At 28.5% G+C, this 57,671-nt stretch carries 51 protein-coding genes and 1 riboswitch; of the genes, 43 read left to right on the top strand and 8 right to left on the bottom strand.

All coding sequences use genetic code 11. The features are described 5' to 3' along the window. Positions 1 to 281 precede the first annotated feature (281 nt). Positions 282 to 388: riboswitch (SAM riboswitch) on the top strand. A 115-nt stretch (positions 389 to 503) separates the two neighbouring features. Next, positions 504 to 1,781 carry a Na+/H+ antiporter NhaC family protein gene (locus CSBG_RS15440; RefSeq protein ID WP_008681020.1) on the top strand — a complete coding sequence of 426 codons (1,278 nt, stop codon included), beginning with the start codon at positions 504 to 506 and terminating at the stop codon, positions 1,779 to 1,781. A gap of 195 nt (positions 1,782 to 1,976) precedes the next feature. On the opposite strand, the gene ispF is transcribed toward CSBG_RS15440, so the two are convergent. Then, the gene (gene ispF, locus CSBG_RS15435) at positions 1,977 to 2,453 is read right to left on the bottom strand and encodes a 2-C-methyl-D-erythritol 2,4-cyclodiphosphate synthase (protein ID WP_008681019.1); all 477 of its coding nucleotides are present in this window, start codon (positions 2,451 to 2,453) and stop codon (positions 1,977 to 1,979) included. A 371-nt stretch (positions 2,454 to 2,824) separates the two neighbouring features. On the opposite strand from ispF, the gene CSBG_RS15430 reads away from it, so the two are divergent. The 4 genes from CSBG_RS15430 to CSBG_RS15415 all read left to right on the top strand — a co-directional run bounded on the left by CSBG_RS15430 (position 2,825) and on the right by CSBG_RS15415 (position 6,242). Next, on the top strand, positions 2,825 to 3,415 hold the full coding sequence (locus tag CSBG_RS15430; protein ID WP_008681018.1) for a class D sortase: 591 nt from the start codon (positions 2,825 to 2,827) through the stop codon (positions 3,413 to 3,415). A 14-nt stretch (positions 3,416 to 3,429) separates the two neighbouring features. Then, entirely contained in the window at positions 3,430 to 4,425 is a 996-nt protein-coding gene (locus CSBG_RS15425) for an anti-sigma factor domain-containing protein (protein WP_008681016.1), read from the top strand. 21 nt (positions 4,426 to 4,446) lie between these two features. Then, the gene (gene rluF / locus CSBG_RS15420) at positions 4,447 to 5,223 is read left to right on the top strand and encodes a 23S rRNA pseudouridine(2604) synthase RluF (RefSeq protein ID WP_008681014.1); all 777 of its coding nucleotides are present in this window, start codon (positions 4,447 to 4,449) and stop codon (positions 5,221 to 5,223) included. A 332-nt stretch (positions 5,224 to 5,555) separates the two neighbouring features. Next, positions 5,556 to 6,242, top strand: coding sequence for a DUF3298 and DUF4163 domain-containing protein (locus CSBG_RS15415; RefSeq protein ID WP_008681013.1), 687 nt, complete (start codon positions 5,556 to 5,558; stop codon positions 6,240 to 6,242). A 153-nt stretch (positions 6,243 to 6,395) separates the two neighbouring features. Here CSBG_RS15415 and CSBG_RS15410 read toward each other — a convergent pair whose 3' ends face one another. Further along, positions 6,396 to 9,059 carry a cation-translocating P-type ATPase gene (locus tag CSBG_RS15410; RefSeq protein ID WP_008681012.1) on the bottom strand — a complete coding sequence of 888 codons (2,664 nt, stop codon included), beginning with the start codon at positions 9,057 to 9,059 and terminating at the stop codon, positions 6,396 to 6,398. 387 nt (positions 9,060 to 9,446) lie between these two features. Here CSBG_RS15410 and CSBG_RS15405 point away from each other — a divergent pair, with 387 nt between their 5' ends. From CSBG_RS15405 to CSBG_RS15330, 16 genes are all read left to right on the top strand, one after another. After that, positions 9,447 to 10,517: a mannose-1-phosphate guanylyltransferase gene (locus CSBG_RS15405; RefSeq protein ID WP_008681011.1), complete on the top strand. Its 1,071-nt coding sequence runs from the start codon at positions 9,447 to 9,449 to the stop codon at positions 10,515 to 10,517. Between the two features lie 181 nt (positions 10,518 to 10,698). Further along, positions 10,699 to 11,091 carry a hypothetical protein gene (locus CSBG_RS15400; protein ID WP_008681010.1) on the top strand — a complete coding sequence of 131 codons (393 nt, stop codon included), beginning with the start codon at positions 10,699 to 10,701 and terminating at the stop codon, positions 11,089 to 11,091. A 172-nt stretch (positions 11,092 to 11,263) separates the two neighbouring features. Continuing rightward, positions 11,264 to 11,878: a PH domain-containing protein gene (locus tag CSBG_RS15395; protein WP_008681009.1), complete on the top strand. Its 615-nt coding sequence runs from the start codon at positions 11,264 to 11,266 to the stop codon at positions 11,876 to 11,878. 251 nt (positions 11,879 to 12,129) lie between these two features. Next, a complete protein-coding gene (ytvI, locus tag CSBG_RS15390) occupies positions 12,130 to 13,203 on the top strand; it encodes a sporulation integral membrane protein YtvI (RefSeq protein WP_008681008.1) in 1,074 nt (357 codons plus the stop codon). A 172-nt stretch (positions 13,204 to 13,375) separates the two neighbouring features. Continuing rightward, a complete protein-coding gene (locus CSBG_RS15385) occupies positions 13,376 to 13,825 on the top strand; it encodes an NUDIX domain-containing protein (protein ID WP_008681007.1) in 450 nt (149 codons plus the stop codon). 125 nt (positions 13,826 to 13,950) lie between these two features. Then, a complete protein-coding gene (locus CSBG_RS15380; protein WP_008681005.1) occupies positions 13,951 to 14,544 on the top strand; it encodes a zinc dependent phospholipase C family protein in 594 nt (197 codons plus the stop codon). Positions 14,545 to 14,751: 207 nt separating this feature from the next. Beyond that, entirely contained in the window at positions 14,752 to 15,111 is a 360-nt protein-coding gene (locus CSBG_RS15375; protein WP_035285511.1) for a metalloregulator ArsR/SmtB family transcription factor, read from the top strand. Between the two features lie 16 nt (positions 15,112 to 15,127). Continuing rightward, on the top strand, positions 15,128 to 17,419 hold the full coding sequence (locus CSBG_RS15370; protein WP_035285508.1) for a heavy metal translocating P-type ATPase: 2,292 nt from the start codon (positions 15,128 to 15,130) through the stop codon (positions 17,417 to 17,419). Between the two features lie 451 nt (positions 17,420 to 17,870). Then, positions 17,871 to 18,512 (top strand): redox-sensing transcriptional repressor Rex, encoded by a 642-nt coding sequence (locus CSBG_RS15365; protein ID WP_008681002.1) that lies wholly within the window; start codon positions 17,871 to 17,873, stop codon positions 18,510 to 18,512. 252 nt (positions 18,513 to 18,764) lie between these two features. Beyond that, positions 18,765 to 19,547, top strand: coding sequence for a short-chain-enoyl-CoA hydratase (locus CSBG_RS15360; protein ID WP_008681001.1), 783 nt, complete (start codon positions 18,765 to 18,767; stop codon positions 19,545 to 19,547). Positions 19,548 to 19,654: 107 nt separating this feature from the next. Further along, positions 19,655 to 20,794 carry an acyl-CoA dehydrogenase gene (locus CSBG_RS15355; RefSeq protein WP_008681000.1) on the top strand — a complete coding sequence of 380 codons (1,140 nt, stop codon included), beginning with the start codon at positions 19,655 to 19,657 and terminating at the stop codon, positions 20,792 to 20,794. Positions 20,795 to 20,811: 17 nt separating this feature from the next. Next, a complete protein-coding gene (locus CSBG_RS15350) occupies positions 20,812 to 21,591 on the top strand; it encodes an electron transfer flavoprotein subunit beta/FixA family protein (RefSeq protein WP_008680999.1) in 780 nt (259 codons plus the stop codon). Between the two features lie 21 nt (positions 21,592 to 21,612). Beyond that, positions 21,613 to 22,617, top strand: a complete 1,005-nt coding sequence (locus CSBG_RS15345) for an electron transfer flavoprotein subunit alpha/FixB family protein (protein WP_008680998.1) — start codon at positions 21,613 to 21,615, stop codon at positions 22,615 to 22,617. A gap of 240 nt (positions 22,618 to 22,857) precedes the next feature. Then, positions 22,858 to 23,700 carry a 3-hydroxybutyryl-CoA dehydrogenase gene (locus tag CSBG_RS15340; RefSeq protein ID WP_008680996.1) on the top strand — a complete coding sequence of 281 codons (843 nt, stop codon included), beginning with the start codon at positions 22,858 to 22,860 and terminating at the stop codon, positions 23,698 to 23,700. A gap of 282 nt (positions 23,701 to 23,982) precedes the next feature. Beyond that, positions 23,983 to 24,924 (top strand): DNA glycosylase, encoded by a 942-nt coding sequence (locus CSBG_RS15335; RefSeq protein WP_008680994.1) that lies wholly within the window; start codon positions 23,983 to 23,985, stop codon positions 24,922 to 24,924. Positions 24,925 to 25,216: 292 nt separating this feature from the next. Next, positions 25,217 to 26,170, top strand: a complete 954-nt coding sequence (locus CSBG_RS15330) for a BadF/BadG/BcrA/BcrD ATPase family protein (RefSeq protein ID WP_008680992.1) — start codon at positions 25,217 to 25,219, stop codon at positions 26,168 to 26,170. A gap of 185 nt (positions 26,171 to 26,355) precedes the next feature. On the opposite strand, the gene CSBG_RS15325 is transcribed toward CSBG_RS15330, so the two are convergent. From CSBG_RS15325 to agaV, 3 genes are read right to left on the bottom strand one after another with little or no spacing between them, the layout of a single operon-like run. Beyond that, positions 26,356 to 27,201, bottom strand: a complete 846-nt coding sequence (locus CSBG_RS15325) for a PTS system mannose/fructose/sorbose family transporter subunit IID (protein WP_008680991.1) — start codon at positions 27,199 to 27,201, stop codon at positions 26,356 to 26,358. Beyond that, a complete protein-coding gene (locus tag CSBG_RS15320; RefSeq protein ID WP_008680990.1) occupies positions 27,191 to 28,003 on the bottom strand; it encodes a PTS sugar transporter subunit IIC in 813 nt (270 codons plus the stop codon). The genes CSBG_RS15325 and CSBG_RS15320 overlap by 11 nt, the downstream gene beginning before the upstream one ends. A gap of 24 nt (positions 28,004 to 28,027) precedes the next feature. Continuing rightward, complete coding sequence (gene agaV, locus CSBG_RS15315; RefSeq protein ID WP_008680989.1) at positions 28,028 to 28,504, bottom strand: PTS N-acetylgalactosamine transporter subunit IIB; 477 nt, start codon at positions 28,502 to 28,504, stop codon at positions 28,028 to 28,030. Positions 28,505 to 28,868: 364 nt separating this feature from the next. Here agaV and CSBG_RS15310 point away from each other — a divergent pair, with 364 nt between their 5' ends. Then, complete coding sequence (locus CSBG_RS15310) at positions 28,869 to 30,038, top strand: AraC family transcriptional regulator (RefSeq protein ID WP_008680987.1); 1,170 nt, start codon at positions 28,869 to 28,871, stop codon at positions 30,036 to 30,038. Positions 30,039 to 30,318: 280 nt separating this feature from the next. On the opposite strand, the gene yajC is transcribed toward CSBG_RS15310, so the two are convergent. Both yajC and CSBG_RS15300 read right to left on the bottom strand, forming a co-directional pair. Beyond that, complete coding sequence (yajC, locus tag CSBG_RS15305) at positions 30,319 to 30,597, bottom strand: preprotein translocase subunit YajC (protein ID WP_035285504.1); 279 nt, start codon at positions 30,595 to 30,597, stop codon at positions 30,319 to 30,321. 1 nt (position 30,598) lies between these two features. Further along, positions 30,599 to 31,030, bottom strand: a complete 432-nt coding sequence (locus CSBG_RS15300; protein WP_008680983.1) for a PTS fructose transporter subunit IIA — start codon at positions 31,028 to 31,030, stop codon at positions 30,599 to 30,601. Positions 31,031 to 31,202: 172 nt separating this feature from the next. Between CSBG_RS15300 and nagA the strand changes: the two genes are divergently transcribed. The 21 genes from nagA (at position 31,203) to CSBG_RS17840 (ending at position 57,332) form a co-directional block, all read left to right on the top strand. Further along, complete coding sequence (gene nagA / locus CSBG_RS15295) at positions 31,203 to 32,342, top strand: N-acetylglucosamine-6-phosphate deacetylase (protein ID WP_008680982.1); 1,140 nt, start codon at positions 31,203 to 31,205, stop codon at positions 32,340 to 32,342. Further along, entirely contained in the window at positions 32,342 to 32,866 is a 525-nt protein-coding gene (locus CSBG_RS15290; RefSeq protein ID WP_008680981.1) for a hypothetical protein, read from the top strand. Before nagA ends, CSBG_RS15290 begins: the two co-directional genes overlap by 1 nt. A gap of 147 nt (positions 32,867 to 33,013) precedes the next feature. Continuing rightward, positions 33,014 to 34,177, top strand: a complete 1,164-nt coding sequence (locus CSBG_RS15285; protein WP_008680980.1) for an SIS domain-containing protein — start codon at positions 33,014 to 33,016, stop codon at positions 34,175 to 34,177. A gap of 210 nt (positions 34,178 to 34,387) precedes the next feature. Then, entirely contained in the window at positions 34,388 to 35,245 is an 858-nt protein-coding gene (locus CSBG_RS15280) for a tagatose bisphosphate family class II aldolase (RefSeq protein WP_147568013.1), read from the top strand. A 150-nt stretch (positions 35,246 to 35,395) separates the two neighbouring features. After that, complete coding sequence (locus tag CSBG_RS15275; protein WP_008680978.1) at positions 35,396 to 36,736, top strand: class II D-tagatose-bisphosphate aldolase, non-catalytic subunit; 1,341 nt, start codon at positions 35,396 to 35,398, stop codon at positions 36,734 to 36,736. A 147-nt stretch (positions 36,737 to 36,883) separates the two neighbouring features. Then, positions 36,884 to 38,374, top strand: coding sequence for a 4Fe-4S dicluster domain-containing protein (locus CSBG_RS15270; protein WP_008680976.1), 1,491 nt, complete (start codon positions 36,884 to 36,886; stop codon positions 38,372 to 38,374). Positions 38,375 to 38,737: 363 nt separating this feature from the next. Next, positions 38,738 to 40,027: an O-antigen ligase family protein gene (locus tag CSBG_RS15265; protein ID WP_008680974.1), complete on the top strand. Its 1,290-nt coding sequence runs from the start codon at positions 38,738 to 38,740 to the stop codon at positions 40,025 to 40,027. Positions 40,028 to 40,250: 223 nt separating this feature from the next. Beyond that, positions 40,251 to 40,535 (top strand): co-chaperone GroES, encoded by a 285-nt coding sequence (groES, locus tag CSBG_RS15260; RefSeq protein WP_008680972.1) that lies wholly within the window; start codon positions 40,251 to 40,253, stop codon positions 40,533 to 40,535. A 14-nt stretch (positions 40,536 to 40,549) separates the two neighbouring features. Beyond that, on the top strand, positions 40,550 to 42,175 hold the full coding sequence (gene groL, locus CSBG_RS15255) for a chaperonin GroEL (protein WP_008680970.1): 1,626 nt from the start codon (positions 40,550 to 40,552) through the stop codon (positions 42,173 to 42,175). Between the two features lie 245 nt (positions 42,176 to 42,420). Continuing rightward, on the top strand, positions 42,421 to 42,825 hold the full coding sequence (locus CSBG_RS15250) for a hypothetical protein (protein ID WP_008680967.1): 405 nt from the start codon (positions 42,421 to 42,423) through the stop codon (positions 42,823 to 42,825). A gap of 230 nt (positions 42,826 to 43,055) precedes the next feature. After that, on the top strand, positions 43,056 to 43,805 hold the full coding sequence (locus tag CSBG_RS15245) for an A24 family peptidase (RefSeq protein WP_008680965.1): 750 nt from the start codon (positions 43,056 to 43,058) through the stop codon (positions 43,803 to 43,805). Between the two features lie 137 nt (positions 43,806 to 43,942). Next, positions 43,943 to 45,634 (top strand): GspE/PulE family protein, encoded by a 1,692-nt coding sequence (locus CSBG_RS15240; RefSeq protein WP_008680962.1) that lies wholly within the window; start codon positions 43,943 to 43,945, stop codon positions 45,632 to 45,634. A gap of 16 nt (positions 45,635 to 45,650) precedes the next feature. Beyond that, the gene (locus tag CSBG_RS15235; RefSeq protein WP_008680959.1) at positions 45,651 to 46,853 is read left to right on the top strand and encodes a type II secretion system F family protein; all 1,203 of its coding nucleotides are present in this window, start codon (positions 45,651 to 45,653) and stop codon (positions 46,851 to 46,853) included. Between the two features lie 218 nt (positions 46,854 to 47,071). Beyond that, complete coding sequence (locus tag CSBG_RS19020; RefSeq protein WP_008680956.1) at positions 47,072 to 47,485, top strand: prepilin-type N-terminal cleavage/methylation domain-containing protein; 414 nt, start codon at positions 47,072 to 47,074, stop codon at positions 47,483 to 47,485. Between the two features lie 206 nt (positions 47,486 to 47,691). Then, the gene (gene pilM / locus CSBG_RS15225; RefSeq protein ID WP_008680954.1) at positions 47,692 to 48,888 is read left to right on the top strand and encodes a type IV pilus assembly protein PilM; all 1,197 of its coding nucleotides are present in this window, start codon (positions 47,692 to 47,694) and stop codon (positions 48,886 to 48,888) included. Positions 48,889 to 48,900: 12 nt separating this feature from the next. Then, positions 48,901 to 49,449, top strand: coding sequence for a PilN domain-containing protein (locus tag CSBG_RS15220; protein WP_008680952.1), 549 nt, complete (start codon positions 48,901 to 48,903; stop codon positions 49,447 to 49,449). Position 49,450: 1 nt separating this feature from the next. Next, on the top strand, positions 49,451 to 50,728 hold the full coding sequence (locus CSBG_RS15215; protein ID WP_008680951.1) for a hypothetical protein: 1,278 nt from the start codon (positions 49,451 to 49,453) through the stop codon (positions 50,726 to 50,728). 8 nt (positions 50,729 to 50,736) lie between these two features. Then, on the top strand, positions 50,737 to 51,657 hold the full coding sequence (locus CSBG_RS15210) for a prepilin-type N-terminal cleavage/methylation domain-containing protein (protein WP_008680949.1): 921 nt from the start codon (positions 50,737 to 50,739) through the stop codon (positions 51,655 to 51,657). A gap of 21 nt (positions 51,658 to 51,678) precedes the next feature. Further along, positions 51,679 to 53,766 carry a hypothetical protein gene (locus CSBG_RS15205; protein WP_008680948.1) on the top strand — a complete coding sequence of 696 codons (2,088 nt, stop codon included), beginning with the start codon at positions 51,679 to 51,681 and terminating at the stop codon, positions 53,764 to 53,766. A gap of 13 nt (positions 53,767 to 53,779) precedes the next feature. Next, positions 53,780 to 54,376, top strand: coding sequence for a prepilin-type N-terminal cleavage/methylation domain-containing protein (locus CSBG_RS15200; RefSeq protein WP_008680947.1), 597 nt, complete (start codon positions 53,780 to 53,782; stop codon positions 54,374 to 54,376). Positions 54,377 to 54,392: 16 nt separating this feature from the next. Further along, positions 54,393 to 57,332, top strand: a complete 2,940-nt coding sequence (locus CSBG_RS17840; protein WP_008680946.1) for a VWA domain-containing protein — start codon at positions 54,393 to 54,395, stop codon at positions 57,330 to 57,332. Between the two features lie 80 nt (positions 57,333 to 57,412). Here CSBG_RS17840 and CSBG_RS18140 read toward each other — a convergent pair. After that, on the bottom strand, positions 57,413 to 57,671 hold a 259-nt coding region (locus CSBG_RS18140), incomplete at its 5' end, for an IS3 family transposase (protein ID WP_147568022.1).

Here is a 57,671-nt window from a genome sequence, read left to right as displayed (position 1 = left end):
TATATATAAAAATAAAATAGTTTAAAAATATAATATATAATTTTTTTCACTCCAATGATTGAGAGTAAATCTACATAATGTTGAACACTTTAATTAAATGTAATTATAAAAAATAAAAGTGCACAAAGGCACTTTTATAAAGCATAAGGAGTGAGATTTTGAGATCCTATTTTAATTATTGACAATAAAATGGACTAATATTCAAATTATAGGGGTTAAGAAAAAATTTCATGTTGACAATGATAATCTAAATTGATACTATAATAATGCAAAATTTAAAAGTCTTATCAAGAGTGGTGGAGGGACTGGCCCTATGAAGCCCAGCAACCAAGAATTTTAATCGATTCTTAAGGTGCTAAATCCTGCAGGAAATCCTGGTAGATAAGAGGCGAACTATAATTTTTTATATGTGTGATTAAAGCTTCTGTATTTCTGCAGAGGCTTTTTTATTTTGAAAGTTACATTGTATAAAATAATTTATTATAAAAGGAGAGAAGAAGGCTTTGAAGAATAAAGGAAATGGACTAGCTTTAATTCCATTAGGAGTATTTTTATTAGTTTATTTAGGAACGTCAATAGTGGCAAAAGATTTCTATGCTGTATCTGTAATTGTCCCATTTTTAGCAGCTGCTTTAACAGCATTGATTATGAATAGAAAAATAAAATTTGATGAGAAAGTAGAAATTTTTTGTAAAGGTGCAGGAAACACTAATATTCTGCTTATGATAATCATATTTATATTAGCAGGAGCATTTGCGCAGGTAGCAAAAGATATGGGAGCAGTAGATTCTACTGTAAATTTAGGGCTTTCATTATTGCCAAGTAGCTTATTAATACCAGGAATATTTGTTATAGGATGTTTTATAGCTCTATCTATAGGAACATCAATGGGAACTATAGTTGCTTTGGTGCCAATAGCTGTAGGAATAGCAGATAAAACTGGAATAGCAACTGCATTAGCTGTAGGTGCAGTAGTTAGTGGAGCAATGTTTGGAGACAACCTTTCAATAATATCTGATACAACTATATCTGCTACTAGAACTCAAGGATGTGAAATGAAAGATAAGTTCAAAATGAACTTTAAAATAGTTCTTCCAGCTGCTATAATAACTGCAGTAATATTTATGTTATTAACTAAAAATTCTGCAGTGGTTAATTTAGAAGTTTTAGAATTTAATTTATTTAAGATTTTACCATATATAATAGTTATAGTAACAGCATTACTTGGAGTTAATGTAATAGTTGTTTTATTACTTGGAATTTTATCCTCAGGAGTAGTTGGATTTATATTTGGAAGTTTTGATATAATAGGATTATTCAATTCTATATCAAGTGGAATATCTGGAATGAGTGAACTTATAATAATTTCAATTCTTATAGCAGGAACTATAGAAATTATTAAATTCAATGGGGGAATAGACTTTATTCTTAATAAGGGATTAAAGAATTTTAAAAGCAAAAGAGGAGCAGAATATGGGATTGCTATGCTAGTAAGCTTAGTAGATATATGTACAGCTAATAATACAGTTGCAATTGTAACTGTGGGCCCAATAGCCAAAGATATCTCTAATGAATTTGATTTAGAACCAAAAAGAGTTGCAGGGATATTGGATATGTTTTCATGTGTATTCCAAGGAATAATACCATATGGAGCACAGCTAATATCAGCAGCAGGACTAGCAGCATTATCACCATTTGCAATAATGAAATTTTTATTTTATCCCTATTTAATGGGGATATGTGCTATAATAGCTATATACATACATTGGAGAAATAAATAAGGCTGTTGTAAAAATTTAAATATATAAACCAGAAAAAAGTATGGCTTTCTTATGTGAGCCATACTTTTTTAGTGAAAGGGTGAAAGAGTGAAAGATTTAAGGATGAAATTCAGACAAGCTGAATTTTTTTAATAGAATAATGATATGATTTAGCCTAAGCTAAATTATTACCATAACTATTTCACTCTTTCACTTTTAACTATTCACTTCTAACAAACATATGCTTTGTGAAGAGATTCCTTCTCCGTTTCCTGTAAACCCCAATCCTTCTTCTGTTGTTGCTTTAACATTAATTTGCATTAAATCTATGTTTAGCGCATTTGCTATGTTTTCTCGCATTTGTTGTATGAAAGGAGCCATTTTGGGTTTCTGAGCTATAATAGTAGAATCTATATTGTTTATAGAATATCCATTATTTAATAGCAACTTTCCAACTTCTTCCAAAAGCTTTATACTTGAAATTCCTTTGTATTTTTCATCTGTATCAGGAAAATGCTTTCCTATATCACCAAGAGCTGAAGCACCGAGTAGTGAATCCATAATTGCATGGAGCAATACATCTGCATCTGAATGCCCAAGTAAGCCTTTTTCATAAGGAATCTTAACGCCACCTATTATTAAATCCCTTCCTTCAACTAAACGATGTACATCGTATCCTAATCCTATCCTCACTTTATCACCTCTAAATTAAGTATAGAATTATTTTACCATAAATATAGGTTTTATATTAAAGTTTATTTATGAGTATTATAATACTTTTTTAAAGGGATATACTTTGGAACTATTCTTTATCCTTTTCTTTTTAAATATTTTATTAATAAGGAGTTTTAATTTTATTTTAAGCTTATAAATAAAATGTATAGTTCGTGAGGAAAGTTTCCTGCGTTTAAATACAAAATCTACATAAATTACTTTTCTATTCATAAGTTACTCCTAAAATATTAATAGACTATGAAAAAATATATATTATGGTAAAAGTCTCTAACTGTTTATGATATAATATATGATAAATTAGTATAAATGTTTATTGGGGGATGAGGGTTTTGAAAGAAAAGATTAGAAGAGGGATAGGTATTATTTTAATTATAGTTGGACTAGCTTTAATTGTATCAATTGTTTATAAAAAAATAGAGACATCAAAAAAACAAAAGGAGCTTCAAAATATTTTAGAGCAAGTTATAAGTGAAGATCCTGAGGATGGAAGTGAAGGCAAACAAGAAAAATCAATTAATGGATATGAGCCTGTTGCTTTAATTGAAATTCCTAGTATAAATTTATCCCAAGGATTGGTTGAGGGAATAACAGATGATATTCTTCAGTATTACTTAGGACATTTTGAGACTTCAGTAAAACCGGGTGAAAAGGGGAATTTTGCAGTTGCAGGCCATAGAGTATCAGATTATTCAGAAGCATTTGTTAATCTATATAAGGTTGAGGCTGAAGATGAAGTAATAGTTAAAGCAAATAAAAAGGAATATATATATAAAGTGACTGAAAACTTTATAGTTGATCCAAGTAGAGTAGATGTACTTGATAATACAGACGATGCTACTATAACATTAATAACTTGTACAGTAGGAGCAAAAGAAAGAGTTGTAGTAAAAGGAAAGCTTGTAGAAACTAAAGATTTATAAAGTGGAGGAGAAGAATGAGTGGTTTTCAAAATGATAAATATAAATTTTCGACTAAATCTCCATCAAGTGTAACTTTGGATGATGCAATTGAAAAAAGAGCCGAAGAAATAGAAAGTTTAAAAGAAGAACTATTGACTTATAAAATACTTATAAAAGATTTGGCTCATGAATATCCATCGTACTCTATAAGAAATAAAATTTTGAATATAGCATATTTTATAATTGAAGATGTTGAATTATTTGATTATTTAAGTGAAACAAAGAAGTTTCCTATAAATAGACTTCTTAAAAGAACACCAGTTGAAAGAGAATTTTTACAAGCGTGGAGAGAGTATATTGTAGCATATGTAGTTATATTTTCTAATCCTAATTATAAATATTTACAAGAATATATACAAGTTGTAGAAGCAATAAATATTTTAGGGGTAGATGAAATCTCACAAATAATGCAAGTATCAGAACATAGAGGACTTATACTTAATAAAGGGTTTAAAAGTGCAATTATATTAACTTCAAAGGGTGAGTTTATAAAAGTTAAATCTGGAAAAGATAATAAAATAGGTGAAGATATCATTAGCACGGAAGGAATAAGTATAAAGAAATATAAACTTCAAATATCAATATTACTAAGTTTAATTATAATTATTCTTGCTATAGGAGCGTTTAATTATAGAGCAATTGATAAAACTATAGTTATAGATGCCACTTCGGCTATAACACTAGAGGTAAATAAGTTTAATAGAATAATAGATTCTTATAGTAAAACAGAAAAAGGCACTAATATGTTAAATGAATTAAAGGTAGATAATTCAGCTATTGATATCTCCATAAAAAGTATATTAGAATATGAACTTAACAATGATATGATTCCTGAGAATGGGATTATTATAACTGTTACTGGAAGCCAATTGAAATACGATGCTTTAGAAAAAACAGAGGAGTTCATTGAGGAACAAAAAATTCAAGTTAGATTTAATAACTCTGGGGATGAACATAAAGTAAGTCCTTAAGTTTTGTAAAGGTGATAGAAAATGAAGCAAAAGAATAATGAAGATAAATTTGTAATAATACATAATGATAGAGGCCCTGAAATAAGACTAAATAAATTCATAAGTGAAACAGGATTTTGTTCAAGGAGAGAAGCAGATAAGTTAATCGAAAATGGTAGAGTAACTGTAGATGGAATAAAGGCAGTTATGGGAACTAAGGTTAAGGAATCAGCAGATGTAAAGGTAGATGGAAAGTCTATAAAGAAAGTAGATGAATTAGTTTATATAGCTTTAAATAAACCTGTAGGAATTACATGTACTACAGAAAAAAAGGTTAAAGGAAATATAGTAGATTTTGTAAATCATAAAAAGAGAATATTTCCAATAGGAAGGTTAGATAAAGATTCTCAAGGATTGATACTACTAACAAACGATGGAGATGTAGTAAATAAGATATTGAGGGCTGGAAACAATCATGAAAAAGAGTATATAGTTACTGTTGATAAGCCTATTGATGAGAAGTTTATAAAATCTATGTCTAGTGGTGTGAAAATTTTAGGAACAATAACTAAAAAATGCATTGTTACAAAAGAAAATAAAAATACTTTTAGAATAATTTTAACACAGGGTATGAATAGGCAAATAAGAAGAATGTGTGAAGCTTTGGGATATAATGTAGTTAAGTTGAATAGAATAAGAATAATGAATATAAATATAGAAAGATTAAAAATAGGAGAGTGGAGAAACTTAACTTCAAAAGAGCTTAAAGGACTAAATAATTTAATAAGTAATTCAGGTAAGACAAAGGAATTTGATTAATAAGAAGTCATAGATTCTAATATTATTAGTAATCTGTGACTTCTTTGTTATTAATTTGAGGTTTTTATTAAAAGGTATCAAAAGTTATCCACAGGCTTTGAAGTGGCTTTATTAAAGGGCTTGTCAATTTTATGGCGTAGAAAATTATGGGAGATTCCAGTAAAAATCTGTATGTTACACACATAATCCACATGTCCATGTGGATAAGTTGTGTACACTATGTTGAAAGTAATGTTAATAATTATCCACACTACTGTAAATAATATAATATATAGATAATTATAAAAAATACTGAAAATTACTACAATTTATAAAAATAGGAGATATGGTATATGAAGAAGGCTATAAGATCAATAATAGGAATCATAATATTAATAAATCTTGTCCACATTTATCCACAGGGGATGTTGATAAAATTAAATGGTAATGCTGTCGAAAATCCAATACTTGTGGATAAAACTATTAAGGAATATACTGAATTTATAAATATAAATGTCGAAATTCCTCAAATAATTGGTTTAAGTAATAAAAATGGCGAAAAAGTTATTAACAAGGAAATATTAGATTGGACCACTATGTGGATAAAAGATACAAAGGATGTAAGTGAAGATTTTAAACCAACAGTTCCATATGAAATGAAAGCAAATTATAGTTTAACTAATGATAAAAAAATTTTAAGCTTCTATATAGATTATTATCAGTTTAGTGGTGGGGCTCATGGGATTACTACTAGGAAAACTTATAATGTAAGTATTGATAAAGGCGAAAAGCTACAATTAAAAGATTTATTTGATAAAGGGTATGACTATAAAAAATTTATAAATGAAGAAATACAAAAAGAAATTAATAAACATCCTGATTATTATTTTACAGGTAAAGAAGGGTTTCAAGGAATTAAGGATAATCAAAGCTTCTATATAAAAGATGGTAAATTAATAATACATTTTCCTTATTATGAAATAGCACCATATGCATTTGGTATGCCTGAATTTGAAATAAACACAGATTTAAAGTTATAAGATAAATATAAATTGATACTTTATTTAAAATATTTAAATAAACAAAAACATAAACAAGTTTTACATTAAAAACATTTTTAAAAATAAAAAAGGCAGAAATTCATCTTTGATGAATTTCCACCTTAATTGTCAATTGTCCATTATCAATTGTTATTATGCTACTTTTACAACTTCCTCTTTTTCTTCAGAAGAAGATATATTAGTATGCTTTCTATCGTTAATAGCATCTCTTATAACTTTAACAACTTGAATAATTAAAGTTGGTATAAATGCGAATAAGTAAATATAACCTACTTGAGATCCTGTTAAATCTGATACTTCGAATAAATTTTGTAAAAATGGTACAAATAGTACTGAATTTAAAAACAATAAACCTACTCCAAATGCTGCCCAACTATATCTATTTGAGAATAAACCAATTGAAAATATTGATCTATCACCTCTACAGTTAAATCCATGGAATAATCTTGCTAAACAAAGTGTTGCAAAAGCCATAGTAGAAGCAACATTACTATCAGTTTTTAATCCTATATAGAAAGCTATTAAGGTAAATACTGCTATAACAAAACCTTCAGCTGCAACTTCATATATAAAGTCTTTTGATAAAATAGATGAATTTCTAGCTCTAGGTTTATCTTTTAATAAATCTTTTTTAGATTTTTCCATACCTATTGCAATAGCAGGTAAACTATCAGTTAATAAATTTATAAATAATAAATGTACTGCATGGAATGGCATTGGTAAAGCCATTAATGAAGTATATAATACTGATAATATACCAGAAGTATTACCTGATAATAGGAACTTAATAGAGTTCTTTATATTCTTATAAATATTTCTTCCATTTGCTACAGATTTAACTATTGTTGCAAAGTTATCGTCTGTTAATATTACAGAAGCAGCATCTTTTGATACTTCTGTTCCTGTTATACCCATTGCTATTCCAATATCAGCTTGCTTAAGTGCAGGAGCATCATTAACTCCATCTCCAGTCATAGCAACTATTTCATTTTTTTCTTGCCATGCTTTAACTATTCTAATCTTATGCTCAGGAGAAACTCTAGCATAGACTGAAATATGTTCGATATTGTTTTTTAACTCTTCATCTGACATTTTATCAAGTTCTAAGCCTTCAATAGCTCTATCGTCATCTCTAAGGATACCTATTTGCTTTGCAATTGCTGATGCTGTTATCTTATGGTCACCAGTAATCATTACTGGTTTTATTCCAGCTGTTATACAATCTCTAACTGCTTCTGCAGATTCTACTCTTGGTGGATCTATCATTGAAATAAGACCCATAAATGTATAATTATTTTCATCTTCTAAGGATAAATAATCTGGATTTGTAAATTCTTTATAAGCAAAAGCTAAAACTCTTAATCCACTTTGTGATAATTGTTTATTTGCATTTATTATATTTTGCTTATCTTCATATGTTATATCTCTTACACCTTCAGATGTTTTTATTTTTACAATTCTATCTAGTAATACATCAAAAGCACCTTTAGTAAACATTAAATTTTTATTATCAAATTTATGAAGAGTACTCATAAGTTTTCTATCAGAATCAAAAGGCAATTCAGCTAATCTTCCGTGAGATTTTCTTATTTCTATTTCATCCAAAGATAATTTATGACCTAAGTTAACAAGTGCAACTTCTGTAGGATCACCAATTTCAACACCATCTTTAGATGTAGAATCATTACATAAAATTGAACTATTTACTAAGTAGTTTGTAAGTTCGTCATTTAAATCTAAATCCTCTCCATCAATTAATTTATTATCAAGATAAACTTTCCTTACAGTCATTTTGTTTTGAGTTAACGTTCCTGTTTTATCAGAACAAATAACAGATACTGAGCCTAATCCTTCAACAGCTCTAAGCTTTTTAATGATAGCATTTTCTTTTGCCATCTTTTGAGTTCCTAGAGCTAGTACAATTGTAACGATTGAACTTAAAGCTTCTGGTATAGCTGCAACGGCTAAAGCAACAGCAAACATAAGGGAATCTAACATAGGTGTTCCTCTGTATAAGCTAAGACCAAAAACTAAAACACAAATTATTAAAATTCCTATAGCTAATTTTTTACTAAAGTCATCTAAGCTAGCTTGTAGTGGAGTTTGCTTTTCTTGAGTTTCTTCCATTAAGTGAGCTATTTTACCTATTTCAGTATTCATTCCTGTAGCAGTAACAACAACTAAAGCTCTACCATAAGTAACTAAAGATCCAGAGAAAACCATATTTTTTTGGTCTCCTAAAGCTATTTCTTCTTTTTCTATTATATCAATAAATTTATTTACACTTTCAGATTCTCCAGTTAATGAACTCTCATTTACTTGAAGAGAAAAGTTTTCGATTATTCTACCATCAGCTGCTACCATATCACCAGCCTCTAATATTAATATATCTCCAGGAACAATTTCTTTAGACTGAACTTCAACTTTCTTACCATTTCTATAAACTTTTGCAGATGGCGAAGATAGCGCTTTTAAACTATCTAAGGATGCTTCCGCCTTAAAGTGTTGAACTGTACCTAAAATTGAATTAAGAATAATAACAGCAAATATAACTAAGGTACTTTCTAGATTACCTGTTGCTGCTGATATAATTGCAGCGATAATTAGTATAATTACAAGTAAATCTTTAAATTGGCTTAAGAAAACTTGCATTATAGTTTGTTTTTGTTTTTCAGTTAATTGGTTATATCCAAACTTGTCTAAGTTTTCTTTAACTTGATTTTCAGATAAGCCACTTTTAGATACATTAAAATTTTTTAATACTTCTTCATGGTGTTTTGAAAAAAACTTCTCCATAATAACTCCTCCAAACTTATTTAATAATAATATTTTGTGATCCAATAAAAAAATTAGCCTAGAAATATATGAGTCTATAAACAAAAAGAGACTCTTAATACAATTTTCACTTTATGAAAAACTGTATTAAAAGTCTCGTAACCAAGATGGTATATAACACCAGACCGATAGGCCGCGAATGTTGATGTTATATTTTTTACTACTCCCTCTTAATGGAAATATTTAATTATAAATTTATTTTAAATCTATTTTAAAAAAATGTCAATACATAAAAATTGTCTAAATAGGTAATAATAAATATAAAAAAATTGTCAATTTTAAAAATTTCACAAAATAAAAGGTAATAGCATAAGATATATCATAGTATTTACATGGAGTTGAAAGTTATTGATATACGGGCTAATATTAGCAGGAGGAAAAGGAACAAGACTTTATCCTTTATCGAGATCAAGTAAGCCTAAACAATTTTTGAAAGTAATAAATAATAAAAGTTTTCTCCAAAACACTGTAGATAGAGTTACTCCTTTAATTAAGAAGGAAAATATTTATGTAGTTACTAACAAAGAGTATAAGGATAAGATAAAAGTAGAGCTTGGAAATATAGATCCTAATAATATCTTTACAGAGCCACAGAACAAGGAAACTGCTACATGTATAGGTCTATCTGCCGTTAAGCTTTTAAAGAGAGATGGAGATGCAGTTATGGTTGTATTACCTTCTGATCATCATATAGAAAACGAGAAGGTTTATATAGAAACATTATCACAAGCTGTGGATATTGCAAATAAAAGACGGGGAATAGTAACACTTGGTATATCTCCAACAAGAGCAGAAACAGGATATGGATATATCGAGATGGGACCAAGAATACAATCATCAGAGATACCGACTTATAAAGTAGCTAGATTTACTGAAAAACCTAATGTGGAGGTTGCAAAAGATTTTTTATTAAAAGGAACTTATTTATGGAATTCAGGAATGTTTGTTTTTAGAGCAGATGTGATATTAAGAGAGATAGAAAAATATCTTCCTCAATTATATAAATCCTTAATGGAAATATATAAACACATTGGAGAAGATGATGAAGAAGAAGTTATTAATGAGCAATATTCATTAATAGATGGGATATCAATAGATTTTGGTGTTATGCAAAAGACAAGAAAGGCCTTCGTTATAAAAAGTGACTTCATATGGGATGACATAGGAAGTTTTTCAGCATTAAGCAGATATTTAGAAGAAAAGAAAGATAATAAAACAAGTAATAATGTATATCTGCAAGATAGTGAAAATTGTTCTATATTTGGAGATAAAAATCTAATAATTGGATTAGGAATAAAAGATTTAGTTATAGTAGATGCTGGAGATGTTATTCTTATAATGGACAAGAATAAGGATCAAGAAATAAAGCATTTATTAAGTGATCTGACTAATAAACCTGAATATGAAGACTACATTTAGAGTGAAGAATGAAAGAGTGAAAAAGTGAAAGAATTGTGGAAATAATTTAGACAAGCTGAATTATAAAATAGAGAAGTATGAGCTTCTCTATTTTTATTTTGAATTTTTATATAAACATATTCTATTAAACTTATGATAAAATATACATATAATAATTATATTTAATTAAGGGGGATTGGATTTGGGTAAAGGAGTAAGCATTCAGTGTAAGAGATGTGATTACAGTGCTACATTATTTGAAGGTGTTGGGTTTAGGACTCAAGACTTCGAAGTATTTAGAAGAGAGCTTACTAAGAAAAGAAATGACAGCATAGATTTTATATTGAGTAGGAAAAAGATTAATAATATAAGTTATTATAATGCATATGCCAAATGTGATAAGTGTGGAAATTTAACAACAGTTCCTTATGTAGAAATTAAATATGAGGATAATAAAATTTTCAAATTAGAGTATAGTTGTGAAATATGCAAAAGTAAATATAAGTTAGTTAGTGAAGAAGAGATAGTTAATAGTAGATGTCCAATATGTAACTATGAATATTTACAAAATTCTGGAAGTATATTTTGGGATTAATATAAAAATATTAGTATTTTTATATATATTCTTGTAAAGGTATTCAATTGCTTTCTTGTCAAAATTAAAAGGAAATAATTTAACAATAAGTAGATAAATTATAATATTTATCTATCATTATAAAGCTACTATTATAAATAAGAGAGAGTATAAAAAACGGGAGGGCTTATATATGTTAAAGAAATTAGCTTCAGATGCATTAGGGCTAAGTGATATTGGTAAAATAATTGATAAAAAGGACTTTAATAAGGTTGATGCAGATGATTATATAATGCATGAGGATGGAGAACAAATATTTTTCCTTATAAAATCAAGAACTGATGAATATTGTTTTACTAATTTAGCTCTTATTCATGTAGATGGTACATCTGCTGTAAGCAAAAAGAGACTTGTAACTAGATATGATTACTATAAAAATACAATTAGAAACGTTGCTATAGAAACAGCAGGAACTATAGACTTAGATTGTGAAATTAAATTTGTTATTGGAGAAACTATTTTTTCTATAGATGTAGATAGAAATCAAATAGAGCAATTAAAGGACTTATATAAATCATTAATTAGAATATCTCATATAATACATGAAAATGATATTATGCTTAACAAATCAGAAGAAACATTAAAAATAGCCGCCAGTGCATGTGCATCAAGTAAAGTTGTTGAAGGTAATGTAGCGGAAATATTTAAAAATATAAATGAGTATGCATTTAATTGGACAAGGATAAGTAGAGAAAATTATATTAAAAAAGATTTTACAGATGTATTTAAGAATTATATAAATAATTAGTATAAATAACCATGAACTTATTTTTTATATTAAGTTTATGGTTATTTTTTAATATACTTATTTATTTAAGTTCAGATATTATTGATTTACGGGCTAAGTTAACTTAATAATACAGGCATAAGTTTGAAAATATATTATATTTTTAATTTTATATTGAATTCTGAATTTTAACTTAATATTTAAATTATAAATTTAAAATATAAATTATTTATTGTATAATCAATATAAAAAAAAATAAGGAGATTAAGCTTATGGGTGTAGAGAAAAAAAGAGAATTTATAATTAATACATTATATTTATTAATTGTTGCTACAATAATATATATAGCAATTAAATATGGACTAGGTTGGTTTTTACCATTTGTCATAGGTTTTGGAATAGCATTTATATTAAAACCATTAATAAATTCAATATCAAAAAAATTTGGACTTAATAGAAAAGTTGTTGCGGGAATTACAGTATTAATTTTTTATACAACAGTAGGGGCATTAATTACTGTACTTATAGTTAAGTTGTTTGTTGAATTGAAGGATGTATTTATTAAATTACCTAATCTTTATACAACAACAATAGAACCTGTGATATTACAATTATCAAGTGGGTTTGAAGATATATTAATAAAATTAGACCCTACTTTAATGCAAGCTATAAGAGATATGATATCATCATTAACAGAATCCTTAGGAAGTATAATTTCTAGCATATCATCAGGAGTAGTTGTATTTATATCATCAACAGTTACAACAGTTCCAACTTTTTTTATTATAGTAATATTTTCAATTATTGCATCTTTCTTTTTTGCAATGGATTATACAAATATAACAACTTTTATAACAAGGCAGTTTTCTGAAAGAGCTTCTAGTATTATTTTTGATGTAAAAGACTATATAGTTGGTACCTTATTCAAATTTATTAAAGCTTATTCAATAATTATATCAGTAACTTTTATAGAACTTGCAATAGGGCTTTCTATATTAAGAGTTGAAAGCGCAATAACAATAGCATTATTAATAGCTTGCGTAGATGTACTTCCTGTACTTGGAACAGGTGGGATTGTTATACCTTGGATTATAATAGAACTAATTAGAGGAGACATAGGTTTAGCAGTAGGGTTAACTATAATTTATGTTGTTATAACAATAGTAAGAAATGTTCTAGAGCCAAAGGTTGTAGGTCAGCAAATAGGATTACATCCTATAGTAATGCTAATGTGTATGTTTATAGGTGTAAAAATATTTGGATTCCTAGGATTATTTGTATTACCTATAATAGTTATAATACTAAAAAATTTAAATGACAGTGGAAAGATACATATATTTAAATAGTTGGTTAGTAAAACTGTTATAATAATAGATTTAAAAATTTTGATTAAAAAATAAGAGAATTTATTGAGCTTAATATAACAATAGATGTATAAGAAATTATTGAATTATATAGAGGTGAAACAGTAATTATATTTTTATAATTTAATAATCTACTATATTTTGGAGAAAAAATATGAAAATTAAATTTTATGAAAAAAATATAATAGAAAATGAAAAATTACTTTATGCAATAGTAGTATCAAGATATAAAAATAAATGGATATTTGTTAAGCATAAAGAAAGAAATACTTGGGAAATTCCAGCAGGGCATAGAGAAATTGATGAAGATATAAATTTAACAGCAAAAAGGGAATTATTTGAAGAAACAGGAGCTAAAGAATTTGAAATATTATATATGTATGACTATTCTTTAGAAATTGATGGAAAGGAAAGCTACGCGGCATTATTTTTTGCTGAAATATATTCTTTAGAAAATCTACCAGATTTCGAAATAGGAGAAGTTAAAGAGTTTAAGGATATACCTAAAAATTTAACTTATCCATCTATACAACCTAAATTATTTGAAAAAATAAAAGAAGAATTAATAGGAAGTATTAACCAAATAATGAGTGAAAGGTTATAATGGTTAAGAGAGAAGGCAATTACTAATATGATAATAAGTGGGACGATATACAAGAAAACATATTTGTTTTTTATTATATATAGTATTATCATATAGTTATAAAAGAAAAGCGAGGTGAGGAAATTATGATGATGAATACTCACAAAGCTTTAGCACAACAATTTATAAGCAATGTAGAAGAGGATAAAGTATTTATAATAAATGACGGACAATTCATATGGGGAAATTTAAAACCAGACTCTGTATCAAAATATAAGTTTAAAAAACATTATATAGATGAAAGTTTTGGTATGATTGTTAAAAAAATAGAATTTTTATCCTCATTAACTTTAGATGATATCTATACTAGATATTCATCTAAAAAGTTTAATCAAGAATTAGGTGTAGTTTGCCATTTTCTATGTGACTTTTTCTGTATTCCACATTTTCAAAGATGGGAATTTAAAAGTGCTAATGCTATGAAAGAACATGTATTATATGAAAATGAATTGAATAAATTTTCAAAGGATTATAATATAAAACGAGATATGAATTTTCACTTAACATCAGAAGAAATTGGAAAGTATATAATGAAACTTCAAACTGAATATCAAGGTATCGCTTCATATGAAAAAGATTTACTTTTTGCTAGCCATATTTGTAGTACAGTTGTAAATATGGTATTAAATGAAGTAGTTTTAAATCAAAAGTTAAAGGAGCATATAGCTTTAGTAATATAGAGAGTCGATTGACTCTCTATTTTTTTATAAGTAAAGTATAAAAGTATAAGATTTTGAAGATGTTATCATAATAAGAACTTTAATACTATAATATTTAAAATAATTGATTAAAATATTTTTATTTAAAGTTGACACATTTAATATAAGTATCATATAATATTATCAAAGGAACATATGAGCAATTGTTCATATGTTGTAGGAGGAATTATGGAAGATAATAAATTAGAAAGTTGTAATTGTACAATAATCCACAAGGATGTTGTTGAAAAGGTAAGAGAATCTATACCAGATGAAGAAAAATTATATGATTTAGCCGATTTATTTAAAGCTTTTAGTGATTCTACAAGAATAAAAATATTATGTGCCTTATTTCAGGATGAGTTATGTGTATGCGATTTAGCAGCATTATTAAATATGACACAATCTGCAATTTCGCATCAGCTTCGAGTATTAAAATCAAATAGATTAGTTAAGTTCAGAAGAGATGGAAAAGTTATATATTATTCATTAGCAGATGATCACATTAAGCATATATTTAATGAAGGATTTAAGCACATTATTGAATAAGGAAGTGGTGAAGAATATGAGTAGTAATGAAATAAGATTAATTTTATCAGGTTTAACATGTGCAAATTGTGCAAATAAAATTGAAACAAAAGTAAATAATATGAATGGGGTTAAGGAAGCTACTTTAAATTTTACAACATCTACTTTAATTATAGAATTAAATGGGGAAAGACATGATGATGATATTATATTAGAAGCAAAATCTATAATAAACAAACTAGAACCAGGCGTTAAAGTATTTAATAAAAATGAAAGTAATATTATTCCTAAGGAGGTTAACAAGTGTACAAGTGATACTTGTTCTATAGAAAATAAAAATGAGAAAGAAAATCATACTCATGACAAAAATCATTCTCACAGTAATTTTAGAGGAGAATCTCATGAGCATTCAAGTGAAAAACCACATGAACACTCACATGAACACTCACATGATCATTCGCATGGGCACTCACATGATCACTCTCACGGAGAAGCGGTGAGTTTAAAAGAAAATATGAGACTAATAATAGGAGCCATAGTATATGCAATTGCTTTAATTTCAACAGAAGGATCAATTTTATCTGTAGTATTATTTGCATTAAGTTATGTATTAGTTGGAGGAGAAGTTGTATTAACTGCTATTAAAAATATTTTAAGAGGAGAAGTTTTTGATGAAAACTTCTTAATGACAGTCGCTACTTTAGGCGCTTTCTTTGTAGGAGAGTTTCCAGAAGGTGTAGCAGTTATGTTATTTTATCAAATAGGAGAAGTGTTCCAATCATATGCAGTAAATCGTTCAAGAAAATCAATTACTTCTCTTATGAATATAAGAGCTGATTATGCAAATGTCTTAAAAGATGGAAAAGAAGAAAAAGTTAATCCAGAGACAGTTAATATAGATGATGTAATAATAATAAAGCCAGGAGAAAGAGTACCATTGGATGGTATAGTATTAGATGGAACAAGCTTCGTTGATACATCAGCACTTACTGGAGAATCTGTTCCAAGAGAAGTTTCAACAGGAGAAGATATTTTAGCTGGTTTCATAAATACTAATGGTGTTTTAAAGGTAAAAGTAACTAAGAACTTTAAAGAATCAACAGTTTCTAGAATTCTAGAGTTAGTAGAAAATGCTTCTAATAAAAAAGCACCAACTGAAAAGTTTATAACTAGATTTGCAAGGATATATACTCCAATAGTTGTTTTCTCTGCATTAGCATTAGCAATAATACCACCTCTAGTTATTAAGGATGCAAGTTTTTATGACTGGATTTATAGAGCATTAATATTCTTAGTAGTATCTTGTCCATGTGCCTTGGTAGTTTCAATTCCTCTAGGATTATTTGCAGGGATTGGTGGTGCATCTAGAAAAGGTATATTAGTTAAAGGTGGAAACTATTTAGAAGCACTTAAAGATGTTAATACAGTTGTTTTTGATAAAACAGGAACATTAACAAAAGGTGTTTTCAAAGTAACAGAAATAAATAACGTTGACATAGCTAAGGAAGAATTAATAAAGATTGCAGCTATTTCTGAAAGTTTGTCAAATCACCCAATAGCACAATCTATAATAAAGGAATATGGAAAAGAAATAGATTCTAATGAGCTAAGTGACTACGAAGAGATATCTGGACATGGAATTAAGGTGACAATTAATAATTCACAAGTATTAATTGGAAATTATAAGCTTATGGAAAAGTTTGAAATAAAATATAATAATATAAATTCAATTGGAACAATAGTTCATGTAGCAATAAATAATAAATATAAAGGTAATATAGTAATTTCAGATGAAATAAAGGAAGGTTCTAAATCAGCAATAGAAGGATTAAAGGCTATTGGTGTATCTCAAACAGTTATGCTAACAGGAGATAACAAATCAGTAGGAGAAAAGGTAGCATCATTAGTTGGAGTAGATAAGGTATTTGCTGAATTATTACCAGGAGATAAAGTTGAAAAAGTAGAAGATTTAATTAAAAATAATTCAACTGAAGGGAAAGTTATATTTGTAGGAGATGGAATAAACGATGCACCGGTTTTAGCAAGAGCGGACATTGGAGTTGCTATGGGTGGTATTGGATCAGATGCAGCTATAGAAGCGGCAGATGTAGTTCTAATGAAAGATGACCCTGAAGCATTAGTTACAGCTATTAAAGTAGCAAGAAAAACAAATAAAATATTATGGCAAAATATAATATTCTCATTAGGAGTAAAAGTTCTTGTATTACTTTTAGGAGCTTTTGGTATTGCAAATATGTGGGAAGCTGTATTTGCAGATGTTGGAGTTACAGTAATAGCAGTAATAAATTCAACAAGATGCTTGAAATAATTTCAAATACTATTTTTATTGACAAATTTCAGCATATTAAATATAATAAATTAGGTTGAGAACATTTCAGGCATAAGGGAAGCATACAAGATCATTATCTTGTTTACAGAGCACATTGGGGCTCTGTATAAATTTGAGACTTATGTATAACGGATCTGCTACGTTATACATAAGTCTTAATTTTTTTATATAATATAATTACGCTAAATTTTGTTTGAAAATAAAAATTAAAACTAATAAAAAATATATAAAAAGTATATTAATTGACCAAAATATTACTAAGTAAACTTTTATGATTGAGAAAAAATTAACTATTTAATATACGTTTTAGCTTGTTAAATAGATAACCTAAGTTGTTTTAAAATTATAATAAAAGTGGTAAAATATAAATATGAATATGAATAATATTGTTTTAATATATAAGATAAGAGAAAGTAGGAGAAAATATAGTATGGATAAGAAAAAGAATATTTCAATGGCCGTAATCAAGAGATTACCAAAATATCATAGATATTTACAAGAGTTATTAAGAAATGATGTAGATAGAATTTCTTCAAAAGAACTAGGAGAAAAAATAGGATTTACGGCATCACAAATAAGACAAGATTTAAATTGCTTTGGTGACTTTGGTCAACAAGGATATGGATACAATGTAAAGGACTTATATAATCAAATTAGCATAATATTAGGGTTAAATAGAGAATATAAGGGCGTAATTATTGGAGCTGGTAACATAGGTCAGGCAATAGCAAATTACAGCAGATTCTCACAAATTGGGTTAGATATAGAAGCTATATTTGATGCAAATCCAAAACTTTTAGGAATGAGAATAAGAGATATAGAAATACAAGATATAGATATACTAAAAAATTATCTTGAAGATAATAGTATAGATATAGGTATAATCTGTGTTCCAAGAATTAATGCTCAAAAGGTATGCGATATTCTAGTGGAAAATGGAGTAACAGGTATATGGAATTTTGCACCTGTTGACTTATCTGTACCTAAGGATGTAACAGTAGAAAATGTTCATTTATCAGAAAGCTTATTAACATTAATATATTTATTACATGATAAAAATGAAAACAAATAACTAAATTGATAATTGGATTAAATTAGAAATAGTTATTGCAAAAGAAAATTTAAGAGTTTATAATAATAATTGAAGCATCTGCTTCAATTATTTTTGCTTGTGATTGTTATAAGATTAACAAATTGATTCTATATGATACATACTAACATAAATTCAATTATTAATATGTTTTAAATGCAATCATAAGATACTACATGGGTTATGTCTATTGAATAAATTTAATATAAGCATGGATAAAAGGGGGATTCTATAATGGAATTGAAAAATATAATTCTTGAAAAAGAGGAAAATCTAGCGATTGTTACAATTAATAGACCTAAAGCATTAAATGCATTAAACTCAGAAACATTAAAGGATTTAGACGTAGTATTAGAAGACTTAGAAAATGATAGTAATATTTACTGTGTTATATTAACAGGAGCGGGAGAAAAGGCTTTTGTTGCCGGAGCTGATATTTCAGAAATGAAAGATTTATCAGAGGATGAAGGAAAAGAATTTGGCCTTTTAGGAAATAGAGTTTTCAGAAGATTGGAAAAACTAAACAAGCCTGTTATTGCAGCAGTATCAGGATTTGCCCTTGGTGGTGGATGTGAACTAGCTATGGCATGTGATATAAGAATAGCTTCTGAAAAAGCAAGATTTGCTCAACCAGAAGTTGGTCTTGGAATAACACCTGGATTTGGTGGAACTCAAAGATTGCCTAGATTAGTTGGAGAAGGTAAAGCTAAAGAACTTATTTATACATGTGCAACTGTAAAAGCAGAGGAAGCGCTTAGAATTGGGTTAGTAAATAAAGTCGTAGCCCTTGAAAATTTAATGGAAGAAGCAAAAGCTATGGCAAAGACAATAATTAATAATGCTCCAATTGCAGTTAAGTTATGTAAAGATGCAATAAATAGGGGAATGCAAGTTGATATAGATAGAGCTATAGAAATTGAAGCTGAAGATTTTGGAAAGTGCTTCTCAACAGAAGATCAAAAAGAAGGAATGACAGCTTTTATTGAAAAGAGAAATAAAAATTTTTATAACAAATAGTCAGAAAAAATGAAATATAACGAATTATCAAAAAAATAAAATATATGTAGTTAAGTAAAAATATGTAGTTAAGTAAAAATGGGTGCAATATCGAGGAGGTATAATAAATGAATTTTCAATTAACTAGAGAGCAAGAATTAGTAAGACAAATGGTTAGAGAATTCGCTATGAATGAGGTAAAACCAATTGCTGCTGAAATTGATGAAACAGAAAGATTTCCTATGGAGAATGTTGAAAAAATGGCCAAGCTTGGAATGTTAGGAATTCCATTTGCTAAAGAATATGGTGGAGCTGGTGGAGACACTCTTTCTTATATAATAGCAGTAGAAGAATTATCAAAAGCTTGTGGAACTACAGGTGTTATAGTATCTGCTCATACTTCTCTTTGTGCTTCTTTAATAGAGCAATTTGGAACAAAAGAGCAAAAAGAAAAATATCTAGTAGATCTTGCAAGTGGTAAAAAATTAGGTGCATTTGGATTAACTGAACCAGGAGCTGGTACAGATGCAGCAGGACAACAAACTGTAGCTGTATTAGATGGAGATAATTATATATTAAATGGATCAAAGATATTTATAACAAATGGTGGAGTAGCTGATACATTTATTATTTTTGCTATGACTGATAGAAGTAAAGGAACAAGAGGAATTTCAGCATTTATAGTTGAAAAAGAATTTGAAGGTTTCTCAATTGGAAAGAAAGAAGAAAAGCTTGGAATTAGAGCGTCTTCAACAACAGAGTTAGTTATGAGCAATTGTATAGTTCCAAAAGAAAATTTAATTGGACAAGAAGGTAAAGGTTTTGGTATAGCTATGAAAACTCTAGATGGAGGAAGAATTGGTATTGCAGCTCAAGCTCTAGGAATTGCAGAAGGAGCATTTGAAGAAGCTGTTGCTTACATGAAAGAAAGAAAACAATTTGGAAAACCATTAGCAGCTTTCCAAGGACTTCAATGGATGATAGCAGAAATGGATACTAAAATTGAAGCTGCAAGGCATTTAGTTTATAAAGCTGCTTGGTTAAAGGATAATAAACTTCCATATTCAGTAGATGCAGCAAGAGCTAAACTTTATGCAGCAGAAGTTGCTATGGATGTAACAACTAAGGCAGTCCAAATATTTGGTGGATATGGATACACTAAGGAATATCCAGTTGAAAGAATGATGAGAGATGCAAAAATAACTGAAATATATGAAGGAACTTCAGAAGTTCAAAAGATGGTTATTTCAGGAAATGCTTTAAGATAATAGGGGAGGATTTATAGATGAATATAGTAGTTTGTTTAAAACAAGTTCCAGATACAACAGCTGTTAAAATTGATCCAAAGACAGGGACTCTTATAAGAGATGGTGTTCCATCAATAATAAATCCAGAAGATAAGCATGCTTTAGAAGCAGCCTTAACTTTAAAGGATAATGTAGGTGGAAAGGTTACAGTAGTAAGTATGGGGCCTCCTCAAGCACAAAATGCATTAAGAGAAGCTTTATGTATGGGAGCTGATGAAGCTATACTTATAACTGATAGAGCTTTTGCAGGAGCTGATACACTAGCAACTTCAAAAACTTTAGCAGGAGCAATAAGAAGATTAGAATATGATGTAGTTTTTGCTGGAAGACAAGCTATAGATGGAGATACAGCACAAGTTGGACCAGAAATTGCAGAACATTTAAATATACCTCAAGTAACATATGTTCAAGGTGTTAAAGTAGAAGATGATGGGTTATTAGTAAATAGAGCATTAGAAGATGGGTATGAATTAATAAAGGTTAATGGACCAGTTCTTTTAACAGCTATAAAAGAATTAAATGAACCAAGATATATGAATGTTAGATATATCTTTGATACTGAAAATACAGAAATAAAAATTTGGTCAGCAGCTGACCTAGAAGTGAATAAAGAAGAACTAGGACTTAAAGGTTCACCAACAAAGGTTAAAAAGTCAATGACTAAAGAAGCTAAGGGAGCAGGAGAATTAATAAATGAAGTTCCAAATGAAGCTGTAAAATATGTATTAGGTAAATTAAAAGAAAAACACTACATCTAGGAAATATGGGAGGTAAAAAAGATGAGTATAGCAGATTACAGAGGCGTATGGGTATTTGCTGAGCAAAGAGAAGGAGAACTTCAAAAGGTTTCTTTAGAATTACTTGGTGAAGGTAGAAAAATTGCTGATAAATTAGGAGTAAAATTAACAGCTCTTTTATTAGGAGATAATATAAAGGGTTTAGCTGATATATTAGGAAGACATGGAGCAGATGAGGTTTTAGTGGCAGAAAATGAATTATTAAAGCACTATACTACTGATGGATATACAAAGGTTATTTGTGATTTAGCAAATGAAAGAAAGCCAGGAATATTATTTATAGGAGCAACTTTCATTGGAAGAGACCTAGGACCTAGAGTAGCTGCAAGGTTATCTACAGGATTAACAGCAGACTGTACAGTTTTAGATGTCGATGTAGAAAAAGCTGATTTATTAGCAACAAGACCAGCATTTGGTGGTAACTTAATGGCTACAATAGCATGTCCAGATCACAGACCACAAATGGCAACAGTAAGACCAGGAGTATTTTCAAAGCTTTCAGATGAAGATAGAAACTTTACTGTAGAAGAAGTAGAAGTAAAAATCGCAGATTCAGATATCAGAACTAAAATAGTTGAGATAGTAAAAGAAGCAAAAGATATCGTTGATATAAGCGAAGCTAACTTCATTGTTTCAGGTGGTAGAGGAGTAGGTTCAAAAGAAAATTTTGCTATTTTAGAAGAATTAGCAGAAGCTTTAGGTGGAACAGTAGCAGGTTCAAGAGCAGCTGTAGAAAATGGATGGATAGAAAGAGATTATCAAGTTGGACAAACAGGTAAAACAGTAAGGCCAACTATATATATAGCATGTGGTATTTCAGGTGCAATACAACACGTTGCAGGTATGCAAGATTCAGATTTAATAATAGCTATAAATAAAGATGCATCAGCTCCAATAATGCAAACAGCAGATTATGCAATAGTTGGAGACTTGCTAAAAGTTGTTCCAGAGATGACAGCACAAGTAAAAGCAATGAAAGAAAACTAGGAACAATGGATAATAGACAATTAAGGAGATAACTCAGACAAGCTAAGTTATGAAGTTAGAAGGAATAACAATTGAGAATGGATAATGTATAATGTATAATTAAAAAAATAACAATTGATAATGGACAATGGAAAGTGGACAATTAAAGAAATAGCTCAGTTTACTGAGTTATGAAATTATCACCTAAATTATCAATTATCAATTGTCAATTGTGAATTGAAGAAACGGGAGGTTTTTAATATGGAAAAGATTTTTGTTATAGGTGCAGGAACTATGGGAGCAGGTATAGTTCAAGCTTTTGCTCAAAAGGGTTATGAAGTAATAGTTAGAGATATAAAGGATGAATTTGTTGAAAGAGGAATAAACGGAATCAATAAGGGATTAACTAAGTTAGTTGCTAAGGGTAAGATGAGTGAAGAAGATAAAGAAGCTGTTCTTTCAAGAATAACTGGAACTACTGATTTATCTCTTGCAGAAGATTGTGATTTAGTAATTGAAGCTGCTGTTGAAAATATGGAAATTAAAAAGAGTATATTTGCAGAATTAGATGGGATTTGTAAAGAATCTACTATATTAGCTTCTAATACATCATCTTTATCAATAACAGAAGTTGCTTCAGCAACAAAGAGACCTGATAAAGTTATAGGAATGCATTTCTTTAATCCAGCTCCAGTAATGAAGCTAGTAGAAATTATAAGAGGAATGGCAACATCAAAGGAAACTTTTGATTCTATAAAGGAATTATCAGTAGCAATTGGTAAGGAACCAGTAGAAGTTGCAGAAGCTCCAGGATTTGTTGTTAATAGAATACTTATTCCAATGATTAATGAAGCATCATTTATTCTTCAAGAAGGAATAGCTTCAGTTGAAGATATAGATACAGCTATGAAATATGGTGCAAACCATCCAATGGGACCTTTAGCTTTAGGTGATCTTATAGGATTAGATGTATGCTTAGCTATTATGGATGTTTTATATAATGAAACAGGAGATACAAAGTACAGAGCAAGTAATCTTCTAAGAAAGTATGTTAGAGCTGGATATCTTGGAAGAAAGACTGGTAGAGGATTCTATAATTATTAAAAATTTACCCTAAATATGATTTGATTTAATATGGATTTGATTTGTTGAACTTTTTTAAGATAGAGAAATTTACTTAATTTCTCTATCTTTCTTTATATAAATTATTATTGAATACATATTATCCATTTTTTATTGAGAATATGATATAATTTATAAAGATAAAAATTATTAATATTTAGTTTAATTCTTAGGGGGAAGATGGCTAAGTAAGAATAGTTTATTAATATCTCGGGGATAAATAATATATTAATGGTATATTAATTATATATAAGAGGTGAAGAAATGGATTTTAAAAATGCTATTTTTGAAGATAATAAAGTAGTAATACAAGGTACAAAAAACTTTAATATAAAACAAATACTAGAGTGTGGGCAATGCTTTAGGTGGGATAAGATAGAAGATAATAACTATATTGTAGTTGCTTATGGAAGAGTTATTGAAGTGATTCAAAATGATGATGAAGTTATTATATATAATTCCAATGAAGAAGACTTTAATAACATATGGAAGAATTATTTTGATTTAGAAAGAAATTATGATGAAATAAAAGATGTTCTTGCAAAAGATGAGATACTTAGAAAAAGTGTTGAGTTTGGATATGGAATAAGAATATTAAATCAAGATCCTTTTGAAATTCTTATAAGCTTTATAATATCTGCAAGAAATAGTATCCCTTCAATAAAGAAAACAGTTAAAAAGATATGTGAGAGATGGGGAGAAAAAATAGAATACAAGGGAAATGAATATTATACATTTCCAACTCCACAAGCAATTAAGGATGCTACATTAGAAGAAATTCAAGAAACAGGAGCATCTTTTAGAAGTAAGTACATAGTTGATACAATTAAAAAGGTAAATGAAGCTATAGAAGTTAAGGAAGATATAAAACTAAATCCTAGTAAGTATGATGAAAGACCAGAAATATTAGATTTTGATTTAGAATATATAAAATCATTAGGTGATGATGAGTGTCATATAGCTTTACAGAAATTTATGGGGGTAGGTGCTAAGGTAGCAGATTGCATAATGTTATTTTCAATGACAAAGCATTCAGCTTTCCCTGTAGATGTATGGGTTAAAAGAGCTATGATTCATTTTTATGTAGCGCCAGATGTATCACTAAACAAGATGAGAGTATTTGCAAGAGATAAATTTGGAGCTTTATCAGGAATGGCTCAGCAATATCTTTTCTACTATGCTAGAGAAAATAAAATCGAAGTATAGATTTTAGCAAATTGCGAAGCAATTTATTAGTGAAAGCTTAAGAGTGAAAAAGTTAAAGATGTTTTGTGTTGCAAAACTAAAAAATATATGTGAGAAATTACTTCTTTCACTTTTAACTATTTTGTTTCATAAAATATAAATATTGGAATTTAGTAATAATAATTATATAATTAAATTAATGGATTTTAATATAATATATAAAGTGGAAAATGTAGATTATAGGTAGCAAAGTTGGCAATAATACATGTAAAATATCCAATCATATAACATAAATATTGTAGGGGGAAACAAAATGTATTATTTAGGAATTGATGGTGGAGGCACTAAAACAAAATATCTATTAGTAGATGAAAAGTTACAAAAGGTATGCGAAAGAGAAGGAGCAACTATACACATTCATCAAGTTGGTGTAGAAGGAATTAAGAATGAACTAAGAGAAAATATTTCTAAGATATGTGAAGAATCAAAGATTTCTGTAAGGGATATCTCATATGCTTTTGCAGGAGTGCCAGGATATGGTGAAAGCTTAGATGATATGGTTAAAATTGATGAAGCTATAAAAGAAGTTATGGAAGTACCATATTCAATTGATAATGATGCTGTCAATGGATGGGCAGGAGGAACTGCTTGCAAGCCAGGTATAAATGTAGTAGCAGGTACAGGAAGCATAGCTTATGGTAGAAATGCCGAAGGTAAACTAGCAAGATGTGGTGGTTTTGGACCAGGAATAGGCGATGATGGAAGTGCTTATTGGATTGCACTTAGAACGATTAATGAATATACAAAGCAAAAAGATGGAAGAAGCGAAAAAACTGTTTTAGTTGATATACTGGAAAAAGAATATAATATAACATATAAATATGAAATTGTTGATATTGCATTTAATAGATTGAAATTTAATAGAACAGAATTAGCTAAGTTTTCAACAATATGCTTTTTAGCAGCAGAAGAGGGATGTCCAGCTTGTAAAAATATATTTAAAGATGCAGCAAAGGCTATATTTGAACATATATCTGCTATATCAAAAGAATTAAATTTCAAAGATGAGTTTGTTGTTTCATATACTGGTGGTGTATTTAAGTCAGGTAAGCATGTTTTAGAGCCACTTAAAGAAATGATAAATGAATCAGGATTAAAGTGCCATTTACAAGAACCTGCACTTGATCCTTGGAATGGATCTGTTTTATTAGCATATACTTTAGCTGGTAATACAGTACCTGATAATGTAAAAGAAATATTTAAGTAAATTATAAAAATGTATTTTTGAAATATATAAGATATAAATAAGTAAGTGGATTTTAAAGAAGAGTTTGTTCTTTTTTATACTGAGATAGAAAAGTTTATATGTTTATAAAGTTGAGAATACTATGATTATATTAATAATTAAAAAGAGGACTGCTAATAAATAGCATGTCCTCTTTTTGAAGTAAATTATTTAGCCCACATTGTGAATCCAAATAAGTGACCGAATAAAGCACCAACTATTCCAAGTACAAGTAATAAACCTATACATGCAACAGGAGTCCATTTTCTTTTCTTAATTAAGTAGAATAACATTAATGTTAGAGCTAGTGGAAGCATTTGAGGAAGAACACCATCTAATATATTTTGTATATTAATTGGAGCTTCTCCATTTGGTATTTCAATAGCTAACTTTGTTGCACCATAGTTTGAAGTAAGAGCTCCAACTATGAATACTCCTAACATAGAAGCTGAACGTGTAAATTCCTTAGCATTTTTTGTTAAGATATCAATTGCCTTTGAACCTAAGTTATATGACCAATGCATTAACCAATATCTAATTGCAAATTGAACACCATTAAATATTAGCAAGAATAGTATTGGACCAATTAAGGATCCACCAATAGCCATGTTAGCAGTGATACCAGCAGTAATTGGAACTAATGTGAACCAGAAAATAGCGTCTCCAATTCCACCTAAAGGACCCATAGCAGCAACACGGACAGCACGAATAGTATTAGTATCGGCTTTTTGTTGCTCTAATGACATAATTATACCCATAACAAAAGTTACAAGGAATGGGTGAGTATTAAAGAACTCTAAGTTGTGTTTCATGGATTTTGAAAGGTCTTCTTTATTAGTATGAATTTTTTCAAGTCCAGGTAATATTCCATATAGCCATCCAGCAGCTTGCATTCTTTCATAGTTAAATGAAGCTTGTAAGAATAATGAACGCCAAACCATTTTATTTAAAGTTTTCTTATCGAGTTGTTTGGCAGGAGTCAAATCTTTATATAATGTACTATTAGATTCCATCTTCGTCATCTCCTCCTATTCCTATATTTGCTGAAGCAGCTTTCATTTTTACGTTAATTTGGAAGTCGTAAATACATACTGCTATTCCAATGAATGCAATTATTAATAATGCAGATCCAGATAGACCTTCGATTTTGCCTATTATAGTTGCTAGTGCAAAACCTGCAAAGTAAATTCCCCATAAGTCATTTGATAACATGATACGTAATAAAATTGCAAATCCAACATAGCGCATCATTCCACCAGCAGCACCAAGTCCATCCATGAACCAAGAATATTGTGCTGATAAATTAGATAATGTTTCACCAGCAGCACTACCACCTATTAAACCTATAACAACTACAAGTGCAAAGAATAATCCTAAAGCAGACATTGCGCCATAGTTAAGCTTTTCAATTCCTCTTGCATCTGCATTATCAGCATATTTATCAGCTTTTGACATTAATGGAGACATAATTGTGAATAATAATGTAACACAATATTGTCCTATTAATGCAAATGGAACTGCTAGTCCAACTGCAGCTGTTGGCTCTAATTTAGAAGAAATGGCAAATACTACAGCCATTATTCCTCCGATAACTGCATTTGGAGGCTGAGCTCCTCCTACAGGCATATTACCGATTGTCATTAATTGATAAGTACCACCTACAATAAGTCCAGTTTGTAAGTCTCCAAGAATTGCACCAATAACAGCTCCTGATACAATTGGTTGATACAATGATTCTAAGAAACTAAATTGATCAATACCTGCAATAAATGCAAATACTGCAACCAATAGAATTTGTATAATATTAAAATCCATTTAGCATTCCCCCGTATTATTTAATTATTTAAATATCTTATCAATACTTTCTGAATTTTCAGTAGGGACTCTTCTTATTTCAAGCTCTACTCCTAATTCCTTTAACTTTTTGAATGCTTCTACATCTTTGTCATCTACCGCAACAGAACCAGCAACTTGTCTTTTTCCTTCTGCCATGTGCATGTTTCCAATATTAACTTTTTTTATCGGTACACCACCTTCAACAAGTTTTAATACATCTGCAGGAGTTTCACAAACTATAAATATAAGTTGTTTAGCACTAGCTTTATGAATAGTAGTTATAGTTTTTTCAATTGTCCAATATCTAGTTGAAGCATAAGATGGAGCAGCCATATCCATTAAGCCTTGTCTTAATTTATCTTCAGCTACAACATCATTTGCAACTAGAATCAAGTTTGCACCAATAGAACCACACCATTGAGTTGCAACTTGTCCATGAATTAATCTGTTGTCTATTCTTGTTAATATAATATTTGGCATATTCTCACCTCCTTTTATGTAAACACTTTATTTTGATTGAATACAAGGTTATTATATAACTAATATAAATAATAATCTTTATACTTTTTGGTATTTAATTTATTATTTTTAACAACGTTTACAGAGGGGTTTTGTAAATGAATAATTTAAGTGGTAATATATAAATATATTTATTTATATACTGATAATCTTATATATTTGTTTCAATTAATAATCTTAATCAGTGGATTAAAATTTAATATGCTTCTCTAAGTAAAATAGTAAAATTGATATTTAATTTTTACATGCATCTACTATATTGATTAAAAATAATAAAAAGTTACATTTAAAATGAAGTTATAAATTTATAGTGAGGTGATTTATTATGTATGATAAGACAACAAATGTTGAGTTTAAAAAGTACGGTTCTATTTATGATGAAGCTAAAGATGTAGAAAAGGAGAATTTGATATTAAAGCAAATTGTAACTAGTGATAAGGTTATTTCTAGCTTATATAATTTTTCAGAGCCAGTATATATAGAAGTAGTTGAAGGAATGGCGGCTATACTAATAAGTGATTCAAATAATGGTAATTTCAAGCTTTTTGCAATTCATAGAAAGCTAGAGATAAAGTCTAATATGTATTTTAATGTTATTTCGATGACATCCCAAACTACTTTTAATTTAATAATACCATTAGGGTACAATCTTAGACTTGAATTTTTAAATAAACCATATGTTTATAATAGAATATTACCTACTATAAATATTCCTGAAATAATAGCTTATTACTATACAATTAAAAGTCCTAATTATAAATTTAAAGGAGAAAGTCATAATCTATATGAATTAACATTTGTTGATAATGGGATTTTAAATACATCTATTGATGGCGTTGATTATACATTAAATCCATATGATTTAATTATATATGGAAAAAATCAATTTCACACTCAATCTGTGAATAGTGATTCATCTTGCTCATATTTAACAATTATTTTTGATATGGAATCTGATGATGATAGTTCAATATGCAATAGGATATTTCAGTGTAGAAAGGAATTGTATAATGCAGTAAGAACTTTTGCAAAAAATATATCATCAAATACAATACCGTATTCGGAAAATCTTATTTTGAGCAATTTTCATGAAATTATAATTCGATTATTTCAATATGATTATTTAGAGGTAGATGATAGTAAATTGCCAAAAGAATCATATCAGCATTTTCAAGATGAATTATTAGAAAGAATAATAGAATATATTAATAAAAATATTGAATCTCCAATAGGTATAGGAGAGCTTTGCGAAAGATTTTCAGTGTCCAGATCATCACTGCAAACATTATTTAAAAACAATTTAAATATATCTCCGAAGAAATACATTAATGATTTAAAACTAGCTAAGAGTAAACAATTGATTAAAGAAAATAAATATACTATTAGCGAAATAGCATTTATGTTAGGGTTTAATTCAATCCATTACTTTTCAAGGGCCTTTACACAACATTACGAAATAAGTCCTAGTGAATATGCTCAAACTTTATTTAAATAAGAAAAAAGGCGCAGTCTGAAAAATATATTTAATATAAAATTTATCCAATTTCAAGTAAGTTTTTTATTGCCTTAAAAAGTTAATATCTTATTTTTAAGAAGGGGGTCGCGTTTCGCGCCCCCCCTTTTTAAACTATTGATTTTACTTGCCTTAGGCACTTTCAAATTTAAAAAGAAATTTTGGAATATTATTTATATGTGCGCAAAAATGGAAGCTCGAATTAGAACTTCCATTTTTATAGTCTAATATAAAAATTTATTTTGATACAGTCCCTTATATTTTATAGAATATTTTGAATTGAATATCTAGATATAGTTATGACTGTATTTTTAGCAACGTCAACCTCTACTTGATCTTCTCTTACAGATACTATTTTGCCATAAATTCCGCCACAAAACATTATTTTCATTCCAGGCTTCAATTCTACATGGACTTCCTTTAGTTCAGCAGTTCTTTTTTTTATGTTTTTAGCAGATATAAATAGCAATATTAAGGCTCCAATTCCTAATAATACAGCAATAGTGATACATGTCCATATAACCACTTCCCAATTTACCATTTTATATACCATCCTCACTTTCATCATCTTCATGAGCTATAAACTCATATTTTATAATACCGTTTTTACCTACCTCTATAGCCGATTCAGATAATGAATATAAATCATCTATAACATCTTTAAGCATAGATATTTCAAGAAGCATAGGCAAATTAGTACCGCCAATTACTTCCATAGGCTTGTCCATTTCTGTTTTAACCTCTACTAAAGTTTTAAATGGTGACCCTCCAGGTAAATCACTAAGTGCTAAAATGTTATCACAATTTCTTAAATTTTTTAATGAAGTATAATATTTTTTCTTTAAATCTTCTATAGAATCTGTCTCCTCAAAGTCAACGTATTCTATATTAGAAGGTTCTCCTGCAATTAACTTTAAGGAGGTGTGCAATCCTGATGCAAAGTTACCATGTCCGCTAATTATTAATCCTATCATTTTATCATCTCCCAAAATAGTTTGTACAATACTTGATAATTATAATTATAATGTGGAGTTATTTAAATTCAATAAGTATGGTAAAAGATATAAGATATATGTTCAAAAGTGCAAATATTAGCTGGATAAACTTATGTATAATGAGATTAAGTTAATTTAGGAGGTATGCCATGTGTTAATACAAAGTAAAAAAGTATGGATTGCTGATCAATTTATTCCAGCTCAAATTGAGATTGATGATAATAAAATAGTCAATATCTATGCTTACAATGAAAAGGCAGATGCTTATGATTATGGCAGCAAGAGGATTTTACCAGGTTTTATAGATATTCATTGTCATGGTGCATATGGATTTGATACAAATGATGCAAATGAAAAAGGCTTGAGAAATTGGACAAAGAGTATAGTAAGTGAAGGGGTTACCTCAATATTACCTACTACTATAACTCAAAGTAAAGAAGTTCTTATTGAAGCTCTAAGTAATATTGCAAATGTAGTTGAAAATGGATATGAAGGAGCAGAAATACTAGGGATTCACTTTGAAGGTCCTTATCTTGATATGGAATATAAGGGTGCTCAACCAAAAGAATATATAGTTAAACCTACTATTCAAGAATTTCAATGCTATCAAAAGGCAGCAAAGGGATTAATAAAATATGTAACTTTAGCAACTGAAATAGATGAGGACTATTCACTTACAGAATATTTATTTAAAAATAACATAGTGGTGAGTATAGGGCATTCAGCATCTACATATGAAGAAGCTATATTTGCTTTTGCTCATGGGGCTCGGTCACAAACTCATGTATATAATGGGATGACTCCATTTAATCATAGAAAAAATGGGTTAGTCGGAGTTGCGCTAAGGGTTAGAGGTATGTATGGGGAGATAATTTGTGATGGAAATCATTCTACTACTACAGCTTTATATAATTTCTTCAATGCAAAGGGGCCAGATTATGGAATTATGGTTACAGATGCCTTAATGGCAAAGGGCTTTGAAGCAGGTACTAAATTTGTTTTTGGAGGAAATGAAATAGAAATTTATGAAGATGGAAGTGCACATTTAGTAGAAACAAAGGGATTAGCAGGTTCTACATTAAAGATGAATGATGGTCTAAGGATATTAGTTGAAGAAGCTATGGTACCTTTTAATTATGCTATTAATTCATGCACTATTAATCCAGCTAAATGCTTAGGCATTGATAAACGCAAGGGAAGAATAGGCGTTGGATATGATAGTGATTTAGTAATTATAAATGATGACTATTCTGTAAATCAAACATATTGTTTAGGAAAGGCGATGTTATAGTGAAAAGAGATGCTGTGAATATAGCTGGAAAGAATATATATTTGGATCTTTATGGAGACACTGTTTATTATAATTTCTTTGACAAAAATGGTTATATTGTATCTAAACAAATAGAACAAAAATTTAAGATATTTTATTACAGATATTCAATTATATTCATTGTTATGATTTTACTAGGAGATTATTTTAGTTCATTACTAAATACTTTTTTAGTTGGTATTGGAGCTATAGGGATAGTCGAACTATATTTTAGATTTATATTTTTGAAACAGCTAAAGGTAATTAAAAACTTTAAAAGAGAACGTAAGATATCAATGTTAGAAAATATAATAAAAAGCAATGAAAAAGAAAAAGTAGTTATGAAAGCTTGTGCGTATGCCTTACTAAGTGTTCTTATTGTAATAAATGCAATACAACAAAACTTTAACATATTATTTTTAGTTTTAAGTATATTAGGTGCAATATATAGCCTTTATATAGGAATTATAAATGTTATTGCCTTTAGTAAAATAAAAAAAGTTTAAATAGAAATATTTACTCAGTGAAATGAACTTGGAGTAGAAGAGTACAGAGGAGTATATCTAGAGTAGATAAACTTAAGTATAGACAAAACAATAAAAATTAATATTTATAGTAATAATTACATTAAAAAATGTGCAGGAGGTATTAAAATGTTTTTTGGAATGGATAATGAAAAAATTAAGGGGTTGGGGGCAACTTATACAGCTACAGAAATAAGGCAACAACCCAAATTATGGGGAGAAACCTACAATATAATAAAGGAAAATGAAGATAAAATTAAAAGTTTTTTTGGTAGAAGATTAAAAAATGATACTAGAATAATTTTAACTGGAGCAGGGACTTCAGATTATGTCGGAGATACAATTTATTTATACTTAGCAAAAAAGTTGAACTTAAGAGTAGAAGCTATTGCTACAACAGATTTAGTATCAAATCCGTATGAGTTTATTGAAGAAGATGTACCAACAATATTAGTATCATATGCAAGATCAGGGAATAGCCCTGAGAGTGTTGGAGCTTTTGATTTATTTCAGGAAAATGTAAAAGATATATCACAGGTTGTAATTACCTGTAATAAAGATGGAGAACTTGCTAAGAAAGCTGAAAAAAGCGATAACAACCTTTGCATATTAATGCCTGAACTTTCAAATGACAAGAGTTTTGCAATGACAAGTTCTTTTAGTTGTATGTTATTAGCATCATTATTAGTATTTGATATTGATAATTTAGAAGAAAATAAAAAGTATTTAGATATAGTGATTAATCAAGGTAACTCAATTTTAGATAATAAGTGGAAAGAGATAAAGGATTTAGTTGATTTAAATGCATCAAGAGTAGTTTATTTAGGATCAGGTATTTTAAAAGGATTATGCCAAGAAATGGCTCTAAAAAATCTAGAACTAACTAGCGGGAAAATAACTACAGTTTGTGAATCAGTATTAGGATTTAGACATGGTCCAAAATCAATAATTAATGATGACACTTTAGTAATATTTATGAATTCTACTAATAAATACACTAACCTTTATGATATGGATCTTATAAGAGAAATAAATAGTGATTCAGGAAATCATAAGTTAGCTGTAATAAGTTATACAAAGAATGAAGAGCTAAATAGTGTATGTGACAAATATATAGAAATAGATGGACAAGTAATTCCTGAAGTTTATACAGTATTCAATTATATGCTATTTGGACAAATGTTTGGATTATTTAATTCACTTAAATTAGGAATTTCACCTGATAATCCAAGACCTGATGGAACTGTTAATAGAGTTGTTAAGGGTGTAGTAATTCATAAATACAATAAATAAGCCTTTTTATTGAAATGAGTATTCTTATTGTAGGAATATTATTAGAGGCTTAGTTATAAAAATTGAGTATAACTTTATCTAAATTAGTTACATTTGCAACTAATTTAGATAAAGATGCAATAAAGACTTTCGTTAAGAAGATAGAAACTGAAGATAAATTTGATGAAGAAGACGTAATATAAAAATATTAATTAATAGGAGTTGAGGTAGATTATGAAAATATTATCAACAAGAGAAATGTTAAAAAAAGCTCAAAGAGAAGGATATGCTGTACCGGCATTTAATATTCATAACTTAGAAACCCTACAAGTAGTTGTAGATACAGCAGCTGAGCTAAAGTCACCAGTTATTTTAGCAGGAACACCTTCAACAATACTTTATGCAGGTGGAGAATATATAGTATCTATGGCTGAAGTTGCAGCAAAAAAATATAATATTCCAATAGCTATACATTTAGATCACTTTGAAGATGTAGAAGAAATAAAACATTATGTAGATTTAGGATTTAAATCTACAATGATAGATGCATCACATGAAGACTATGAATCTAATATAAATACAGTTAAAGAAGTAGTTGAATATGCTCATAAGTTTGATGCTACAGTAGAAGCAGAGCTTGGAAGATTGGGTGGACAAGAAGATGACTTAGTAGTAGATGAAAAAGACTCTATGTACACTAATCCAAAACAAGCAAAGGAGTTTGCTGAAAGAACAGGAATAGATTCATTGGCAATAGCTATAGGAACAGCTCATGGATTATATAAAGGTGAGGCAAAACTTGACTTTGATAGATTAAAGGAAATAAGAGATATTGTAGATATTCCATTAGTTTTACATGGAGCATCAGATGTTCCTGATGAGTTAGTAAAGAAAGCAATTTCCCTTGGAATATGCAAGGTAAATGTAGCAACAGATTTAAAAATACCATTTTCTGATGCAGTAAAGAAATTCTTTAATGAGCATCCAGATGCTAATGATCCTAGAAAATATATGACACCAGGAAAAGAAGCTATGAAGAATATAGTTGCTCACAAAATAATGGTTTGTGGAAGTAATGGAAAGGCTTAATTAAATAAGGTTTAGATAAAAACATAATAAGGAATTTGACAGAAAATAATATGAAAGCATTTGCCGGAATATTATTTTCTTTCATATATAAGTTATAAGTGATTTTATAAGTAATTTTTTAGTATATAAAGGAATTTGAGAGGTGACGAAATGATACATCCAATGAAAGATATAGTTAAAAGATATAAAAGTGGTGAAAATGTAGGAATATTTTCTGTATGTTGTTCTAATCAATATGTAATTGAAGCAGCTATGCAAAAGCTTTTAAATAAGAATATACCACTTTTAGTGGAAGCAACTGCAAATCAAGTTGACCAATTTGGTGGATATACAGGAATGAAACCAAAGGAATATGTAAAATATATTTATAGTATAGCTGATAAAGTAGGATTTCCAAAAGAAAGAATAATTTTAGGGGGAGATCATTTAGGCCCATTAACATGGAGAACGATAAACCCAAGAGAAGCTATGGAAAATGCTAAGAATCTAATAAGAGAATATGTATTAGCTGGCTTTAGTAAAATCCATATAGATACTAGCATGCCGTTAAATGGTGATTTTGAAAATGAAATATTTGATGATAGTTTAATAGCTAATAGAGCATCTGTACTTTGTAAAGTTGCAGAAGAAGCATATTTAGAGCTTAAAGAAAAAGATGATGAAGCTATGCATCCAGTTTATATTATAGGAAGTGAAGTTCCTATACCAGGTGGAGCTCAAGTAGAAGAAGAAGAGGCTGGTCCTAAAGTAACTAGTGTAGAAGGTTTTAAAAATACAGTAGAAACATTTAAAAAAGCTTTTGAAAGCTTTGGAGTAGGAGATGCTTGGCAATATGTAATTGGCGTAGTAGTACAGCCAGGAGTTGAATTTAGTAGTGATTATGTTTGGGAATATAATAGAGAAGAGGCTAAAGATTTAATAGATGAACTAAAAAATTATCCTCAGTTAATATTTGAAGCTCATTCAACAGATTATCAAACGCCAAGAGCTTTAAAAGAGATGGTAGAGGACGGATTCATAATTTTAAAAGTTGGACCAGCATTAACATTTGGTTTCAGAGAAGGTATATTTGCATTAAATCATATTGAAAATGAACTATTGAAATATAATGAAAATGTAGAATTATCTAATTTTATAGAAGTATTAGACTTTAGTATGATAAAAAGTCCTAAAGATTGGGTGAATCATTATTCAGGAACAGGTGAAAAAATAAAGTTAGAAAGAAAATATAGCTTATCTGATAGAGCAAGATATTATATGCCTAAAGATGAAGTAAATTTTGCTTTAGAAAAACTTATGAATAATTTAGAAGGCATTGAAATTCCAATGACAATAATAAGTCAATTTATGCATGAACAATACAAGAAGGTTAGAGAAGGGGTATTAAAACCTATAGCTAAAGAATTGTTGAAAGATAGAATTGGTGAATATTTAGATGATTATGTATATGCTGTTGAAAATGTAGAAAAAAAGATATTAGAAATTAATTAAATAATAAATAGGGCATGCAAAAAGCATGTCCTTATCATTTTAAAATGAATTTTCTGAATATTTTAAATATAACAAATTGGTATAAATTAACTGGTATAATAATTATGGGGAGTATTGTTTAAATTTATTAAGTAGGAGGATTTTGGTATGTTTCAATTCGAGACTCAGTTAAAGAAACTTAAGCATGAGGTGCTAACAGAAGTTGCTAAATTAGCTAAAGATGGCAACTTAACCACAGAATCAATAGAAAAGATTCCTTATGAGATTATTAAGGGAGATAAAGCTATGTATAGATGCTGTGTATATAAGGAAAGAGCTATTGTTTTAGAAAGAGCAAAGTTGGCAGCTGGATATTTAGCTAATGGAGATAATATAGATGATGAATTTGTTGATATCAAAGAAGATGATCAAATAATATATGTTATTGAAGCAGCATGTGATAGATGTCCAATAAACAAATACAGTGTTACAGATTCTTGTAGAAATTGTTTAGCTCATAAATGTCATGAAGCGTGTAATTTTGGCGCAATAACTTATGTTGCTGGAAGAGCATACATAAACCAAGAACTTTGTAAGGAATGTGGAATGTGTAAAAAAGCATGTCCTTACGATGCTATTGCAGAAGTTATGAGACCTTGTAAAAGAGTATGTCCTACAGGAGCATTAGACATAAATCAAGATGACAGAAGAGCAATGATAAAGGAAGAAACATGTGTTAATTGTGGAAGTTGTATGAGCGCATGTCCTTTCGGAGCTATTTCAGATAAGAGCTTAATTGTTCCTATAGCAAAGAGGCTTGCAAGAGGAAGAAAGATGTATGCTGTAGTAGCACCTGCTATAACTGGTCAATTTGGAGCAAAAACTCCATATGGAAAAATTAAGAATGCAATTAAGAAATTAGGTTTTGTAGATATGATTGAAGCAGCTTGTGGAGCAGATGCTGTAACAGTTCATGAAAGCAGAGAATTTTTAGAGAGACTGGAAGATGGACAAAGTTATATGACAAATTCTTGTTGTCCAGGTTTCTTAAGTTATGTGGAGAAAATGTTTCCATCAGAAGTAGAAAAGGTATCAGGTACAGTTTCTCCAATGATAGCAACAGCAAGATTTATAAAGCATAACGATCCAGATGCAAAGGTTGTATTTATTGGACCATGTACTGCTAAGAAGAGTGAAGCTGTTAGAAAGTCTGTAAAGGATGCTGTAGATTATGTTATAACATTTGAAGAATTACTAGCATTATTTAGTGCTTTTGAAGTAGATATAGATAGTTGTGATGAAGATGTTGTTGATGATGCTTCTATATATGGAAGAGGCTTTGGAGCACATGGAGGATTAACAGCAGCTATAGAAAATTATATAAGAAGCCAAGGATTAGAAGTAAACTTTAATCCTGTAAAAATATCTGGCGGAATAGAAATAAAGAAAACAATGACGATGGCTAAAATAGGTAAATTGCAAGGGAACTTTATTGAAGGTATGATGTGTGAAGGTGGATGTATAAATGGGGCAGGGGCTCTAGTAACTCCATTTAAGGCAAAAGGAGTATTCAATAAGATAAATGCTCAAGCTACAAAGAAAGCTGTAATAGATAATGAAACACTTGAGGAATATGATAATATAAACTTAGAAAGATAGTTATAAATTGTGAATATAAAGGCTACGATAACTAGATATGTTCCATAAGCTAAATAGCTGTGCAAAGAAGTACTAGGCTTGAAAAAACTACTAAGCCAAGTACTTCTAAATGCTCGCTATATGCTTATTCCACATATTCTATTTATCTTCACCAACTTATATTTATCGTTTAAATTAATAATGAAAAAAGTAAAAAGTGAAATAGTGAAGAGGGAAAAGTTAAGGAGAAAATCATTACAGGATTTTTAAATAAAAAGTACTTTGTACCTATAATTTAAGTTTTACGTAGCAAAATATCCTTAATTTTTAACTTTTTCACTATTAACTATTAATTTTTAAATTGCTCTACTAGTGGGTGTTAGGATGGAGAGTATAAATAAAAAAGTAAGAGGAGCTCTTACAAAAGAAATTGATCTTAAAATTTTAGTGAACATAATCTTATATTCTGTAATAGTTATAATGCCATTCATAGTTGTAAATGTATCATCACCTAGATATGTAATTGGTAAGATGATATTTCTTTATGTAGTTGGTGTTATTTCTATTATTACATTAATTGGATTAAAGGTAACAGAATTTAATTTTGAGCATAAGATAGCATTAGTGTTTCTGATAACTATGTTAATTCCAAGTATATTGTCACCGCAAAAATATGTAGCTTTTATGGGGAACATTCAACGAAATGAAGGCTTCGTAATGTATTGTATTTACATTTTACTTTTTATACTAGCTTCTAAATATTTTGTTTTAAATAGAAAACTTTTGAATTTAGTATTAATTTTTTCATGCATTATGGGTGTATATGGGATTCTTCAATTTTATGGGATTGATCCTGTACAGTTTTGGATGTTTGGGTTTATACAAGTGAGTGATTCTATCGGAATGATAGGAAATAGAAACTTTTTTTCATCATATTTATGTATATTTTTATTTATAAGTATGGCAATTTATATTTTTTATGGAGGAAAGAGATATTTAATATATTCAATTATATTATTTACAGCATTAATTTGTACATTGACTCGTAGTGGATGGCTAGCTTTTATAATTTACTCAATTATTGGATTAATATTTGTAATTAAAGATAAAAAGAGATTAAAAAAATCAGGAATTGTATTTATATCATTTTTAAGTATTTTTTTATTACTAAATTTATCTACTAATGGTAAGATTATTGGACGTGCAACTAATACTATTGCAATTGATGAAACTGGTATAGCAAAAGTTGAGGATAGTGGTAGAATTGAGATATTAAATATTTCATGGAGTGCATTTAAAGATAATCCATTTATAGGTTGGGGACCTGATACACTAAAATATAGGTTAGATTCGCAGTATAGCGAAAAGCATCAAGAATATATAAATAAACATAGTGCTTATATAGATAAATCACATAATGAATTTTTAGAATACGCAGTTAGCAATGGAATATTGAATTTAATATCATACTTATTATTAATTGGAGTAATAATGTATAAGTTAATTAAAAATATAAATAATAATTTATTTAAGGTTCTGTTATTAACATTACTAGGGTATTTAGTACAATCATTTTTTAATATTAGTGTAATAATGGTAGCACCGATTTTTTGGATATTTCTAGGCTTTTGTGTCAAAGAAATAGAAGGGAAATCACCTAGGGATATAATATAAATAAACATATGCATAAAATTAAGAAAATCAATAAAAGCATGAGAAAATGGAAAATAATTAATGAAAAGTGGTAATATTTATAATATATAGGGTAATAATATATTAGGTAACATTTGAAAATTATAAAGTAAAAGATTATCATAAAATTGTTAGCACTTATATCTGATGAGTGCTAATATAGAAGGGTAATTAAATTTATAGATATAAATAGGAGGGATTTTTTATGAACATTAAGCCACTAGCAGATAGGGTAGTAATAAAGAAATTAGAAGCAGAAGAAACAACTAAAAGTGGAATAGTTTTAACAGGAACAGCAAAGGAAAGACCGCAAGAGGCGGAAGTTGTAGCTGTTGGACCAGGAGCTATAGTTGATGGAAATAGAATAGCAATGGAAGTTAAAGTTGGAGATAAAGTACTTTATTCAAAATATGCAGGTACAGAAGTTAAGGTTGAGGGTGAAGAATATACTATTTTAAAACAAGATGATATTTTAGCAATAGTTGAATAAGGGAGGAAAGAATTATGGCAAAAATGATTAAATTTAGTGAAGAAGCAAGAAAATCAATGCAAGTTGGTGTTGATACATTAGCGGATACAGTTAAGGTTACATTAGGACCAAAAGGAAGAAATGTAGTTTTAGATAAGAAATTTGGAGCACCACTTATCACTAATGATGGTGTTACTATAGCAAGAGAAATTGAATTAGAAGATCCATATGAAAATATGGGAGCACAATTAGTTAAAGAAGTTGCAACTAAAACTAATGATGTTGCAGGGGATGGTACTACTACAGCAACACTTTTAGCACAAGCAATTATAAGAGAAGGATTAAAGAATGTTACTGCAGGAGCTAATCCAATACTAATTAGAAATGGTATTAAGATGGCTGTAGACAAGGCTGTTGAAGAGATAAAGAAAATTTCTAAACCAGTTAATGGTAAAGAAGACATATCAAGAGTTGCAGCTATTTCAGCAGCAGATGAAGAAGTAGGTAAGTTAATTTCTGATGCTATGGAAAAGGTAGGTAACGAAGGCGTTATTACTGTTGAAGAATCAAAATCAATGGGCACAGAATTAGATGTAGTTGAAGGTATGCAATTTGATAGAGGATATGTATCAGCTTATATGGTAACAGATACAGAAAAAATGGAAGCTGTTTTAGATAGTCCATTAATTCTTATAGCAGATAAAAAGATTTCAAACATTCAAGAATTACTACCAATACTTGAACAAATAGTTCAACAAGGTAAGAAATTACTTATTATAGCTGAAGATGTTGAAGGGGATGCTATGACTACATTAGTAGTAAATAAGTTAAGAGGAACTTTCACATGTGTAGCTGTAAAAGCTCCAGGTTTTGGAGATAGAAGAAAAGAAATGCTTCAAGATATAGCTATATTAACAGGTGGAACAGTTATATCAGAAGAACTTGGAATAGACATAAAAGAAGTAACTTTAGATATGCTTGGACAATGTGATAGTGTCAAAGTTACAAAAGAAAACACTACAATAGTTAATGGAAGAGGAAATAGTGAAGCAATAAAGGAAAGAGTATCACAAATAAGAGCTCAAATTGAAGAAACTACTTCTGAATTTGATAAAGAAAAATTAACAGAAAGATTAGCTAAACTTGCTGGTGGAGTTGCAGTAATTAAAGTTGGTGCTGCAACAGAAACAGAATTAAAAGAAAAGAAATTAAGAATTGAAGATGCTTTAGCAGCAACAAAAGCAGCTGTTGAAGAAGGAATAGTGCCAGGCGGCGGATCTGCTTATGTTAATATAATTAACGAAGTAGTATCAGTAACTTCCAATATTCCAGATACTCAAGTTGGTATAAATATAATAGTAAGAGCATTAGAAGAGCCAATGAGACAAATAGCAACTAATGCAGGTGTTGAGGGTTCAGTTATTATAGAACATGTTAAAAATTGCGAATCTGTAATAGGTTATGATGCATTAAATGGAGAATATGTAAACATGATTAAAGCTGGTATAGTTGACCCTACTAAGGTTACAAGATCAGCACTTCAAAATGCTGCATCAGTAGCATCAACATTCTTAACAACAGAAGCAGCTGTTGTTGAAATTCCTCAAAAAGAAGCTCCAATGCCAGGAGCACCAGGAATGGGAATGGATGGAATGTATTAATAAATAAAAATTTAGGAACTTAGAGATTCTAAGTTCCTTTTTAATAGTTAAGAAAATTTTTATTACATTAATATTTGAAAAGTATATTAATATAAAAATATAATTATTAATTGAATAAAAGTTTAAGATATAAAAAATATTAAAAATACAAAGGCTTATATTGATTTTAAGTACATTACAATATTATAATTTATAAAGTATAATAAATTATAGAAAGAACAAAGATAAAGCTTTGGAGGTACAGTATGAGCAGTAATATCAATAGAAGGAAAAAAAGTAAATTTACAATATTTGATTTAATTGCAGTAGCAGCAATAATAGGAGTATTAGTAGTTATATTAGTACCTAGTTTCAAAAAATATTCTATTGATTCAAAGAAAGTAGAAGTAAAGTCTATTATAAGGGAATTTATTTTAGCAGTAGAAACCGCTGAAATAAGTGATAAAATTGAATTTGCTAATACTGATTCTATAAAATCTATGGAAGCTGGTAGTGGAGAAAAAATATCTTCAATAAATAAGTATATAAAGGATTTAGAAGGTTTAAACAAAATAAAAGAGCTGACTATAGAAGAAGCAAATCAAATTATAAGTAATGAATTGGATTTTGAAGTTAATAAAGAAGGAGAATTTTTAAGAGTAGTTAAATAAAATCAGAGTAAAATTATATAGAATATAGAAATATCGGATATTAAAGCTTAATATTGTGCTTTTATCCGATTTTTTTGTTGTATAATTTGAAATTGATATGTTATATCTGATTATAAAATACAATTAATGGATAATATTTTAATTAAAGCACATATACTTAAAAAGCATAGAGGAAAATGTTCATACTATGTAGAATTAATACCTTAGTTTATAACTTTAAGGAGGTTATTATGGAAATTTTAATATTAATAATAGGTTTGTGTATAGGAAGCTTTTTAAATGTATGTATCTATAGGATACCTAGAGAAGAATCTATTGCTTTTCCACCATCGCATTGTACAAGTTGTGGATATGAGCTTAAAGCAGTAGATCTTATTCCTGTAATAAGTTATTTATTTTTAAAAAGAAAATGCAGAAAGTGTGGGGAAAAGATATCTATAAACTATCCGCTAGTTGAATTGTTGAATGGAGTATTGTATTTATTAATATTTTTAAGATTTGGATTAAGCTTAAGTTTTGTATTTTATAGTCTTTTAACGTCTTTATTAATTGTTATTTCTTATATAGATTTAGACTCTAAATATATATATTCATCTACTACTATTTTAGGAGTAGTGCTTGCTGCTATTTATATAGTTGTAGGATTATATACTAAAGATATAAGTATTAGTAATAATATTTTAGGAGGAGCTATTGGATATGGAATTATATATTTAATAGTGGTAATTACAAAAGGAATGGGACAAGGGGATGCAGAGGTTGCAGGAGTTTGCGGTTTATTTATAGGAATTAAGGGGATTTTAGTTTGCTTATTTATAGCTGTTGTTTTAGGAGGATTAGTAGCAGCAATAATATTGATATTTAAATTAAAGGAAAAGAAATCAGAAATTGCTTTTAGTCCATACATATCTATTGGTTCAATTGTGTATATTTTATTAGGAAAGGAAATATTGTCACTATATCTAAATTTTTTTATATAAAATGTGAGTTTAATTTAAATTTATATTATGATTGAAAAAGCGATATGGCTATATTAATATTAAAATAAGCAAACTAAATGGTCAAAAAAGGAAATTTTTTAACAATTAGAATTAAATTAAACATAGGAGGAGAGAGTATGGCTATAGTTCAAAAGAAAAGGCTTGGAGACATCTTGGTAATGGCAGAAAAAATAACTCCTTTTCAGCTTCAAAACGCATTAAAAACACAAAAGCTTTTAGGTAAAAAGTTAGGTGAAGTTCTAATTGAAAGTGGAATTGTTTCAGAAGAAGATATTATAGATGCTATAGAAACTCAAACTGGAATAAAGAAAATTGATTTGAATAATGTTAATTTTGATAAAAAGGCCATTAAGATAGTACCTCAAAATCTTTGCAATAAATATAACTTAATAGCATTTGGATTTGAAGAAGAAAAAATAATGGTTGCACTAGCAGATCCATTAAATATATTTGCAATAGATGATATTTCTATATCAACAGGTTTAAGCGTTAAGACATTTATTGCACCTAAAAAAGACATTCATAAATTTGTTCAAATAAATTATAGTACTGAAGAAGTTAACAAGGCGGCAGAAGAACTGTTAAAGGAAACTTTAGAGTCAAAAAGTATATCGTTAGATGTTGAAGAAATTGATGATGTAAAAAATGCTCCAGTTGTGAAAATGATAGAGCATTTATTTAGAAATTCAATTGAAATGAGGGCATCAGATATACATATAGAACCATATGAAAAGGAAATAAGAATAAGATATAGAATTGATGGTGAGCTTACAACTATAAATACTCTTGGAATAGAAAGCTTAGCACCATTAATAACTAGAATAAAAATACTTGCAAATTTAAATATAGCTGAAAAAAGGATACCTCAAGATGGAAGAATAATAACTAAGGTTGGAAAGACAGATGTAGATCTTAGAGTGTCCATTTTACCAACTGTAAATGGTGAAAAAGTAGTAATAAGAATTTTAAATAGGGATAATTATAGGTTAGGTAAAGAGAGGCTTGGTTTAAGTAAAGATAATCTTAAGAAACTAGATAATATAGTATCTAGCCCTCATGGAATAGTACTTGTTACTGGACCAACAGGAAGCGGAAAATCCACAACTCTTTATACAATTTTAAGTGGACTTAACTCTAACAATGTAAATATAGTTACAATAGAAGACCCTGTTGAATATACACTAAATGGTATTAATCAAGTTAATGTAAATACTAAGGCTGGATTAACATTTGCTAGTGGACTTAGAAGTATTTTAAGACAAGATCCAGATATAGTGATGATAGGGGAAATAAGAGATGAGGAAACAGCTCAAATAGCTATAAAAGCAGCTATTACAGGACATTTGGTTTTAAGCACACTTCATACTAATGATGCTCCATCATCAATGACTAGATTAGTTGATATGGGAGTTGAACCTTACTTAGTTGCAACTTCAATTTCTGGAATAATTGCTCAAAGATTAGTAAAAAAAATATGTAACAATTGTAAAGAAGAATATATAGCTTCAGACTATGAAAAACATGCATTTAATATAAGAAATAATGATACCCTAAAATTATATAGGGGTAAGGGATGTGGCCATTGTAATAATACTGGGTATAATGGTCGAATAGGTGTATATGAAATAATGGAAATAACAAGAGAACATAGGGATGCAATAAATAGAACTAGGGATGCAAATATCTTAAAGGATATATCCATAAAACATGGAATGACAACGCTTGCGGATGAATGTAAAAAGCTAGTTTTAGATGGAATAACTACTATAGAAGAACTTGCAACTATAACTTTATTAAGAGATATATAAGGGGTGATGAGGAGTTATGAAAAAATTTAAATATAGAGCTATGAAAAGTGATGGAACTAAGATAGAAGGAAAATTTGAAGGTAGTTCTAGAGATGATGTAATAAATATGATAACTTCAAGTGGATATTATCCCTTAATAATAGAAGAAATAATTGAAAGTAAACAAATTGAGTTTAAATTTTTTGAAAGAGTAACCACAAAGGATTTAGCAATTTTCTGTAGACAATTTTACACAATGCTAGATGCTGGGGTTACAATAACTACTTGTTTAAACATCTTGTCTAATGAAATTCCCAATAAAAAGTTAAGAGAACTTTTATCTATAATAGAAGATGATGTTAAAAAAGGAGAACTTTTATCAGAATCAATGGCAAAACATAAAAAGTATTTTCCACAACTTTTGATAAGTATGGTAGAGTCTGGCGAAGTTAGTGGAAATATTGATGAAATGATGCTTAGAATGTCTGTCCATTTTGAAAAGGAAAACAAGATTAATAATAAGGTTAAATCAGCCATGACATATCCAAGTATCTTAAGTATAGTTGCTGTAATAGCGGTTGTTTTTATAATGACATTTGTAATGCCAACATTTATAGAAATGTTTGAAGGCGAGGGTATAGATCTTCCTTTAATAACAAAAGTCATGCTTGGGACAAGTAAATTTTTAAGTAATAATTTAATTCTTATATTAATAGCTGTAGCAATCATAATTATATTATTTAATATTTATAAAAAAAGTACAAATGGAATAGTGAATATAAGTAAGTTAAAGTTAAAACTTCCCATAATAGGGGCTTTAAATAAAAAGATAATTGTTTCAAGGTTTACAAGAACATTATCTACTTTACTAGCATCTGGAGTGTCTTTAGTACATGCCTTGCCAACAGTTGCAGGAGTATTAGAAAACAAAGTAGCAGAAGATGCAATTTTAAAAATAAGAGAAAGAGTAGTAAGAGGAGATGGCTTAAGTGGACCAATAAGAGAAAATAATATTTTCCCTAAAATGTTATCTTCAATGATAAAAATAGGAGAAGAGTCAGGTTCACTAGATGATATCCTAAACAAAACAGCAGATTTTTATGATGATGAAGTTGAACAAGCTATCCAAACTGCAACCTCAATGATAGAACCATTATTGATAGTTATTATGGGAGTAGTTATTGGAGGAATAGTAATTTCAATAATGCTACCTATGTTTGATATGTACACTCAGATGTAATAAATTGCGAAGCGATTTATTAGTGAAAAGTTAATAGTTAAAAGTGAAAAAGTTGAGGAGATAATTCACCTACGGTGAATTATAAAAAATTAAAAATCCCTAAGGATTTTTTACCTTCACTCTTTCCCTTTTTCACTCTTCACTATTTTGCTTGCAAAATACAAATCAGATTTAAATTGAAAGATTTAATATAAATTAAAAATCAAGGAGGAATTTAAATGGTTAACAATTTAAAAAACAAGAAAAAAAAGAAAGGCTTTACACTTATTGAACTTATTATTGTTATAGCAATTATAGCTATACTAGCAGCAATAGCTATTCCTAAATTTGGTGAAGTTAGAAAAGATGCTGCATTTAAATCTGATATAGCAAATGCTAAAACTATAGCAAATGCTGCAACAACACTTTTAGCAGATGGAAAGTTAACTGCTACATCATATGATATAGATGATAATACTGCTACTGGAAGTACAAATGAAATAGAGGCATATCTTCAAAATTCACCAAAACCAAAGGTGAATGGATATACTAAATATGTTGTTACTGTAAGTGGTGAAACAGTAAAGGTAACTATGACTAATGGTACAAATACAGTTGATTTATTCCCAGTTGCTGCTACAACAGCTCCATAATAAGATTATACTTAATATAATAAAATAGGCAAAATGCAGACAAAATCTGCATTTTGCCCATACAAAAGATTTTTAGCTCATCTAAAAATCAACCTTAATTGTTTCATTTTTTCATTTCAATTTTGCGAAGCAAAGGGAATCTTCATTCTTTCATTATAATTATTCATTGTTCATTATAAATTATCAATTGTTTGTGAGGTGATTTAATGCCAAGTAAAAAGTCCAATTTATCCAAGTTAAAAGAAATAAGTAGTATGGACGTAAAAGACATAGGAAAGTTTTTTAAAAAGGAAAACTCTGAGAATTTGAATTCTTCTTATGAAGGAAATAAAACTGAAAAGAAAAGTAAGTCTAAAGAAAGATCAAAGGCTGTTTTATCGGTAGATTTAGGAACTAATTCTATAAAGTTAGTGGAAGGTAAGTTTCAAAAGAATAGGCTTAGTTTAAATAAAGTGATACAAATACCAACACCAGAAGGATGTATTACAGATGGAAAAGTAATGAATCTTCAAGGTGTTATAGATGTTTTAGATTTTATAATAAAGGAAAACGGCATAAAGGCTAAGGATGTAATTTTCACAACTAATTCATCGTCAATAATAAACAGAGATATATTAATTCCTTTAGTTCAAGAAGAGGAAATTGAAACTGTAATTAGATATGAAATACAACAATATTTACCTATAAATTTAGATGATTATATAATTCAATTTATAGTTTTAGATGAAATTGTTGATGATGTAGGAGCAAAGCTAAAAATAAATGTAACATCATTTCCAGAGAGAATGGCTTTTGCATATTACAGTGTAGTAAATTCATTAGAGTTAAATCCATATGCATTGGATGTTACTTATAATTCAGTAAATAAGATAGCTAATTATGCTGAGTATGCATCAAATAATGGACAAGTTATGGGAGGTACTGTTGCTTTTGTTGATATGGGAGCAACCTCTATTAATGTGGCAATATTTAAAAATGGTAAATTAGATTTTACAAGAATGATAAAGTCTGGTGGGGATAATATAGATTATGCCTTAAGCCAAAGCTTGAATATGTCAATAAAATCAACAGAATCTATAAAGATAAATGAAGGAAATCTTTTGAATGATGATGATAAGGATATTTCAAATGTAACTATAAAAAAAGCTGTTGATGAAATATTAGAGGAGCTAGAAAGAATACTTCAATTTTATAGTAACAAATCTAACACAAGCATAGATAAAATTTATATTTATGGAGGTTTATCAAATTTAAACAATATCAATTTATATATGAAAAATAAGCTAGCCATTGAAGTGGTTAAAGTAGATAAAATAGGAAATATAGATATAACATCCAAAGATTTAATAAACGAAAATTTTGGGCAGTACTTAAATGCCATAGGCGCAATTATAAGATTTTAAGGAGGACATTATATGATAAGAGATATGAACTTTTTTTCACCTTACCAAGGTCAGAAGAAAGAACAAAAAAATAAGAATATTTATGTTTACTCCTTAGCAGGTTTCTTATCTGTAGTTATAGTTGGAAGCTTAGCTTGGAATAGTACAAATATAATTTTATTAAATAGAAAGATAAAAAATTATAATGAAAAGTTAGAGCAAGAAGATATAAAAGAAAAAATAGCTAAATGGGATGATATAAGCAGAAAAGATGACATCTTAGACAGATATAATAATGAACTTAGTAAAATAGTAGGTTCATTAAAAACTAGAGAGATTGTAACAACAGAATTATTAGATAAATTGAGTTCAACATTACCAACAGAGGTTACATTTAATAGTATAAACATAACTAATACAGAAATTTCTATTCAAGCTGTTTCAACAAGTAGAGTTGCAGTAGGTGAAATAGAGCATAACTTAAAGAGGCTAGATAATATACAAGATGTGTATATTGGTGGAATATCAGGGGATGAAATTTATACCTTTGATATAAAATGTGTATTAAAGGATGTTGAGTAAAATGAATATAAGTAAGAGAGAAAAGTATTTAATAGGAATTTTATTAACTGTATTAATATGTTTTGTTTATTATCAATTTATCTATACTAAGCAAGTTGGAAAGCTAGCTACTAAAAGAGCTGAAAAAAATCAAGTTGAGCAAAGATATAATGATGTCATGGATAATATATCAAAACTTGATTCTAAGGAAGAGAATCTAAAAATATTAAAATTAACAGTTCTTGATAAATCTAAAAGCTTATACCCAACAATAATGCAAGAAAAAATAATAATTGAATTAGATAAATTATTGAATGATAGTGGTCTTAAGGGAAATATTGCTTTTAGTCCTGTGGAGGTAGCCTCTGTAGAAAAGATGGTATCACCAGAAATTCAAAAGGCAGAAAGTTCATTAAAAGCCATAGTAGATGAATACTCAGGAGATGCAACAAAAGATGAAACTAGTAATATAGAATCTAATAATGAAAATAATACATCTACTGAAAGTAATGGGGGACAAGCATCTCAAGATTCTCAAGAAGTAGCATCTGAACAAAATGGTGTAACATCAGAACAACTTAAAGTTGCAATAAATTTTTCAGGAAGCTATGAATCTTTAAAAAAGTTCATTTCCTCAGTACAAAACTATGAGAGAAAAATAGTAATTACTAATATAACAATATCATCAAAATCACAAGAAGAGCTAACTGGAGTTATGAATTTAGAATTCCATGCAGTGCCTAAATTATCAGATGAAGACATGGAATATTTAATCTGGACATTAAATAATGTATATGGAAAAGATATATTATTTAGTAGCGGAGCAGCAAGTGGAGCTTATGCATCTACCATAGAAGAACAAAACAATAAAAAAGATATTAATGATTTTGTAATGATGTTAAGATCATCTTTATCTGAATTACCTACAGTAACTATTGGCAGAGCTAAGGATGAATCAAGGGAAAGTTATATTTATTCAGATAATGATAAGGTTGAGGAAGTAGAAATGTCTTTTGATGAAGCAAATGGGAAAACTTATTATAAATACAAAACAGCTGGTTCGTATTATCCTAAAGATAATTCATCAGAGGGGAAGGAGTTTACCTCAAAATCTGAAGATATAGTACTTGAAATAATGAGTGAAAAAAGGGGAGAAAGTTCAGATAATTCAGGAATAAAGTTAAAAGTAGTTAATAATACATCTAAAAAGGTTGAAATCATAGTTAAAGATGATGATACTTCAAATCCTAGAGTTTCAGTAACAAGTGAAGGTAATACTGTAAATGTTACTAAGAAGTAGGTGTTAATATGAAAAATAATAAAGTAAAAGCAAAGAAAGGGATGACATTAATTGAGGTAATAATTAGTGTTGCCCTTTTATCAATATTAATAGTACCTTTATCAGGTTTAGTAATGTCTAGCTTAAAAAATAATATAAGTGCAGAGTACAGACAAAAAGCAAGTTATATTGGACAAAAGGTTTTAGAAGAGCTAAAGGCTTACGATAAAATAACTTTAAAGAATGATGCTGGAAAAAAATATTTTGAACTTTTAGATGGGGATGAAATAATTCAGGATTTAAAAGAGGATTCAACTGGAAATACCTTTAAAGGAAATTTTGAAAGAACTATATATGGTGGTTCTTCAGAGTCAGTAGGAAAAAATGAAGGTATTCATACTATTGAAGTTGAGTTAAAAAAGGATATAAATTTTATATATGACAATGTAAATAATTTAGCTAAAAATAATAATTCAGCTTTTATACTTAATTTTCTTAGAGATAGTAGTAACAATAATATAATTAAAATAAAAGATAACCCTGATAATAGTTATGCTATTTCAAATGAATTAATAATGGAATTAGATAAGAACTCAAATAACCTAATTGTATATAAAAAAAATGAATCTACACCTTTAGTAACTGTTAATAAAACGAATGTAGATAATAATACTATTGTTTTATATATTAAGGAAGGTTTTTCTCAAAATATAAACATAGAATTCAAAAATAACACAGAAGAAACAGTAGAAATTCATTTAATAAGTGGTGATAATAATTATTCTAAGTTTAAGATATACTCAAGCATTGGAGATGTTATTTTATATGAAGAAAAGCAAATAGAAGAAAATCCAGTAGCAGATATGTATAACTATAAAGTTAAAGTCAAAGATAGGGAAAATAATATTTTATTTGAAGGATCTTCAAGTAAAAATGTGAATATAGAATAGTTTTATGGAGGTGAATTATAGGTGAAGATTAGAAAAAAAAAGAAAGGATCTACCTTTGTAACAGTAGTTGTAGTAATGGCAATTATCTTTACAACTGGGACAACAATATTAGCAGTTACAGCAAATGATTATAAGATGAGAATAAATCAAAGTAAAAAGCTTCAAAACCTTTATGAAGCAGATTCAGGATTAGATGTTGTTGAAAATATAATAATAAAAACCTCACAAGAAGCTATAAAATATGCAGATAAAGAAGTTAAAAAGAAATTTACTGAACTAGATGATAAAGATAGAAGTAAAGATAAAATAAATGAAATATTTAAAGATAAGTTTTATGAGTTCTTAACGGTAAGAAATAAAGAAATTCTAAATGAAAAGGAAGTAGAGATTTTAGAATACTTAATTTTAGAAAAGAAATATATAAAATCAATACTCGAAAGTGGAAAGTTGGAATATGATTCAGCTATAAGTAATATAGAAAATAGATTTATAATTGAAATACCAGAAGGCGGGTATGTTAAAAATATAAATAATGGGAAAGTAAGTAATATAACTATAGAAGTTAAATCAAACTTTGAAAGTACTGAAGGGCAATTAAAAAATAAAAAAACAGTTTCTACTAAGTATTCCATAACAGCTCCAGACTATAATTCGGAAATAACTTCAATAAATATTTATCCAGTTTTTGATGGAAAAGCAATAACAGCAGATGGAAATATGAATATTGAAAGTTTAGGAAATAAAAGTATTGTAAATATAAGTGGGGATATATGGGTACAAGGAAATAATAATTTAGGAAATAGTCCAGAATATACTTTTGATAAATATATAGGTGGGATAAAACTAGATAATACAAGTTTTGATATTAATGGAAATATATATACCGCAAACACATTTCATTTAAATAACTTAGTAAATGAATCATCAGTAAATGGGGACATATATGCAAAAAATATTTATATAGGAAAATCCATAAATTCAAATGTTTCTAAATTAAATAATATATCTTTTGAGAAAAATGTTGTTGTAAATAATGATTTAGCTTTAAATGCTACAAATAGTAGTATAGTAATTAAAAATAACTTTTATGGAATTAATGAAAAGACAACAGAGGTTTCAACAGCTAATAAAGCTTTAAGTTCAAGTAGTATTATTGTAAATGACACAAGTAATACTTCTACAATAACAGTAAATAAGGATTCTTATATTATGGGAGTTGCTTATTTAAATGCAACAGATGAAAGCGGAAATAAATATCAAACAGGAGAATCAGTAGCAGTAAAGGGAAATTACTTAGCTTATACTGATGTTGATGACGTTTTAAATGGAGCAACAAATGTTACTTTAAAATATTATTCACCACTACAATTATTAGAAAGCAAAAATGGACAATCTAATGCAATTATGAAGGCAGATTATTTCGCAGAATATTATTCTAAAAATAATAATTCTTATAATTTTAATGATGGTGGAGTAAGCCTTAAGAAAAGTGTTAAATCCGTTGGAGCAAGTGTTAAAGATAATCAAGGGAACATTCAAAAATCTAATATAAATGATAGTGACATAAGTATAGTAAATGAGCAAAGAAATGAATTTGCCAGAAATGTATTTGCTATGGGGGATACTACGGGTCTTGGGTATGATTTATATGATGGACAAGAAGTTAAACGTCAAGTTAGTAACCAAGTCAATTTTAATGAAATTAGAAGAGTACAAGGAAGGTCATTTGATACAACTGAGGGAATGGTTATTTTAAAAGGAAATGAAAATGAGAATATTGAAATAGAAAATGGAAAAATTAAAGGAACAGATATAGAGTTGAGTAAAGGTCTAATTATAGCTAATGGGGATATAACTATAGACGGTAACTTTAATTTTACAGGAAATATAATAACTACAGGAAATATAATTCTGAAAGGTGAAGGAGAAAAAAATATAACTTATGATCCACAAGTTGTAAGAAGTATTTTAGCTTTAAATTATGATTTATTAAAAGATATATTTGTTAAATCACAAGGTGATAGAGAAGAAGTAAAAGTTACTTCAGCTTCAGAGCTTTATAGTGTTGATAAATTCCTTACAAAATCATTATGGAGAATTGTTAAATAGAAGAGGTAGAATTATGAGAAAAAAGGCAAAAGGTTTTACTGTATTGGAGCTTATAATTACATTAAGCTTAACAGTTGTAGTGCTTGGAGTAGTGTACACCTTTTTCTTTAGTAATAGCAAAACATTAGCAAAAACAGAAATCAATTCTGATTTGCAATTAGAATCAGAAGAAATTCAAAAAGAATTATTACTATATGGAACACAAGCAAAAGGAATAAGTAAACTTAATAATGTTACTATTAAAGATACTAATAAATACAATTATGAAGGTTCAATAGATGATAATGGAAAGCTAGAAGTAGAAGAATTAAGATTTAAAATCGGGGAAGAGTATTTTACATTTATATATGATAAGAGAAATAATAAATTAACTTTAAAGAAAGTTAATAAAGATGGGGATGAAGTTACAGACTCTAAATTAAATCTTCCTAAAATATTATCACCTAATGTTACAGAATTTAAAGTTAGACCTTTAGATTATAGAATGAATCCAAAAGGGAATTTTAAAGAAACTACAGGCTTGGAAATCTCGCTAGTTTTAAATAAGAAAAAAGGATACTCAGATGTGACTATACCATTAAGTGTCATAGTTAAGTTTAGGAATAAATAATATGGGGAGGGATAAAATGGTTAGTAAAAGACAGTTTAAGATAATAAGTATTATAACAAGTTTATTTGTTATATCAACTTTAATATCCCTTAAGAGTTTGAATGTAAAAGCAACAGGAGAAATTCCAGATAAGCCGGATTTTGATTTGGAAATTTCAGCATCACCGAATCCTGCTATGGTTGGTGAAGATATAACAGTTGGTGGAAAAATAATACCAAAGCCTTTTGAAACAGCAATACCAGCTAAGGAAATAGTATTAGTTTTAGATATATCTGGAAGTATGGATGAAGAAATAGAAAATCCATGTACTAATAAAAGGGTAAGATATTGTACAAGGCATAGTAGTAGTGATCCAAATCATGAAGAATGGTTTTTATCTTGGCATAGATGGATAAATGATTATTGTGTTGAACATAATACAAGTGGGGAGCATAATATTACTGCAAATAATAAAAAGATAGACGAATTAAAAAGAGCAGCTAATGGTTTTATAGAGAGAATGAAAGATGTTCCTAATCTTAAAATAGGTATAGTAGCGTATTCTAGTATAGCCACAATTAATCCAAATAGCAAAAGTGGAACTAAGAAAGTTAAAAGTTTAGATTCTAATAGTAGCCATGATGTTACAAATTATAATTCACTTGGAGCAAATTTCTTGCAAAGTAATGATTCAAGATTGACGTCAGTAATTAATAACTTAGAAGCCTTAGGTGGAACTAATATTGGTGAAGGTATGAGAAAAGCAGTGTATATGCTTGATAGTGGAGACAAATCTGCAAGTAAAACTATAGTTCTTATGACAGATGGATTACCTACATTTTATTCAGTAACAGGTTCTAATAAAAACAACTATATGACAATAGATAATACTGAGCCCAAAATTGCTGGAATAGGAACAGGTTTAGATACAAAATCTATAAATTATTCAAGAGCTGTAGGCGAAATTATAAAGTCAAGGGGATATAATTCATTTTCAATAGGATACGGTTTAGATACTGATGGAAATGACACCTTATTATCAATACATGAAGCAATGACTGGAGTTAGTATTAAAGGAAAACCAGATTTATATGAAAGTAGCGGATTTTTCCCAACCAGTACTAATGCTATACAAGCTGTATTTAATAGAATAGCAACTCAAATTTTGGATAGTTATCCTATAAATAATATAAATATGAATATAAGTTTTACAGAAGGTTTTACATTAAATGTAGGAGGAAGCACTGTAAAGTTAAGTAATGTGAATTATAAAAAGGCATCAGAAGGAAATGGTAAAGTAAGATATGAAGCTGATCCAGTATCATTTCAATTTGTAGTAAAAGGAAATAGGCCAGGAGATCAACAAATATATAATAAAATGAGTATTAATTTCCCTTGGAAAGAGAGCACTATAACGATAAATCCTAAGAATACTATTCCTATAACAATTAAATCAAATGAATTACCATCTATAAGTGCAAAGCTTATAAGTGAAAGGAATATTAATGTAAATAAAGGAGAAGCATTTAATGTTAGATATCAAATTGAAGCAGCAGATTTTGTATTTAATGATAGTACAAATGCAGTTCCTAATGATATTGTTATAGTTCTAGATGTTTCACAGGAAATGAAGGATTCATTAACAATAGTAAAAAACTCTTTATTTAATAAACTTTTAAATAAGGATGCTTTAAAAATTAGTAAATCTCAATATGGATTAATAACATTTAGTAATCAAGTTAAACAAGAAATTCCTTTAACAGACAATATTACAAATTTAAATGATAATTATATAAAAAGTTTAGCTACCGATAGTTTAACTCCTAATATTTCTAAAACATTTGATTCTATTACAAAGGTTTTAAATTCAGGAAGAGCTGATGCAAAGAAAAATGTAATATTTATATCTACTGGTCAAGCATCTTATACTGATAGTGAGTTGAGTAAGTTAAGGGATAAGGGATATAATATTGTAAGTTTATCTATGAATAATAAAACAACTGAGGATAGTTTATATAAATTTCATAACTTATTAGCAGGCAATGCAGATGGATATTTTAATGTAGTGAATAATGATTATAATAGTATTGAAAATAGCTTAATGAGCCTAGTTGCAGAGAGAATAGTTTCAACTACTAATTACAGACCATATAAATTTAATCCTATACTAAAAATTAACTTGGGAAATAATTTTACTTCTGTTAGTGGAATAGAAAGTGTAAGTAATGGTATTGCAATCATAAAATTACCGGAAGTTATTTATAATTATGTTTCAAATGGTATATATTCAGCAAATAGTATTACTCCAATAGAGTTTTCTGTATCACCTAATTTAGATAAAGTTGGAGAATTGAACTTTGGTGAAGCTGATAAAAATGTAATTACTTATAATAAGCTAAAAGGAGGAATTGTAGAATCTTTAATTTCTACTCCTATAGTTACTGTAAAGGAAGAAGCTAAAAATGTTACTCATGGATTATACAATGGAATTATAAGTAATGGAGCTACAGACAAAAAGGAAGTAAGTATCCAAGAGAATAATAACGGTACAAGCTTTGAAATGGCTCAGGGTTCAACAGTAACCTTTGGTTCTAAATGTACAGTAGGTGGAAGTAGCATTGATTTTACATTAAATATAGATAATAAGTTTAATAGCGTAAATACAACTGATATTAAGATATATAAGGTTTCAAAGGATTCTTCAGGAAATAGTATATTAACAGAAATAACAAATGGAAATAGAGCTATAGAGAATCAGGGAGATAATAAATTTAAGGTATCTGTTAATAATATTAAGGAAAGCAGCCAGGCATCAGATTCGGAGATATTAGTTATATATCAAGCAAGAGTTAAGGATGGGTTTTCAGAGGCGAAATCATTAACAAATGAAATTAAGTTTAGTAATTTATCAAAGAGTGTTAATATAATAACTCCACAGGCATCTGATAAAAGCCCGAGCTTGCCGGATTTATTTTAAAAATACACAAAAAGCATATATTTTAAAGGGGGTCGCGTTTTAAACTGATACCTATGTCAAGGACATTATAAAAAAAAGGGTTATGCATAAAGAAGATGATTTCTGTATTGAACAGGGGTCATCTTTTTTTGATCCCATTTATACCTGTAGTTATTATAATAAATTATATATTTATTAATTTTACTTTTAAGTTCTTCATATGAATTACACTTCTTAGATTTAACAGAGTCTTTCAAATGACCAAAGAAAGATTCCTGTGGGGCGTTGTCCCAACAGTTTCCACGGCGAGACATAGATTGACCCAAGTCATTTTCCCTCAGTAAGGCTTGAAATATAGGA

Origin of the sequence: Clostridium sp. 7_2_43FAA, from assembly GCF_000158375.2 — a bacterium.
Lineage (GTDB): Bacteria > Bacillota > Clostridia > Clostridiales > Clostridiaceae > Clostridium > Clostridium tertium.
The sequence above is the reverse complement of the archived record's forward strand: the minus strand, read 5'-3'. Positions and strand labels throughout refer to the sequence as shown.

Bases quoted from the DNA above. Each gene is read 5' to 3' on its own strand.
- CSBG_RS15325 (WP_008680991.1), bottom strand. From the start codon at position 27,201: ATGGAATCTAATAGTACATTATATAAAGATTTGACTCCTGCCAAACAA.
- CSBG_RS15265 (WP_008680974.1), top strand. From the start codon at position 38,738: ATGGAGAGTATAAATAAAAAAGTAAGAGGAGCTCTTACAAAAGAAATT.
- CSBG_RS15370 (WP_035285508.1), top strand. From the start codon at position 15,128: ATGAGTAGTAATGAAATAAGATTAATTTTATCAGGTTTAACATGTGCA.
- CSBG_RS15425 (WP_008681016.1), top strand. From the start codon at position 3,430: ATGAGTGGTTTTCAAAATGATAAATATAAATTTTCGACTAAATCTCCA.
- CSBG_RS15235 (WP_008680959.1), top strand. From the start codon at position 45,651: ATGAAAAAATTTAAATATAGAGCTATGAAAAGTGATGGAACTAAGATA.
- CSBG_RS15245 (WP_008680965.1), top strand. From the start codon at position 43,056: ATGGAAATTTTAATATTAATAATAGGTTTGTGTATAGGAAGCTTTTTA.
- CSBG_RS15360 (WP_008681001.1), top strand. From the start codon at position 18,765: ATGGAATTGAAAAATATAATTCTTGAAAAAGAGGAAAATCTAGCGATT.
- ytvI (WP_008681008.1), top strand. From the start codon at position 12,130: ATGGGTGTAGAGAAAAAAAGAGAATTTATAATTAATACATTATATTTA.
- groL (WP_008680970.1), top strand. From the start codon at position 40,550: ATGGCAAAAATGATTAAATTTAGTGAAGAAGCAAGAAAATCAATGCAA.
- CSBG_RS15310 (WP_008680987.1), top strand. From the start codon at position 28,869: ATGTATGATAAGACAACAAATGTTGAGTTTAAAAAGTACGGTTCTATT.
- groES (WP_008680972.1), top strand. From the start codon at position 40,251: ATGAACATTAAGCCACTAGCAGATAGGGTAGTAATAAAGAAATTAGAA.
- CSBG_RS15345 (WP_008680998.1), top strand. From the start codon at position 21,613: ATGAGTATAGCAGATTACAGAGGCGTATGGGTATTTGCTGAGCAAAGA.
- yajC (WP_035285504.1), bottom strand. From the start codon at position 30,597: ATGGTAAATTGGGAAGTGGTTATATGGACATGTATCACTATTGCTGTA.
- rluF (WP_008681014.1), top strand. From the start codon at position 4,447: ATGAAGCAAAAGAATAATGAAGATAAATTTGTAATAATACATAATGAT.
- CSBG_RS15340 (WP_008680996.1), top strand. From the start codon at position 22,858: ATGGAAAAGATTTTTGTTATAGGTGCAGGAACTATGGGAGCAGGTATA.
- CSBG_RS15215 (WP_008680951.1), top strand. From the start codon at position 49,451: ATGAATATAAGTAAGAGAGAAAAGTATTTAATAGGAATTTTATTAACT.
- CSBG_RS15250 (WP_008680967.1), top strand. From the start codon at position 42,421: ATGAGCAGTAATATCAATAGAAGGAAAAAAAGTAAATTTACAATATTT.
- CSBG_RS15320 (WP_008680990.1), bottom strand. From the start codon at position 28,003: ATGGATTTTAATATTATACAAATTCTATTGGTTGCAGTATTTGCATTT.
- CSBG_RS15220 (WP_008680952.1), top strand. From the start codon at position 48,901: ATGATAAGAGATATGAACTTTTTTTCACCTTACCAAGGTCAGAAGAAA.
- CSBG_RS15270 (WP_008680976.1), top strand. From the start codon at position 36,884: ATGTTTCAATTCGAGACTCAGTTAAAGAAACTTAAGCATGAGGTGCTA.
- CSBG_RS15300 (WP_008680983.1), bottom strand. From the start codon at position 31,030: ATGATAGGATTAATAATTAGCGGACATGGTAACTTTGCATCAGGATTG.
- agaV (WP_008680989.1), bottom strand. From the start codon at position 28,504: ATGCCAAATATTATATTAACAAGAATAGACAACAGATTAATTCATGGA.
- CSBG_RS15365 (WP_008681002.1), top strand. From the start codon at position 17,871: ATGGATAAGAAAAAGAATATTTCAATGGCCGTAATCAAGAGATTACCA.
- CSBG_RS15355 (WP_008681000.1), top strand. From the start codon at position 19,655: ATGAATTTTCAATTAACTAGAGAGCAAGAATTAGTAAGACAAATGGTT.
- CSBG_RS15330 (WP_008680992.1), top strand. From the start codon at position 25,217: ATGTATTATTTAGGAATTGATGGTGGAGGCACTAAAACAAAATATCTA.
- CSBG_RS19020 (WP_008680956.1), top strand. From the start codon at position 47,072: ATGGTTAACAATTTAAAAAACAAGAAAAAAAAGAAAGGCTTTACACTT.
- CSBG_RS15335 (WP_008680994.1), top strand. From the start codon at position 23,983: ATGGATTTTAAAAATGCTATTTTTGAAGATAATAAAGTAGTAATACAA.
- CSBG_RS15210 (WP_008680949.1), top strand. From the start codon at position 50,737: ATGAAAAATAATAAAGTAAAAGCAAAGAAAGGGATGACATTAATTGAG.
- CSBG_RS15395 (WP_008681009.1), top strand. From the start codon at position 11,264: ATGTTAAAGAAATTAGCTTCAGATGCATTAGGGCTAAGTGATATTGGT.
- pilM (WP_008680954.1), top strand. From the start codon at position 47,692: ATGCCAAGTAAAAAGTCCAATTTATCCAAGTTAAAAGAAATAAGTAGT.
- CSBG_RS15375 (WP_035285511.1), top strand. From the start codon at position 14,752: ATGGAAGATAATAAATTAGAAAGTTGTAATTGTACAATAATCCACAAG.
- CSBG_RS15285 (WP_008680980.1), top strand. From the start codon at position 33,014: ATGTTTTTTGGAATGGATAATGAAAAAATTAAGGGGTTGGGGGCAACT.
- CSBG_RS15385 (WP_008681007.1), top strand. From the start codon at position 13,376: ATGAAAATTAAATTTTATGAAAAAAATATAATAGAAAATGAAAAATTA.
- CSBG_RS15350 (WP_008680999.1), top strand. From the start codon at position 20,812: ATGAATATAGTAGTTTGTTTAAAACAAGTTCCAGATACAACAGCTGTT.
- CSBG_RS15415 (WP_008681013.1), top strand. From the start codon at position 5,556: ATGAAGAAGGCTATAAGATCAATAATAGGAATCATAATATTAATAAAT.
- CSBG_RS15240 (WP_008680962.1), top strand. From the start codon at position 43,943: ATGGCTATAGTTCAAAAGAAAAGGCTTGGAGACATCTTGGTAATGGCA.
- CSBG_RS15380 (WP_008681005.1), top strand. From the start codon at position 13,951: ATGATGATGAATACTCACAAAGCTTTAGCACAACAATTTATAAGCAAT.
- CSBG_RS15410 (WP_008681012.1), bottom strand. From the start codon at position 9,059: ATGGAGAAGTTTTTTTCAAAACACCATGAAGAAGTATTAAAAAATTTT.
- CSBG_RS15200 (WP_008680947.1), top strand. From the start codon at position 53,780: ATGAGAAAAAAGGCAAAAGGTTTTACTGTATTGGAGCTTATAATTACA.
- CSBG_RS17840 (WP_008680946.1), top strand. From the start codon at position 54,393: ATGGTTAGTAAAAGACAGTTTAAGATAATAAGTATTATAACAAGTTTA.
- CSBG_RS15275 (WP_008680978.1), top strand. From the start codon at position 35,396: ATGATACATCCAATGAAAGATATAGTTAAAAGATATAAAAGTGGTGAA.